54 protein-coding genes, 1 riboswitch and 1 other annotated feature (1 of these 56 running past the window's edge) are annotated in these 57,671 nt (G+C 45.0%); of the genes, 36 read left to right on the top strand and 18 right to left on the bottom strand.

Annotated features, from left to right (window positions below; genetic code table 11):
* The 3 genes from BM003_RS07855 to BM003_RS07865 all read left to right on the top strand — a co-directional run.
* Positions 1–277, top strand: a 277-nt coding sequence (locus BM003_RS07855) for a group II intron maturase-specific domain-containing protein (RefSeq protein ID WP_093671852.1), incomplete at its 5' end; no start/stop codon positions are given.
* Positions 278–482: 205 nt separating this feature from the next.
* Positions 483–1,913, top strand: coding sequence for a glycolate oxidase subunit GlcD (gene glcD / locus BM003_RS07860; RefSeq protein WP_093671854.1), 1,431 nt, complete (start codon positions 483–485; stop codon positions 1,911–1,913).
* On the top strand, positions 1,913–3,238 hold the full coding sequence (locus tag BM003_RS07865; RefSeq protein ID WP_177184716.1) for a (Fe-S)-binding protein: 1,326 nt from the start codon (positions 1,913–1,915) through the stop codon (positions 3,236–3,238). Before glcD ends, BM003_RS07865 begins: the two co-directional genes overlap by 1 nt.
* A 51-nt stretch (positions 3,239–3,289) precedes the next feature.
* Here the strand turns inward: BM003_RS07865 and BM003_RS17610 are convergent, their stop codons facing one another.
* From BM003_RS17610 to BM003_RS07900, 8 genes are all read right to left on the bottom strand, one after another.
* On the bottom strand, positions 3,290–3,427 hold the full coding sequence (locus BM003_RS17610; RefSeq protein ID WP_177184704.1) for a hypothetical protein: 138 nt from the start codon (positions 3,425–3,427) through the stop codon (positions 3,290–3,292).
* Positions 3,428–3,482: 55 nt separating this feature from the next.
* The gene (locus tag BM003_RS07870) at positions 3,483–3,947 is read right to left on the bottom strand and encodes a GNAT family N-acetyltransferase (protein ID WP_177184705.1); all 465 of its coding nucleotides are present in this window, start codon (positions 3,945–3,947) and stop codon (positions 3,483–3,485) included.
* An 18-nt stretch (positions 3,948–3,965) separates the two neighbouring features.
* Entirely contained in the window at positions 3,966–4,517 is a 552-nt protein-coding gene (locus BM003_RS07875) for a ribonuclease FAU-1 family protein (protein WP_093671860.1), read from the bottom strand.
* Between the two features lie 311 nt (positions 4,518–4,828).
* Positions 4,829–5,011 carry a cold-shock protein gene (locus tag BM003_RS07880; RefSeq protein WP_093671862.1) on the bottom strand — a complete coding sequence of 61 codons (183 nt, stop codon included), beginning with the start codon at positions 5,009–5,011 and terminating at the stop codon, positions 4,829–4,831.
* A 91-nt stretch (positions 5,012–5,102) separates the two neighbouring features.
* Positions 5,103–6,218, bottom strand: a complete 1,116-nt coding sequence (locus BM003_RS07885) for a Ger(x)C family spore germination protein (RefSeq protein ID WP_093671864.1) — start codon at positions 6,216–6,218, stop codon at positions 5,103–5,105.
* Entirely contained in the window at positions 6,215–7,327 is a 1,113-nt protein-coding gene (locus BM003_RS07890; protein ID WP_093671866.1) for a GerAB/ArcD/ProY family transporter, read from the bottom strand. Before BM003_RS07890 ends, BM003_RS07885 begins: the two co-directional genes overlap by 4 nt.
* A gap of 33 nt (positions 7,328–7,360) precedes the next feature.
* A complete protein-coding gene (locus BM003_RS07895) occupies positions 7,361–8,878 on the bottom strand; it encodes a spore germination protein (RefSeq protein ID WP_093671868.1) in 1,518 nt (505 codons plus the stop codon).
* Between the two features lie 20 nt (positions 8,879–8,898).
* Positions 8,899–9,102 carry a hypothetical protein gene (locus BM003_RS07900; protein WP_010025004.1) on the bottom strand — a complete coding sequence of 68 codons (204 nt, stop codon included), beginning with the start codon at positions 9,100–9,102 and terminating at the stop codon, positions 8,899–8,901.
* Between the two features lie 189 nt (positions 9,103–9,291).
* Between BM003_RS07900 and BM003_RS07905 the strand changes: the two genes are divergently transcribed.
* The 4 genes from BM003_RS07905 to ytkD all read left to right on the top strand — a co-directional run bounded on the left by BM003_RS07905 (position 9,292) and on the right by ytkD (position 12,089).
* Entirely contained in the window at positions 9,292–10,128 is an 837-nt protein-coding gene (locus BM003_RS07905; RefSeq protein ID WP_093671870.1) for an ABC transporter permease, read from the top strand.
* A 14-nt stretch (positions 10,129–10,142) separates the two neighbouring features.
* The gene (tagH, locus tag BM003_RS07910) at positions 10,143–10,937 is read left to right on the top strand and encodes a teichoic acids export ABC transporter ATP-binding subunit TagH (RefSeq protein ID WP_093671872.1); all 795 of its coding nucleotides are present in this window, start codon (positions 10,143–10,145) and stop codon (positions 10,935–10,937) included.
* A 397-nt stretch (positions 10,938–11,334) separates the two neighbouring features.
* Positions 11,335–11,493 carry a Fur-regulated basic protein FbpA gene (fbpA, locus tag BM003_RS07915; protein WP_177184706.1) on the top strand — a complete coding sequence of 53 codons (159 nt, stop codon included), beginning with the start codon at positions 11,335–11,337 and terminating at the stop codon, positions 11,491–11,493.
* 92 nt (positions 11,494–11,585) lie between these two features.
* Positions 11,586–12,089 carry an RNA deprotection pyrophosphohydrolase gene (gene ytkD, locus BM003_RS07920; RefSeq protein WP_093671876.1) on the top strand — a complete coding sequence of 168 codons (504 nt, stop codon included), beginning with the start codon at positions 11,586–11,588 and terminating at the stop codon, positions 12,087–12,089.
* Positions 12,090–12,175: 86 nt separating this feature from the next.
* On the opposite strand, the gene pckA is transcribed toward ytkD, so the two are convergent.
* Positions 12,176–13,759: a phosphoenolpyruvate carboxykinase (ATP) gene (pckA, locus tag BM003_RS07925; protein ID WP_093671878.1), complete on the bottom strand. Its 1,584-nt coding sequence runs from the start codon at positions 13,757–13,759 to the stop codon at positions 12,176–12,178.
* Between the two features lie 676 nt (positions 13,760–14,435).
* Positions 14,436–14,554, top strand: a riboswitch (SAM riboswitch).
* Positions 14,555–14,683: 129 nt separating this feature from the next.
* Here pckA and metK point away from each other — a divergent pair.
* Positions 14,684–15,904 (top strand): methionine adenosyltransferase, encoded by a 1,221-nt coding sequence (metK, locus tag BM003_RS07930; RefSeq protein ID WP_093671879.1) that lies wholly within the window; start codon positions 14,684–14,686, stop codon positions 15,902–15,904.
* 1,135 nt (positions 15,905–17,039) lie between these two features.
* On the top strand, positions 17,040–18,107 hold the full coding sequence (locus BM003_RS07935; protein WP_093671880.1) for a tetraprenyl-beta-curcumene synthase family protein: 1,068 nt from the start codon (positions 17,040–17,042) through the stop codon (positions 18,105–18,107).
* Here the strand turns inward: BM003_RS07935 and mnmL are convergent.
* Together mnmL and BM003_RS18225 are read right to left on the bottom strand one after the other, a co-directional pair.
* A complete protein-coding gene (gene mnmL / locus BM003_RS07940) occupies positions 18,104–19,078 on the bottom strand; it encodes a tRNA modification radical SAM protein MnmL/YtqA (protein ID WP_093671881.1) in 975 nt (324 codons plus the stop codon). The two genes, BM003_RS07935 and mnmL, sit on opposite strands and share 4 nt — an antisense overlap.
* 49 nt (positions 19,079–19,127) lie before the next feature.
* Positions 19,128–19,250, bottom strand: coding sequence for a helix-turn-helix domain-containing protein (locus BM003_RS18225; RefSeq protein WP_093671882.1), 123 nt, complete (start codon positions 19,248–19,250; stop codon positions 19,128–19,130).
* 313 nt (positions 19,251–19,563) lie between these two features.
* Positions 19,564–19,800, top strand: a binding site (T-box leader).
* 78 nt (positions 19,801–19,878) lie between these two features.
* Between BM003_RS18225 and leuS the strand changes: the two genes are divergently transcribed.
* Positions 19,879–22,302 carry a leucine--tRNA ligase gene (gene leuS, locus BM003_RS07950; RefSeq protein WP_093672114.1) on the top strand — a complete coding sequence of 808 codons (2,424 nt, stop codon included), beginning with the start codon at positions 19,879–19,881 and terminating at the stop codon, positions 22,300–22,302.
* A 220-nt stretch (positions 22,303–22,522) separates the two neighbouring features.
* Positions 22,523–24,118, top strand: coding sequence for a putative polysaccharide biosynthesis protein (locus BM003_RS07955; protein ID WP_093671883.1), 1,596 nt, complete (start codon positions 22,523–22,525; stop codon positions 24,116–24,118).
* 115 nt (positions 24,119–24,233) lie between these two features.
* Here the strand turns inward: BM003_RS07955 and BM003_RS07960 are convergent, their stop codons facing one another.
* The 3 genes from BM003_RS07960 to cysK all read right to left on the bottom strand — a co-directional run bounded on the left by BM003_RS07960 (position 24,234) and on the right by cysK (position 26,336).
* Positions 24,234–24,674: a hypothetical protein gene (locus BM003_RS07960; protein WP_093671884.1), complete on the bottom strand. Its 441-nt coding sequence runs from the start codon at positions 24,672–24,674 to the stop codon at positions 24,234–24,236.
* Between the two features lie 124 nt (positions 24,675–24,798).
* Complete coding sequence (locus tag BM003_RS07965) at positions 24,799–25,017, bottom strand: DeoR family transcriptional regulator (protein ID WP_093671886.1); 219 nt, start codon at positions 25,015–25,017, stop codon at positions 24,799–24,801.
* A gap of 386 nt (positions 25,018–25,403) precedes the next feature.
* Positions 25,404–26,336, bottom strand: a complete 933-nt coding sequence (gene cysK, locus BM003_RS07970; RefSeq protein ID WP_093671888.1) for a cysteine synthase A — start codon at positions 26,334–26,336, stop codon at positions 25,404–25,406.
* 212 nt (positions 26,337–26,548) lie between these two features.
* Between cysK and thpR the strand changes: the two genes are divergently transcribed.
* The 4 genes from thpR to trmB all read left to right on the top strand — a co-directional run bounded on the left by thpR (position 26,549) and on the right by trmB (position 29,953).
* Positions 26,549–27,106, top strand: coding sequence for an RNA 2',3'-cyclic phosphodiesterase (thpR, locus tag BM003_RS07975; protein ID WP_093671890.1), 558 nt, complete (start codon positions 26,549–26,551; stop codon positions 27,104–27,106).
* Positions 27,107–27,170: 64 nt separating this feature from the next.
* Positions 27,171–27,959: a hypothetical protein gene (locus BM003_RS07980; RefSeq protein WP_093671892.1), complete on the top strand. Its 789-nt coding sequence runs from the start codon at positions 27,171–27,173 to the stop codon at positions 27,957–27,959.
* A 197-nt stretch (positions 27,960–28,156) separates the two neighbouring features.
* Positions 28,157–28,888, top strand: coding sequence for a phosphotransferase (locus BM003_RS07985; protein WP_425441043.1), 732 nt, complete (start codon positions 28,157–28,159; stop codon positions 28,886–28,888).
* Between the two features lie 423 nt (positions 28,889–29,311).
* The gene (trmB, locus tag BM003_RS07990) at positions 29,312–29,953 is read left to right on the top strand and encodes a tRNA (guanosine(46)-N7)-methyltransferase TrmB (RefSeq protein WP_093671894.1); all 642 of its coding nucleotides are present in this window, start codon (positions 29,312–29,314) and stop codon (positions 29,951–29,953) included.
* A 31-nt stretch (positions 29,954–29,984) separates the two neighbouring features.
* On the opposite strand, the gene BM003_RS07995 is transcribed toward trmB, so the two are convergent.
* Positions 29,985–30,314: a hypothetical protein gene (locus tag BM003_RS07995; RefSeq protein WP_093671896.1), complete on the bottom strand. Its 330-nt coding sequence runs from the start codon at positions 30,312–30,314 to the stop codon at positions 29,985–29,987.
* Between the two features lie 228 nt (positions 30,315–30,542).
* Between BM003_RS07995 and BM003_RS08000 the strand changes: the two genes are divergently transcribed.
* From BM003_RS08000 to ccpA, 8 genes are all read left to right on the top strand, one after another.
* The gene (locus BM003_RS08000) at positions 30,543–31,073 is read left to right on the top strand and encodes a DUF84 family protein (RefSeq protein WP_093671898.1); all 531 of its coding nucleotides are present in this window, start codon (positions 30,543–30,545) and stop codon (positions 31,071–31,073) included.
* 102 nt (positions 31,074–31,175) lie between these two features.
* Positions 31,176–31,991 carry a DUF1444 family protein gene (locus tag BM003_RS08005; RefSeq protein ID WP_093671900.1) on the top strand — a complete coding sequence of 272 codons (816 nt, stop codon included), beginning with the start codon at positions 31,176–31,178 and terminating at the stop codon, positions 31,989–31,991.
* A gap of 56 nt (positions 31,992–32,047) precedes the next feature.
* The gene (gene ytpR, locus BM003_RS08010) at positions 32,048–32,665 is read left to right on the top strand and encodes a YtpR family tRNA-binding protein (RefSeq protein WP_093671902.1); all 618 of its coding nucleotides are present in this window, start codon (positions 32,048–32,050) and stop codon (positions 32,663–32,665) included.
* A gap of 33 nt (positions 32,666–32,698) precedes the next feature.
* Positions 32,699–34,993, top strand: a complete 2,295-nt coding sequence (locus BM003_RS18095) for a DNA translocase FtsK (RefSeq protein WP_093671904.1) — start codon at positions 32,699–32,701, stop codon at positions 34,991–34,993.
* Positions 34,994–35,292: 299 nt separating this feature from the next.
* A complete protein-coding gene (gene murC, locus BM003_RS08020) occupies positions 35,293–36,600 on the top strand; it encodes a UDP-N-acetylmuramate--L-alanine ligase (protein ID WP_093671906.1) in 1,308 nt (435 codons plus the stop codon).
* Between the two features lie 158 nt (positions 36,601–36,758).
* Positions 36,759–37,190, top strand: a complete 432-nt coding sequence (locus tag BM003_RS08025; RefSeq protein ID WP_093671908.1) for a DUF948 domain-containing protein — start codon at positions 36,759–36,761, stop codon at positions 37,188–37,190.
* Between the two features lie 17 nt (positions 37,191–37,207).
* Positions 37,208–37,495 (top strand): YtxH domain-containing protein, encoded by a 288-nt coding sequence (locus BM003_RS08030; protein WP_093671910.1) that lies wholly within the window; start codon positions 37,208–37,210, stop codon positions 37,493–37,495.
* 227 nt (positions 37,496–37,722) lie between these two features.
* A complete protein-coding gene (gene ccpA / locus BM003_RS08035) occupies positions 37,723–38,721 on the top strand; it encodes a catabolite control protein A (protein WP_093671912.1) in 999 nt (332 codons plus the stop codon).
* A gap of 170 nt (positions 38,722–38,891) precedes the next feature.
* On the opposite strand, the gene BM003_RS08040 is transcribed toward ccpA, so the two are convergent.
* The 3 genes from BM003_RS08040 to BM003_RS08050 form a co-directional block, all read right to left on the bottom strand.
* The gene (locus tag BM003_RS08040; RefSeq protein ID WP_093671914.1) at positions 38,892–41,531 is read right to left on the bottom strand and encodes a transglycosylase domain-containing protein; all 2,640 of its coding nucleotides are present in this window, start codon (positions 41,529–41,531) and stop codon (positions 38,892–38,894) included.
* A gap of 1,071 nt (positions 41,532–42,602) precedes the next feature.
* Complete coding sequence (rpsD, locus tag BM003_RS08045) at positions 42,603–43,205, bottom strand: 30S ribosomal protein S4 (protein ID WP_093671916.1); 603 nt, start codon at positions 43,203–43,205, stop codon at positions 42,603–42,605.
* 268 nt (positions 43,206–43,473) lie between these two features.
* Positions 43,474–43,923 carry a GAF domain-containing protein gene (locus BM003_RS08050; protein WP_093671918.1) on the bottom strand — a complete coding sequence of 150 codons (450 nt, stop codon included), beginning with the start codon at positions 43,921–43,923 and terminating at the stop codon, positions 43,474–43,476.
* Positions 43,924–44,097: 174 nt separating this feature from the next.
* Between BM003_RS08050 and refZ the strand changes: the two genes are divergently transcribed.
* The 13 genes from refZ to hisF form a co-directional block, all read left to right on the top strand.
* Positions 44,098–44,745, top strand: a complete 648-nt coding sequence (gene refZ / locus BM003_RS08055) for a forespore capture DNA-binding protein RefZ (protein ID WP_093671920.1) — start codon at positions 44,098–44,100, stop codon at positions 44,743–44,745.
* Between the two features lie 389 nt (positions 44,746–45,134).
* Positions 45,135–46,826, top strand: a complete 1,692-nt coding sequence (ezrA, locus tag BM003_RS08060; protein WP_177184707.1) for a septation ring formation regulator EzrA — start codon at positions 45,135–45,137, stop codon at positions 46,824–46,826.
* Between the two features lie 271 nt (positions 46,827–47,097).
* Entirely contained in the window at positions 47,098–48,240 is a 1,143-nt protein-coding gene (locus tag BM003_RS08065) for a cysteine desulfurase family protein (protein WP_093671922.1), read from the top strand.
* Positions 48,241–48,245: 5 nt separating this feature from the next.
* Entirely contained in the window at positions 48,246–49,445 is a 1,200-nt protein-coding gene (gene thiI, locus BM003_RS08070; RefSeq protein WP_093671924.1) for a tRNA uracil 4-sulfurtransferase ThiI, read from the top strand.
* A 119-nt stretch (positions 49,446–49,564) separates the two neighbouring features.
* Positions 49,565–49,756: an alpha/beta-type small acid-soluble spore protein gene (locus BM003_RS08075; RefSeq protein WP_093671926.1), complete on the top strand. Its 192-nt coding sequence runs from the start codon at positions 49,565–49,567 to the stop codon at positions 49,754–49,756.
* A gap of 266 nt (positions 49,757–50,022) precedes the next feature.
* The gene (locus BM003_RS08080; protein ID WP_093671928.1) at positions 50,023–51,450 is read left to right on the top strand and encodes an IS5 family transposase; all 1,428 of its coding nucleotides are present in this window, start codon (positions 50,023–50,025) and stop codon (positions 51,448–51,450) included.
* A 630-nt stretch (positions 51,451–52,080) separates the two neighbouring features.
* Positions 52,081–53,277 carry an ATP phosphoribosyltransferase regulatory subunit gene (locus BM003_RS08085; RefSeq protein ID WP_093671930.1) on the top strand — a complete coding sequence of 399 codons (1,197 nt, stop codon included), beginning with the start codon at positions 52,081–52,083 and terminating at the stop codon, positions 53,275–53,277.
* On the top strand, positions 53,274–53,924 hold the full coding sequence (gene hisG / locus BM003_RS08090) for an ATP phosphoribosyltransferase (protein WP_093671932.1): 651 nt from the start codon (positions 53,274–53,276) through the stop codon (positions 53,922–53,924). The genes BM003_RS08085 and hisG overlap by 4 nt, the downstream gene beginning before the upstream one ends.
* Positions 53,911–55,194: a histidinol dehydrogenase gene (gene hisD / locus BM003_RS08095; RefSeq protein ID WP_093671934.1), complete on the top strand. Its 1,284-nt coding sequence runs from the start codon at positions 53,911–53,913 to the stop codon at positions 55,192–55,194. Before hisG ends, hisD begins: the two co-directional genes overlap by 14 nt.
* Positions 55,187–55,780 carry an imidazoleglycerol-phosphate dehydratase HisB gene (gene hisB / locus BM003_RS08100; RefSeq protein WP_093671937.1) on the top strand — a complete coding sequence of 198 codons (594 nt, stop codon included), beginning with the start codon at positions 55,187–55,189 and terminating at the stop codon, positions 55,778–55,780. Before hisD ends, hisB begins: the two co-directional genes overlap by 8 nt.
* Positions 55,777–56,436, top strand: coding sequence for an imidazole glycerol phosphate synthase subunit HisH (hisH, locus tag BM003_RS08105; protein WP_093671939.1), 660 nt, complete (start codon positions 55,777–55,779; stop codon positions 56,434–56,436). The genes hisB and hisH overlap by 4 nt, the downstream gene beginning before the upstream one ends.
* On the top strand, positions 56,430–57,158 hold the full coding sequence (gene hisA / locus BM003_RS08110) for a 1-(5-phosphoribosyl)-5-[(5-phosphoribosylamino)methylideneamino]imidazole-4-carboxamide isomerase (RefSeq protein WP_245734165.1): 729 nt from the start codon (positions 56,430–56,432) through the stop codon (positions 57,156–57,158). The genes hisH and hisA overlap by 7 nt, the downstream gene beginning before the upstream one ends.
* Positions 57,158–57,671: the 5' portion of an imidazole glycerol phosphate synthase subunit HisF gene (hisF, locus tag BM003_RS08115; RefSeq protein WP_093671943.1), read on the top strand. 245 nt of this gene lie beyond the right edge of the window; 514 of the gene's 759 nt are visible here — the first part of the coding sequence; the start codon lies at positions 57,158–57,160; its stop codon lies beyond the right edge, outside the window. The genes hisA and hisF overlap by 1 nt, the downstream gene beginning before the upstream one ends.

Raw genomic sequence — 57,671 nt, forward strand, 5'->3', positions numbered from 1 at the left:
TATGAAGAGCTATATTCAGCATATTGATCAGTGGCTCCGGCGAAGAATTCGCCAGATCATTTGGAAACGTTGGAAGAAAGTCAAGACGAGATATAAAAGTCTCATGAAACTTAACGTTCCAAAACCAAAAGCATGGGAATGGGCGAATACACGAAAAGGCTACTGGCGCATCGCCTGTAGCCATATCTTACATCGGTCGATCACAAACAAAATACTCGAACAGGTGGGACTCAAAAATCTAGTCCATCTGTTCGAGCATGCACACTTAAGCTATTGAACCGCCGTATACGGACCCGTACGTACGGTGGTGTGAGAGGTCGGAGAAATTATCTCCTCCTACTCGATAAATCAAAACGAAAATGTGAATCACCTTTTCAATAAAAATTTGACAAAATGATGAATTCTTTTAATAGAATAGTTGTTATTAGTTGATTATAATAGGTTTAAGAAAGCGCTTACCAAAATAGATCGGAGGATCGATCATGCCATTACACTCGGAAAAAAGGCTCAATAAATTGAAGGCTCAATTAATTGAAATTGCGGGGAATGAAAATGTGGATGATACGACGAGCGGAAGGCTTGTCTATTCGTATGATGCGACTCCAAATTTTCAGGCGCTGCCGGAAATCGTGGTAGCACCGCGCACGGCTGAAGAAGTTGCCGCTATCCTAAAATTGTGTGGTGAAACGTCAACCCCAGTCTATACGCGAGGCTCTGGCACGAATCTATGTGCTGACACATGTCCGCTCAAAGGCGGCATTGTCTTACTCATGAAGCATCTGAACAAAATTCTGGAATTGGATAGGGAAAATCTTACAATTACGGTTCAGCCTGGAACGATTACAAAAGAGATAAGTGATCTTGTGGAGAAGGATGATCTGTTTTATCCGCCCGATCCAAGCTCGATGAAAATTTCAACCATTGGAGGCAATCTGGCGGAAAATTCGGGAGGGTTACGCGGACTTAAGTACGGTGTCACCAAGGATTATGTTATGGCGCTTCAAGTCGCATTACCAAATGGAGAGCTGATCCGTACCGGCGGGAAACTGACAAAAGATGTGGCAGGATACGATCTGACACACTTGTTTGTCGGGTCGGAGGGAACCCTGGGCGTGATCACTGAAGCAACACTGAAGTTAATTCCAAAGCCGGAATCCCAAAAGACGATCCTCGCGCTCTATCAGGATATTGAAGCTGCCGGACGGTCGGTTTCGGCGATCATCGCCCATAAAATGATTCCGGTTACTTTGGAATTCCTTGATCAAGATACAATCAAGGCGGTGGAAGATTTTGCGCATATTGGCTTACCGACCAACGTTAAGGCGATCTTACTGATTGTGCAAGATGGTCCAAAAGAAATTGTTGACCGTGATATTCATAAAATTGCAGAAATCTGTCGCGGGGAACAGGCGGTAGACGTCCGGCTCGCGTCCTCCGCCGAAGAAGCAGAAGAACTGGCAACGGCCCGTCGTTCGGCTTTAAGCGCGCTCGCACGGTTGAAACCGACAACCATTTTGGAAGATGCCACGGTTCCTCGTTCGGAGATTGCGGCAATGGTTCGCGCAATCGCTGAGGTCGCTCAAAAATATCAGGTGCGTATTTCGACGTTCGGGCATGCAGGCGATGGAAATTTACACCCAACATGTCTTACTGACGCGAGGGATGAAGATGAAATGAATCGAGTGGAAGAAGCGTTTGCTGAAATTTTTGAAAAAGCAATCGAACTAGGCGGCACTTTGACTGGCGAGCATGGCGTCGGCGTGACCAAAGCCCCGTATCTAGAGTGGAAACTCGGCAAAGCGGGCATGGAAGTGATGCGGGGAATCAAGCAAGCGATTGATCCAAATGGGATTATGAATCCGGGAAAAGTGTTTGCGGATAAGGCGAAACAAAGGATGGTGACGGTCAAATGATGACATCCTCAGAGAAGAAGACTATTCAAAAGGAATTTAAAGAAGAGATGGATTATGATGAACTGCTGAATTGTATGCGCTGCGGTTTCTGCCTGCCCTCATGTCCGACCTACATTGAAACCGGTCACCAGGAGAAGCATTCACCGCGAGGAAGGATCGCGCTCATGAAAGGTGTAGCCGACGGCCTCATCGAACCGGACGACGACCTCGCTCACTCACTTGATGTGTGCCTGGGGTGTCGCGCTTGCGAGCCTGTTTGTCCATCTGGCGTGCAGTATGGTCATCTGCTTGAAGACGCGCGTACTATCCTTCAACGTAATAAGAGGCAGACGGTTGGTGTGAAAATGCTTCGTAAGGGGATTTTTGACGAACTGTTTCCTCGTCAGGATCGGATGGAGAAAGTGACCGGATTGATCGGCTTCTACCAGCGCAGCGGCCTTTCAAAGGTGGCGCGAAAAGTCGGCTTTATGAATCTCTTCCCTGAGAGCATGGCAACGATGGAAAAAGTACTTCCGGAAGTTCCGAAACGGAGCGTGATGAAGCAACGTCCTCGATTTTTCGAACATGAAGGCGAGAAGAAAGCGACCGTCGCCTTATTTGCAGGCTGTCTTATGGATACGATGTTCTTTGACACCAATAATGCGACAATCAAACTGTTACGAAAAGCGGGATGCGACGTCTTGATTCCCGAGAATCAGCTTTGCTGCGGCGCGCTTCACGGACATAACGGTGAACTGGAAAAATCGAAGCAGCTTGCGAAACAAAACATTGAAGCGTTTGAAGCGGCAGAGGCAGATTACATTATTACAAATGCCGGAGGATGCAGCGCTTTTCTGATTGATTATGATCATCTGTTGAAAGATGAGCCTGAATGGTCGGAGCGTGCAAAGCATTTTGTCGGTAAATTAAAGGACATCTCTAGGATACTTGTCGAACTGGATTTCCAGAAAACACATCGATTGCAATTGCCGGATCAAATCATCACTTATCAAGACTCGTGTCATTTACGTAATGTCATGAAAACATTCAATGAACCGAGAATTCTCTTAAAGGCGATTGAAGGCGTTCATTTTGTGGAATTGGAGGGTGCCGACACATGCTGCGGTTCTGCAGGGGATTATAATATCGTTCAGCCGGAAATGGCGATGCAGATCCTTGATCATAAAATGGAAAAAGTGGCGGATACATGTGCCCAAATCATTGTGACCGCGAATCCCGGCTGCCTTTTGGAAATGAAGCTAGGCGTCGAGAGGGCTCATAAAAGCAATGAGGTGCGCGCGATGCATATCGCCGATGTATTGGTTGAAGCCTTAGTAAACGAATAAAATGGGCTCTATAAAACACAAACAGCCGATGTACACCGGCTGTTTGTGTTTTTATTTGTTTTTTCTTGCACGCTCTTCCAATTTAGAAGCAGATGACTGCGGGTCATCTTTCGCGCGTCCGGCAGGCGTGACGCTGCTTGCAGTCGCGCCCTTATTTGATCGGTATTCCTTTTTCCTCGCTTCAGACATTATCGCATTCCCCCTGAATATTAGTATGCGATAACGTCTTGTTTCCCATACAGGATTATAATAACTTACTCATATTAATGTCCGTTGTCTGGTAGCCTAATTTCTGATAAACATGATAAGCGCGTTCGTTAGTCGCAAACACATGCAGACTGATCTTGACGATTCCGAGCGCGCGGCAATACGCGAAAAGTGTTTGCATCGCCATTTGCCCGATTCCATGATTACGATAAGCTTCAAAAATTTCAAAGTCATAGATGAAAGCTTCTTTTCGTTCCGGGGACACATACAACCAGAAGATACCGACCTTTGTACCCGAGGCGTCTACTAATGAAAGAAACTTATGGTTTGGTGTCGCATAGCCTTGGGGCAGCAAGCGGCTTATCTCGGCGCGCGCGTTCATTAATGCGCGATCCGCGGGCCACGTGCCGTTCTTTTGTTTTTCTTTCGCATATTCATTCGTTGAATAGTCTAGATAAGGCGCAAAATCAATCTCCGGCATATCGGTTATCAAAATACTCATTGTAGAACCTCCAATCATTCAATTGGAAAAAGTGCCGCGCACATCCCGTACCAACATTAGGAAGTGCTCCGGGTTTTTCTTGATGGAGCGCATAAGCCCCTGCGCGGTTCGCCATGCTTTCTCATACATTTCTGCAGTGATGATTCCATTATCCAACGCTTCCGTTAATTCATCTTCATCCACGAGATAGAGTCGATGGTTGGGGAAGAGGATAAGATCAAGATAAAGGTCGTCAAACCATGGCGTGCCGAGCTCATCATGCCCGACTTGATGAATGACATCAAAATAACATTGTACGAGTCGGCCGTTTGCGTTAAACATCGCTGTCAGGACAAATTGCGGTGTATGTGCAGGGAAAAGCTGCAGCCACGTATAGTTCTGATCGACTGTTTTTGTACGCACCCCACCGTAAACAACAGACAACGGCGCTTTGATTTCGTTAAATTGAATCAGAACAGCCTCACCATGAAAAGAAGGCCACATAAACTGTTTTTTGCGTATGCGACTTGAGATGATTCGTCGCCAGCCGCGCCTGTCCGCATATTTTCGTTTCATTTTCGACAGTTTCACAACATCACCTTCTGTCCTATCTGTTATTGTAACGTAATACACCAAAAAATGGAGATTCTGAGTTGATTTTATCCGATGACACCTACTTGTTTCTCCTAATACCAAACTATGTATAGTTCTGACTTTTGAAAACTTATCCAAATCATTTTCGGTTGAATTTATCGGTATTCATGTTATTTTCTGCTTTTTCATGCGATAGAATGCACTCATGAAAAAAGAAACACAGGACGACTTTTCTGAAGCATGTCAGAAAAATCGTCCTGCTCTATTAAGCGGATCTAAGTTTAATCATTTGATGTAAGAACTTGTGGTCAATCAATGACCGGCAGCATTTTTGTTTCTTTTTTCATTTCCGAATGGCAAAGCGGACATTTTGGTGTCTCCTCGAAGGAGAACGCATCGCGCATCCACCCCGAGCATGAGTCGTTCGTACATTTCCAGATTGCTGTTTCTGCTTCAGGAACCGGTTCTTGCGGGCCTCGATTAAATCCCATTGATTAAAAATCCCCTTTCCTGTTAATCTTACTATTATATGATTTTTTCTGAAATTTATCAAATTTTATGCTCGAATGGCGCAACTGAGTATTACTCCGAAATCCCCGTCTGTTTAATTGTTACGTCGACTTTGCAGTGGAAACGGGCATTTGCGTAGCGTTCCGGCCATGACTTTCCATCGAAATTGCGTGTGTAGCTGCGCACATGCTGCCCCAATTGAAGCGGATCGATTCCCTTCCTTTGAAAACGGCGAACGAGTTGAGCCGACTGTTTGGCCATATGCCTGTTTAACTTTTTCTCCATGACCGGACTGCTTGCTTTGCTGAGACTTTTCGGATAAGCCTGTCTCACTTGCGCGCTGACGTTCACCGATGCGTAGATGTCGGGCGCAGCGCTGTTTCCGTTTTTAACTTTATAGTTCACATCAGTATGAACGTTTTTAAAAGCAATGTGTTTGTTCGGGGCAAATTCATAGTCATAGACGCCTTGGTTAAATTTTTGAAAGAGCATTTTAAACGTGAACACTCTATTCTCGCTAAGGCGCATAACATATTTGTCATTCTTAAATAAAGCGAGTCCGTGCATGGCAATATGGTCACCTTGCTTACGAATTATAGGAAGAAACGGGTCCATATAGTCGCCATAATAGGCGTACATGAAGGACTCCATTGTACTTTCCGGATAATTTTGCTCCGTGTTTTGCTCAATCATATCTTGAATATAACGGGCAACCGGAATTTGTGTTTGATAGTCCGCAGACGTCAGTAATTTCCGGCAGCTGCCTTCTACAACCGCAAAATTCATATCGCGTGGTGAGTCAGGATCGCGATTTCTTAAATCAATTTGTTTGTACAAACCTTTTTTTGCCATGGCCGTGTTAAACAGCATAAGCCGTATTTTGCCAACGCGAATGGGCATTTGTCCGGATTGTTGAAAACGGTCGACAAGCGATTTGCCGTCGTAGGTCACTCCGCTAAGATGACGCAGCATCGATGCGGTCGTCGGCAGGCCGGCGCCGGCGCTTCCAGGGTTTGGATTTTCAACATAGTTCGGCATGGTAATGGTTCCCATCACTTTCTCATTCCCAAGATAGTCAACCCCCTCTGCTTCAACAAGCAGAACATCGTCGATGATGCTGGTTGGCAAACACCCGGACAGAAAGAGTATAGCAATCAAGGGCGCGATAAGGACTGCCTTTTGTTTCATGACGCAGCGCTCCTTCCACGTTTTTTCTTAATCCACTGACAAAACAAGAGGATTGGAAGATAGATATAGATAATCAGCACACCGTACGTTGCATACACATCGTTTAATCGCTTTACTTGGAGTCCGCTATGGATCATCGTTGTCCCTGCAATCATCAAAGCGAGAATAACGATCAGCGAATATTTCATTTTAATCTTTGGTACTGTGAATTTTACAGCTCGAGCGATAATCCAACTGCATAAGCAGACTTTAGGGATGGTGGCCCACAGCAAAAGAACAATCGCAATGATATCGATGTGTTCAACAAGAGGAAAGCGGACACTTTTCCAATAAGCGACCGTCGGCCAAATGGTGTTCTGCAGCTCGCCTTGACTGAAATAAGCAATCGCAAGAATGAGCGTTGTTGTATAAAAATAAACGGTTGTCAGTGCACTGCGAAACGCCCATTTACGTGCTTCGCGCGGATTACTGATAAACGGATAGACATAAAGCAGCAATTCAAACCCCAAATACACATGCGTGAGTTCATAACAAGACTTCAGCAGTGCTGCCGGCGAGTGGTCAACAAGGGGCAGCAAATTTTCGAACTGAGCATGAGGGACAATAAAGAGAGTCAGGATACTCAGCGGCACCAAATAGATGAAGCTGAGCAGACAGACGCCGGCGATCGTTCGCATGCCACCGCTGACAATATACCAGGCAATGAGACAAAAGATAAGCGAAAACAGAAACATTGACATTTGCGGAAACACCCATACATGTACAATTTCAATGTAACTACGTAAACTCATAATGGCGAAGAGGAGCACATGCGTAACGGTGAAGAGATTCAGTATGGTTCCGATACGTCTTCCGAAAATACGGGTATGGATCGAAAAAAGGTCGGGCATACCGAATTGACGTTCATTCTCCAGAAGGCGCAGAACAACCCAAAGAATGCCAAGACTAAGAGCACCGCTGATGAGCGATGCGAGCCATGCGTCTTGCTGGCTATACTTGGTTATGATTTGCTGGAACGAGAGATAACCGATTCCAATCTGCATGACCTGTGGAATAAAAAAGGCAGAAACAGGACCAACTTGATGTGCAGGTTTTATCTTATCATTCATAGAGCGTCAGACCCTCCATTTAGAGAAAGGTAATTATTCATCAATATCCGGCTTCGCTTTGCCTTTCTTCTGCATTGTGCGATGCAGATTCACACGGTTTTTATCAGCGGTGCGCAGAAATAGCGGACGTTGTCCTTGCATGTTGCTTGGCAAACGGATGAAACTGTCCTTCAAGTCTGTAACGCGCATTGGGTAGATGGGTTCAATAAACGGTCGGCCAAGCGAGGTCAGTTTTAACAAGTGGCAGACGAAAAACATAAAGCAAAGGCCGACACCGATCAAACCGAACATCTGCGCAGCCAAAATAAATGGAAAGCGCATGAGACGAATCGTTGTTGCCATCCGATAGTTCGGTGTGATAAAGGCAGCCAGTGCCGACATCGCGATAATAATTAGCAGAATATTACTTGTTACACCGGCTTGAACGGAAGCGGTACCGATGACAATACCGCCTACGATACCGATGGTCTGGCCAACCTTTGTCGGCAGGCGCACGCCTGCCTCGCGAAGCAGCTCAATCATGACTTCAAGCAGCAGCACTTCAATGATCGGATCGTAAGGAACGGAACTGCGCGAAACGATCAATGTTGCCAGCAAATCTTTGGGTACTAATTGATAGTGGTAGGTCAGTGCCGCAACGTACAGCGATGAAGAAATGACGGAAAAGGCAACGGCAAACAAGCGCAGCAGCCGATATAAGGATGCGACCGGCCACGTCAAGGAATAGTCATCGATGGTTGCAAAAAACTCAACAACTGTGCTTGGAAGAATCAGCGCACTCGGAGACCCATCCACGAGCACGGCAATTTTTCCCTCGTAAAGGGCACCGCTGACACGATCGGGACGTTCAGTATCGAAAAATTGAGGAAAAAAAGACTGACTATTGTCGCCAATCATTAAAGCAAGCATGTTGGCATTGATTACGCTGACCGTTTCCAAATCGGTGATTCTTTGCCTAGTCGTATTCAGATTAGCCTTATTCGCGAGTCCTTCAATATAGAGAATGGAGATTCGCGTTCGCGACAGTTTGCCAATGCGCTGTTCCTCAACTTTAAATTGGGGAATCGGAATGCGCGATCGTACCAGGTTGATATTAGTTTCCAGCGATTCTACAAAGCTGTCGTGCGCACCGACAATGCTGGTTTCGACTTCCGTATCTGCGACTTGTCGCGCTTGTTTTTTTGGGCAGGGAATAAGATAGACGTGTTGCGAACGCTTCGACGGCTGAATCATGAAATAACCGTCAAGCAGACTTGTCTGAATGACGGATAAATCCCTTGTCTCGATTAATTTATCAATGGGAACGACCTGAGCAATGTCTTTCATACACTGCACGCGTTCGGAATAAAGCGCCGGCAACAAGTCTCTGTGGATGTACTCTAAATCCACCACTGTGTTAATGTATGAAATCCAACAGGTAAGCGTTTTGCTTTTATGACAGAAATGATTGAAATCAGGATTGGTTTCGAGCTGAACCAGTAGATCAGCTATGCTTTTTGAGGGCTGTGCCGGACCTTGGTCATTCTTTTTTTTACTGTTTTTCCAAAACACGAATAACCCCTCGTTTCATGTTAATTTGCATCCCGTTCCATTTTCTCTGCTTTTTTGCGTTCATCATACGGCTGATCTAATAAAAGGACCACAAAAGGCATGATGCAAGGAAAGCAGATCAACAGATAAATCAAGATCATCTCACCCATCGAAATACGAAAACCGACAAAAAGTAAGAAAATGAAAAGCAGACCAAAGTAGGACGTATAGAGCAGCGTATACATAAGAACCTTCCTTTGTCGTTCGTCATTCACATTTAGTATTAGTTTTCCCGAGAATGATCGTATTATTCCAATCTTTCAAGAGGATGGGTTGTGCCTTTCTCAAAAACTGTCGTTTTCTTTTTTAAAAGAGCTGTGTTAAAGTATGGATTGGAGTACTGCATACTTGATGATTAGTGGAAGGAAATTGATATGAAATCGGCATGGAAAGTAATTCGGGAACAATTCAAAAGCCTGTACCTAATCAGGCGCTTGTCCCTTTATGAGCTGAAAAGCGAGAATACGAACAATTATCTGGGCATGGCATGGGTAGTCATTAATCCGTTGATTCAGATCGCAATTTATTGGCTGGTTTTTGGTAAAATTCTAGGCAGAAGCAATGACATTCCGGTTGATAACGGCGTCGAGGTACCTTACATAACTTGGTTAATCTCGGGAATTATTGTTTGGTTTTTTGTGCAGCCGTCAATTATTCAGGGATCGAAATCGATTTACTCACGCATTCGCTTTATTGCAAAAATGAATTTTCCAATGAGCGCGATCCCAAGCTATGTGATTCTTGAAAAATTTTATCAGCATTTAATGATTACAGGAATTGTTATTGTGATTCTGCAATTCACAGAGTTCAAAATCAGTATCTATATGATTCAGCTTCCTTATTTTATGTTTGCTGCGCTGGCATTTCTGTTTTCCGTATCACTGATCACGTCCACATTCTCAACGATCGTTCGCGATGTGCATCAAGTCCTGATTTCGCTTATGCGCATGATGTTTTATCTGACTCCTTTCTTATGGGAACCTGCGCGTCTTGCAGATGCGGGCTTGCCGGATTTTGTCCAGAAAATTTTATTGCTCAATCCCATGTATTATCTAGTACAAGGCTACCGTTCGACACTGCTCGGAGCATCCTGGTACGGGATTGATCACATTGGCTATACGCTGTACTTTTGGGGCTTTGTTCTCGTTATGCTCCTATTTGGTTCGTTTGTGCATCTGAAGTTCAGAGATCATTTCGTAGATTATTTGTAAGGAGATCTCCATTTATGGAAAAGTCTGTAATAGTAAAAAATGTTTCAAAAAAATATAAAATGTACGCAAAAAATTCTGAAAAAATTTTGGATTTGATTTCGCCAAAAGGCTATGGAAAATCCTTTTACGCGCTGAATGATATTAGTTTTGAGGCGAATAAAGGCGACGTCATCGGCATCATCGGTGTGAACGGCTCAGGAAAATCGACGCTGTCCAACATCATTGCCGGAATTATTCCGCCAACATCAGGAACGGTCGAAATTCATGGCGAAGCGGCACTGATCGCGATTCAATCGGGATTGAAGAAAGAGCTGACCGGGAGAGAGAACATTGAATTGAAATGTTTAATGCTCGGATTCGATAAAAAGCAGATTGTAGAATTAACACCGTTGATTATTGAATTTGCCGATATTGGTGATTTTATTGATCAGCCGGTGAAGACCTATTCGAGCGGTATGCGCTCTCGTCTTGGATTCGCCATCTCTATTCATATCGATCCGGATATTTTGGTGATTGATGAAGCGCTATCGGTTGGCGACCAAACGTTTGCCGATAAATGTTTGGAAAAAATGAATGAATTTAAGGAAAAGGGCAAGACGATTTTCTTTATCAGCCATTCCATCAGTCAGATGAAGAAGTTTTGTGAGAAAGCGCTCTGGATTCAATATGGGCATGTCGAACACTATGGTTCAATGGCAGAGGTTATGCCGCAGTACGAAAAATTTATTAAAGCATACAAGAAGATGACAAAGGAAGAGAAAAAGGCTTTTCAGAAAAAAATACGAAAAAGCCGAATGAGCAAAGCATAAGCGCGCTGAGCGCTTTTTTTTTCGCACAAAAAAAATCCGCAATTTAATGCGGATCGTAATTAAAAAGTGAATTGGGGTTAGGGTTATTAGTACTATTGCCATCTTTTCCAAAACCTAAACATTATTTGTAAAAAAAGATTGTTGACGATACCTTAGTCGCATATATTCTCAATAACGAACTATTGAAAACGCTTTTATTGTATAATAGTGTTTAAAAACATGGCGTGTGCGCATAATGATTCTTAGTTGAATCGTTTCGTGTAGTTACTTTTGGAAGAATATGAGCGTGGTTACGTTTTATAAGCCGCGGGAAGGGGGAAGGGATTGCTGGTCAAGGAAAATTATGTAACCGTTTACTTGAACGTGATCCTGTTCATTCATGAAGCATGTTAACTTATTGAGAAGAGCCGTCGAGAACCGGAAAAAATATCTGATTCAGGCATTAAGACAAAATGTTGAGATGAAGGAGTCTGATCAATTGGATGAATGGACACTCTCCGAACTCGAAAATGAATGGAAGATCTATCAGAAAAGACGCAATGAAGATATTGGCTGAAAAAACAATAAGGGCAGGTATGTGGGCTTATTTTTGATAAAATAGATTAGAAGTCCGCTCAATGCGGATGGTGATGCGGAGGTGAAGATCGGATGAACGACTATCTAACGTTCTCTGACTTTTATGGAAATAAAGTAACGCTTGCGCTTTCGTCAACTCCCTTTTCGGAGAACCCAAAGCATGTTTGGGTCCTTTGCAAATTCCACCGTCAATGGCTGCTTACGATGCATTCAAGACGCGGCCTTGAATTTCCCGGTGGAAAAGTGGAGCCCGGCGAACAGCCGACAGAAGCGGCCAGAAGAGAAGTATTTGAAGAAACAGGCGCCCATGTTGACCGGTTATATTTTATAGGTCAATACCAAGTCGATGGCCAAAACGAGCAAATGGTAAAGAATATTTACTTTGCCAGCGTTGACCAAGTAACCTTGAAACAGGATTATATGGAGACAGATGGCCCAAGGTTTATCAGTTATATTCCTGAGTCAATTAAAGAGCGGAAGCAGTATAGCTTCTTGATGAAGGATCAAGTGCTCGCTTTATCAATGAAAGCCATTCGGCAAAGAAAATGGACGCCGGTGACCGAATTACAAGTCTGAATTAAAAAAGACATTCCTCAAACAATTTGAAGGATGTCTTTTTTATACAACTAAAGACTTGAAATCGCAAGCAGTTGAAATGGTGATCAAGAATAGATCGGTCCGGCGCTGCGAATCTGTTCCGGAACATCCGAAAATTTCTTGAAATTCACTTGGAACTGCTGAGCGAGCTGTTTGGCAGCTTGAGTATATGCTGAATGATCCGACCACGTTTCCCAAGGCATCAGCACATGATCGGGAACACCTGGACATGATCGCGGAATATGCAAACCGAAAATGGGATCTTTATAGATGTCTTGATCACTTAGTTTGCTATTTAAGGCGGCGTCAATTATCTGTCTTGTGTACGAAAGATCAATACGTTTGCCAATCCCATGCGGACCGCCGCTCCAACCGGTATTTACAAGGTAAACGGTTACATTATTTTGCTTGATTAACGTTCCAAGGAGTTCGGCATACTTTATTGCCGGAAGCGGCATGAATGGAGCGCCGAAACAGGTTGAGAAGGTCGTTTCGGGATCAACAACGCCGCGTTCTGTACCGGCTAATTTACTCGTATAGCCTGAAAGAAATTGGTACATCGCTTGCTCCGGAGAAAGTATGCTGATTGGCGGAAGTACACCAAAAGCATCTGCTGTCAGAAAAATAATTGTGCTCGGATGGCCGCCAATACTTGGAAGCAAGGCATTGGCAACAGTATTCAGCGAATACGCGGCACGTGTGTTTTCTGTCAAGTCAGCATTATCATAGTCAGGTTTGCGATTTTCCTGGGAGATGACAACATTCTCAAGAATGGTGCCGAATTGAATACTGTCATAGATTTGTGGTTCTTTTTCACGCGACAATCGGATGGCTTTGGCATAGCATCCGCCTTCAATATTGAACACACCATCTGTCGACCATCCATGCTCATCGTCGCCAATTAACGATCGATCCGGTGAATTGGAGAGAGTTGTCTTTCCTGTTCCTGACAATCCGAAAAATAAAGCGACACGTCCGTCTGATCCTTGATTTGCTGAACAATGCATCGACATGATCCCTTTTTGAGGCAATAAATAATTAATAACAGTGAAAATGGATTTTTTAATTTCTCCTCCGTACTCAGTGCCGCCGATTAAAATGATCCTGTACTTCATGGATATGATGATAAACGCTTCGGAGCGTGTGCCGTCAACAAGTGGATCTGCTTTGAATCCTGGAGCGGCAAGGACAGTGAACGCAGCGTGATGATGTTCCAACTCCGAGTTGGTCGGCTCAATAAACAGCTGCCGGCAGAACAGGTTCTGCCAAGCATATTCATTAACAATCTGAATGGCGAGGCGATGCTCCGGGTCTGCACCTGCGAAGCCGCGAAACACATATTTGTCTTTTTGCCCTGTTAGGTAATGAACAATTTTCTGATAAACGCCAAGGAAAACGCTTTCGTTCATCTGCTGATTCCTGTTCCAGTCAACCAATTCGCTTGTCACTTCATCCTTAACGAAAAATCTGTCTTTAGGCGATCTCCCTGTATATTTTCCAGTTGTAACAGCAAGAGCTCCGTTATTAGTTAAAACGCCTTCATTTTTCTTCAGTGCATGTTCAATAAGTTCAGGAACGGATAAATTAATGAACGAGTTTCCGGTATGCAGCAATTCAGAGATGGGTGTTTCAAGAGACGCATGGTACATGGAATCATTCCTTTCTGTGTACGTTAAGAATCTTTAAACTTCAGAGGAGTATAGAAGCAGCTAAAACTTCGCATTCGCCAGAGGGCTTGACGAAGCCAAGTTGTCTAATTAGAAAAAATTCATTTACTATTTATAGTATAACGCATTAGGAATAATATTACCTACTAATAGAGGGCGTTCAAAAAGTCCGGGAAAAAGGCAATGTGGATCTTCTGCTAACAGCATGCACGTCCTGTGCAAAACGCAGAAGTCACCGCATCCTGCGGAAGTTCTGCGTCAGCTTGTTTCTCCGCTCCTCACGTATCAACAGGGGAACTTCAACTAATACCGTGCACGTCCTTGTGCACAACGTTGAAGTCATCACGTCCTGTGAAAGTACGCGCGGGTAGCTCGAAACTGCGCTTCCTTGATCTTCGACGCTCAGGACGAGCTAGTGTCAGGCATGCCACAGGACGTGGCGATTTGCCTGACCTCGGCTCTTTTTGTCCTCCTTTTTGAACAGACTATAATAGATTAACAGTAGGGTGTTCACTATGCAATGGATACTGAAATCAGAATTTCTGGGAATCTTAGTTTTTTCAATCTATACTATTCTGCAATGTTTGCCTGTGACAGTCGCGAGGAATTCGTTGACAGTTTTAATCCCCTGCGTTATGATGGGATTTACATACGGCTGCTCTTATTCCGAGTAGGCAGAGGGACAGGCCCGATGAAGCCCGGCAACCGGCCGAATAACGGCACGGTGCTAACCTGCAGAGAAAAGAGATTGTTTCGTCTTTCTTCTGATAATAAGAGGCGCGCGATAAGAATCGGCCTATCCTTAATTGGAGTGGGCTTTTTTCATGCCTTGAAAACAAAAGCAGAGGGATCGAGTACCGTTGACACCATTTTGTATATAATGTTTGAAAGGCAGGGTGAAGAAAAATGACGAAGAAGTATTCAAGACGCTTGTTCACTTCCGAATCGGTAACTGAAGGCCATCCGGATAAGATTTGCGACCAGATTTCAGATGCAATTCTTGATGAACTCCTTAAGGGGGATCCAAATGCAAGGGTTGCTTGTGAAACAGTGGTTAATACTGGACTTGTCCTTGTAACAGGTGAAATTTCGACTTCCACCTATGTGGATATACCGAAAGTAGTTCGCCGTACGATTCAGGAGATTGGCTATAACAATGCGAAATACGGCTTTGATGCCTCTAACTGTGCAATTTTAACGTCTATTGAAGAACAATCGGCAGACATTGCACAGGGCGTTGACAAGGCGCTTGAGGCGCGTGAGGGCACAATGTCTGATGATGAGATTGAAGCAATTGGTGCCGGAGATCAAGGATTGATGTTTGGTTTCGCAGTCAATGAAACACCGGAGCTGATGCCGCTCCCTGTTTCACTCGCGCATAAGCTTGCAAAAAGGCTGGCTGACGTTCGCAAAAACAAGACGATCGGTTATCTCCGTCCCGATGGAAAGACTCAGGTAACGGTTGAATACGACGAACAAGGTCATCCGGAACGCATTGACACAATTGTCATTTCCACACAGCATGATCCGGAAGCGACCGAAGAACAAATCAAGAAAGATATTCATGAGTTTGTAATTCGGCCGACAGTTCCGTCGAACTTAATTGATGAAAAAACCAAATTTTTCATCAACCCTACCGGGCGCTTTGTTATTGGCGGACCGCAAGGAGATGCCGGTCTGACCGGAAGAAAGATTATCGTTGATACCTACGGCGGATACGCGCGTCATGGCGGCGGCGCTTTTTCAGGAAAAGACGCGACGAAAGTTGACCGCTCGGCTTCTTATGCAGCACGATATGTCGCGAAGAATATTGTCGCAGCGGGATTGGCTGAAAAGTGTGAAATTCAATTAGCCTACGCCATCGGTGTCGCTGAACCGGTATCCATTTCCGTGGATACCTTTGGCACCGGGAAAGCAACTGAGGAACAGCTTGTTCAGTTGATTCGCCATAATTTTGATCTTCGGCCGGCAGGTATTATTGAAATGCTTGATTTACGCAGGCCGATCTATCGACAGACGGCGGCTTACGGACATTTTGGCCGAACCGATATCGAACTCCCATGGGAGAAGACCGATAAAGTGGATTTATTGAAACAGCAAATACACTCTGAGTCTGAAACCCATTAACTTCTTGCGCGAAAAATCGCTTTCCATGCCTTCGGGTGTGGATAAGCGATTTTTTTCACACTGATAGGAAAGTATAAAAAATAAATGATTCAAGGAAACGAGTGTAAATGTCGGGCAATAAGGAACCTTTCGCTAAGCACGCATACGTCCTATATGCAACGCGAAAGCCATCACATCCTGTGAAAGTACGTCCTGCGGCTCACCACCGAACACCAGGCCGTCCATGGTCGTCGCGACGGCGACCGCGCCAGAAGGCTTGGCGAAGCCAAGTTTTCTAACACTGGTAAGAAAGTTTATGATTTTTGCCCCGTATTTAAACTAATAAACCAGTGTCTTGGCCGAGAATCAAAGCGGAGGTGGGAGACGCCTGCGGGAGCGCAGGCCAAAGGAGACCCCGCAGATTACAGCCTGTCTGAGGAGGCTCCTGGACTGCCCGCGGCAAGCGAGCAACCGAAGCGCCGATTCAGTACCGAAAAGACACGAACCCATGACACATGGCTAGTGATAAAGGACCGGCGCTCTTTGCCCGGTTTTTCCAACACTGGTAAGAAAGTATAGCGTTTTGCCTTGCCGGTACGACGATAAAGTCACAAGATTCGGTTGGGCGATCAGGTTAGCGCCCAATCTGAGAAATAAACGGAAAAATTCCGCTTATTTTGAAAATGAACGAAAAAATAGCTTAAATAGACGGAAAAATTCCGCTTATCGCATCGAAAAACGTGAAAATGGAGGGTTTTTCTGTGCATAAGCGGAAAAATTACCCTTATGTGCCTGTGAAACAAGCGCCATGATGCAAATAAGCGGAAAATCTCCGCTTATTTTACTCCGGCCGCGTTACTTAATTAAGGATAAAAATGATTTGTGAAATAGAAATGTCTGTTCACGCACAAGGTTGATGATTCAAAACGGTATTTGGAGCAAAGGAACGTTCGTATGTAAGGAACCTTCGCTAATGACGCATGTCCTGCAAGAAACGCGAAAGCCACCGCATCAGGCGGAAGTAAAAACCGGGCGCTCTTTGCCCGGTTTTTCTTATAGATAAGTTCGCATAAGCAGACTGATCGTTTGCTATAATAGGTGATAGTGAGATGTTCGCTCTCGGATATTCTGGGCGGATTTAACTGGAGGCGTGTTGATGACGGTACCATCGAGACCGATTAAACTTATGGCGCAAATATACAGGAAAGTGCTTCCTGATGTGCATCATAATCTAGAAAAATGGAAGGATAAGGCGCTTGCGATTCCTGATGCCGAGTTGCGCAAGCAGGCGCTTGCGAGCATTGAATCAAAGACATTTCATTGCGAGGGCGGTTCCATTTACAGCCTTTTAGCCGAAGGACATAGGAAGGAAATTATTGCGTTCATTGTTGCCTATCAAACAATTAGTGATTATCTGGACAACCTGTGCGATCGAAGCATATCTCTTGATCCGGAAGATTTTCGCTGTTTGCATCAGTCGATGCTGCATGCGCTGACCCCGGGAGCAGCACCGGAGGATTACTATCGCTACCGAGGCGTTTGCAATGATGGAGGCTATCTGCAAGCGCTCGTAGATACATGTCAGCAAACGCTGAACGGTTTGCCGGCATTCCCAGTCATTCAACCTGCGCTCCTTGAGCTGGCAGGATTCTACTGTGATCTGCAGGTGCATAAGCATGTGAAAAAAGACCAGCGTGTGCCGAGACTCATCGCTTTTTTCAAAAAAAATAAAGCTCACCTCCCTGAGATGAGCTGGTATGAGTTCGCTGCTTGTTCCGGTTCGACACTAGGAATCTTTTGCATCGTCTCCTATGCTGCTTCGCGCGGCTCTGAGATGGCGCAGCTTGTCGATCGAATTAAGGACAGCTACTTTCCCTGGGTGCAGGGGCTGCACATTATGATGGACTATTTTGTTGACCAAGAAGAGGACCGCATTGAAGGAGATCTGAATTTCTGCTCCTACTATAGCAGCGATGAAGAAATGATTCATCGCTTTAAGCATTTTATCGAAGAGGCGGATAAGGCAATTGAAAATATGCCGGATAAAAACTTCCATAAGATGATTAATCGCGGCTTGCTTGGGATCTATCTTGCTGACCGAAAAGTAGCCAAACAGCGCAACGTTCGTGTGCTGGCGCGACGATTGATGTGCCGATCAGGAGGCAGCGCCTTGTTTTTCTTTGTCAACGGCTGGCTCTATCGCAGAATCAGGCAGAGCATTTAAGTGCGCGTTGTCGGATGAATGGTTGTTTCGGCATATTTTCCTTGCCAACTGTTGCGCCTTGTTAATTCATCGTCAATCGCATCCAGCACTTCCCATTTATTCAAGCTCCACATCGGACCAATCATCAGGTCCGCGGGGCCATCACCTGTTAGTCGGTGAATGATCATTTCAGAGGGCAAAATTTCGAGTTGGTCGCAAACAAGATTTACATAGGTTTTAAAATCAAGAAATTGTAACATGCCTTTCTCGTACTGCTTCACCATCGCTGTTTTTTTCAACAGATGGAGCAAATGTATTTTAATGCCTTGAACGTCAAGCTTGGCAACTGCTTTCGCTGTTTCAAGCATCATTTCCGGGGTTTCGAGCGGCAATCCGTCGATAATATGAACGCATACCGGAATAGCGTGCTTGCGAAGTTTCTCAACACCTTCAATAAAACAGTCATAATCATGTGCACGGTTAATGAGGCGGCCAGTCTCGTCATGCACGGTTTGCAGACCAAGCTCAAGCCATAGGAATGTACGCTTGTTTAATTCGGCAAGATAGTCGACGACGTCATCCGGCAAGCAGTCCGGGCGTGTAGCAATCGAAAGCCCGACAACGCCTTCTTGTTCCAAAATTACTTCATAACTCTCGCGGAGAACATCAACCGGGGCGTATGTATTTGTAAACGCTTGAAAATAGCCGATATATTTATCAGCGTGCGGCCACTTCGTTTTCATTTGTTGCTTGATTGTATTGAATTGAGTAATTAAATCATCCCTGCGGTTGCCCGCGAAGTCACCTGATCCTTTTTGACTGCAGAAGGTACACCCGCCCCAGGCGACCTTGCCGTCGCGGTTCGGACAGTCGAATCCACCGTCCAGGGGTACTTTGAAGACCTTACTTCCGAATTCATGCCTCAAATAGGTATTCCATGTATAATATCGTTTGTCCGGGCCGTAATGCGCCGGCCTTTTTTGTTCCGTCATTTCGCTTGCTCCTTTCAATTACCTATGGCACATTCTAGCAAACATTAGACTAAACGTGAACTACATGGAGCATTTGATTCCAAACAAAACGGTTGTAGCCAAAGTTACATTGGATGAGCAACTTCTGCTTTTTATTGGGATAGATATGTATGTTAAGTCCTTTTAAGATCATCGGTCCACCTCTTTTCACAGCCTAATTATAGCGCGTATGTTCGTAGCTTGGCTATTATTGGAATCAGGCTGGTCTTCTTTATAAAGCGGCGTACGCTGCACGTTCGGCGTTGAAATCGGCAGCTTGTCCGATCTATTAATTTGTTCCAAATGAGTATTGCTTGATTCGTCTTGTGATGAATCATGATTATGCAGGTATGAAGTGCCTTTTTTCGCCCATCTTTGTTTTTTTCTAATCGGAAAATCTACTTTTTTGTCGGAGCGAGTTGACATCTCATGTTTATATCAATAAAATGGAAACACAACCTTAATAATGAACGACAATGAAGGAGAAAAGTAGCTTATGATCCGCTTTCAGAGAGTCGGCGTTTGGTGAGAGCCGGTACGGATACAGAGTGAACTCGCTCCGGAGTCGCGAGTGCTGCCCTTAACTGGGAGCCTCGCCGCAACCCGCGTTATGGGTTCAACAAGCGAGCGAACGGAAAAATCCGAACGCTAATTTGGGTGGTACCGCGGGAATTTGACTTAGTAATCAACCTCTCGTCCCTAACAACAAGTTAAGGGCGGGAGGTTTTTATATTTTTTGACTAGTAAGCCCGCTTTAAAAAAAGGAGGAACTCGCCATGGCAATGGCTTTTGATCATCAGAAAATTGAAGCAAAATGGCAGAAATACTGGGATGATCATCAAACATTCAAGACCGATGATGATTCTGATAAACCTAAATATTATGTGCTGGACATGTTTCCGTACCCATCAGGTAAAGGGCTGCATGTCGGCCATCCGGAAGGGTATACCGCGACTGACATCATGGCGCGAATGAAACGAATGCAGGGCTTTGAAGTCCTGCATCCGATGGGCTGGGATGCGTTCGGCCTTCCTGCGGAACAGTACGCGCTGGATACCGGACATGATCCTGCTGACTTTACACAGCAAAACATCGCAACATTCAAGAGACAGATTAAATCGCTCGGTTTCTCGTACGATTGGAATCGTGAAATTAACACAACGGATCCTGGATACTACAAATGGACGCAATGGATATTCCTTCAGCTCTACAAAAAGGGCCTTGCCTACATTGCTGAAGTGCCGGTTAACTGGTGTCCCGCTCTTGGAACGGTTCTAGCGAATGAAGAAGTCATCGATGGAAAAAGTGAACGCGGCGGCCATCCGGTTGTCCGTAAGCCGATGCGCCAGTGGATGCTGAAGATTACCGCATACGCCGACCGCCTGATTGATGACCTTGACGAGGTGGATTGGCCGGAAAGTGTTAAAGAAATGCAGCGTCACTGGATCGGACGTTCAGAAGGTGCCGAGGTTCAATTCAAAATTGACGGGCACGAGGGAGAAAGCGTCACTGTTTTTACAACACGGCCGGATACACTGTTTGGTGCGACTTATATGGTGCTTGCTCCGGAACATAAACTTGTTGATGAGATTGTTACACCGGAACAGAAATCAGCAATTGATCAGTATCGCGCAGAAGTGGCAGCAAAGAGCGATCTTGAACGCACTGATCTTGCGAAAACGAAAACCGGCGCGTTCACCGGTGCTTATGCGATCAATCCGGTTAACGGTAAGAAAGTACCGATCTGGATCGCCGATTACGTCCTCATCACTTATGGTTCTGGTGCAATCATGGCGGTTCCTGGTCACGATGACCGTGACTATGAATTCGCGACGAAATTCCACCTGCCGATTATTGAAGTCGTTGCTGGCGGTGATCTGTCTAAAGAAGCCTATACCGGTGATGGAAAGCATGTGAACTCAGGGTTCCTTGACGGTCTTGGAAAGAAAGAAGCCATTACGAAAATGATTGACTGGCTGGTAGAACATAAGGTAGGCAGCCGCAAAATTACGTATCGCCTGCGTGATTGGCTGTTCAGCCGTCAGCGTTACTGGGGCGAACCGATTCCGATCATCCACATGGAGGACGGCTCACTTAAAGCAGTCGCTGATGAAGAACTGCCGCTGCGACTGCCGAAGACGGAGAACATAAAGCCGTCCGGTACGGGAGAATCCCCACTGGCAAATGATACGGACTGGATCAATATCGTTGATCCGGAAACAGGGATGAAAGGCCGCCGCGAAACCAATACAATGCCGCAATGGGCAGGGAGCAGCTGGTACTTCCTTCGTTACGTTGATCCTCATAATACAGAGCAGCTGGCGGATCCGGAGAAACTGAAACGCTGGATGTCTGTTGACCTTTATGTAGGCGGAGCGGAGCATGCTGTGCTTCATCTGCTGTACGCACGCTTTTGGCACAAGGCTCTTTATGATCTCGGTGTCGTGCCGACCAAGGAACCGTTCCAGAAGCTGGTCAATCAGGGGATGATTCTTGGTACCAACCATGAGAAAATGAGTAAGTCAAAGGGGAATGTCGTTAACCCGGATGACATTGTTGCTTCTCACGGCGCAGATACGCTCCGACTTTATGAAATGTTTATGGGACCGATTGATGCGGCAATTCCCTGGTCGGAAACCGGAATCGATGGATCACGCCGGTTCCTCGACCGCATTTGGAGACTTTTTGTTACAGCGGAGGGCAATCTTTCCGAAGCAGTTACGAAGGAAGCGGCGGCCAGTGAAGATTTTGAGAAAGTCTACCATCAGACCGTGAAGAAGGTAACTGAAGACTTTGCCATTATGCACTTTAACACAGGTATTGCTCAGATGATGACCTTCATCAATGAGGCGTATAAGCAAGAACAAATTCCGACTTATATGGCAGAAGGATTTATTCAGCTGCTCTCACCGGTTGCACCGCATATCAGTGAAGAAATCTGGTCGCTTCTCGGCCATGACGAATCGGTTGAGAGATCTACTTGGCCGACCTATGATGCAAGCAAGCTTGTAGAAGAAGAGATCGAAATCATTGTCCAGGTAAATGGCAAGATCCGTGCTCGTTTCCAAGTTGAAAAAGGAGCATCTAGAGAAGAACTTGAGAAAAAAGCCGTGAACGATGATCGCGTGAAGGAACATCTTGATGGAAAGTCCATCAAGAAAGTCATCGCTGTTCCAGATAAACTTGTCAATATTGTTGCTAAATAAATAGGAACCTTCATAAAAGCCGCTCTTAATGCGAACGCATAGGGGCGGCTTTTAGGTGCGCAGTTTACAGATTGGCTAGTAATGCTGAACCTCACTGGTGACAAAATGTGACCAATAGTGCAAGAGATCGCTAAAATGATGCTGTATGAACGGCATTATGTGGTAAAATACTAAGAGTTGTGGGCAGTTCGCCCAATTGAAGATTTAGGAGCGTTGACAGATGTCCGCATCGAAAATGATCCGAGGGACAATGATCCTGACGGTTGCTTCTTTTGTATCACGATTACTCGGAATCCTATTTATAATCCCATATAACGCTTTAACAGGAACCCAGGGCGTATTTCTCTATACGGTCGCCTATACGCCTTATGCAATTATGCTGAGCATATCCACAATGGGATTGCCGCTTGCGGTGTCAAAATTTGTTTCCAAATACAATGCGATGGGCGATTATGATTCAGGGAAGCGCCTGATGAAATCCGGATTTCTACTAATGTCGCTAACAGGGGTAATCGGGTTTCTGATCTTGTTTCTCGGTGCGCCGCATTTTGCGGCGGCTTATGGACTTCCATCAAATAAACTGCCTGATGTTGTGCTCGTTACTCGAGTCGTGAGTATTGCTATTCTCGTGGTGCCGGTGATGAGCTTGATGCGCGGCTATTTTCAAGGCTTCCAGTCAATGGGGCCAACTGCCGTTTCTCAAGTGGTGGAGCAAATTGTTCGGATCACTTTTATTTTGATCGGCGCATTCTTAGTCATGAAAGTATTTAATGGATCTCCGGTTACCGCAGCTGCGCTGGCTACATTTGCTGCTTTTGTCGGTGCGGTCGGCGGGTTTTATGTAATGCTTTATTACTGGGTGAAACGGCGCCCGTTTCTGGCAAATATGAAGCAGAAAACACAGCATCGTTATAGAATTTCGTATGCATCCATGTATAAAGAACTGGTTACCTATGCGGTGCCCTTTGTAGCGGTAGGAATTGCCATGCAGCTGTACCAGCTCATTGATCAAGTCATGGCTTTTCACTATCTTGATTATAGTGGTCAGGTAAAAGACATCATTCTTTCCGATTTGACGGGCAATGATCAAAAAATGGTAATGATTCCGGTTACTTTAGCGACGTCGCTTGCCGTCAGCGCTGTTCCGGCGATCATTAAGTCTTTTTCCACGGGAAATATCGCTGAAGTGAATCATAAAATTACTCAAGCGTTTGAATTGGTCCTTTTTCTCACCATTCCGGCTGCAATCGGCTTATCTGTTCTCGGGTATATGGTGCATGGGCTGCTTTTCGATATTAATCCGCATGATCTGCAAATTGGTGGACGTATTTTACAATGGTACGCACCGACAGCCATTTTCTTTGCGCTTTTCCAAGTGACCGCTTCAATACTTCAAGGCATCAATCACCAACGTGTGACGCTGATCAGCCTTGGAGCGGGAGTTCTAATTAAAGTTATGCTCAATCCTGCGTTTATGAAATTTTTCGGAATGGTCGGACCTGTGATCGCGACCGATATTGGTTACGCGGTATGTATCTTGATTAATTTGATTGCGATCAAACGCGCGACCGATTACCACTATTCGCTCGTTGCTCGGCAAACGGTACATATTATTGCTTACACAATTGCCATGTGTCTCGTGATCCAACTCATCTTCCTGTTATTTGGCGGCAATGTGCCAAGCGGAAGAGGGATTGCGATAATCGTGATTATTCTTAGCGTCGCTGTGGGTGCAGCAGTATATCTTATTCTCGCGCGTTGGACGGGGCTGCTTCGGCGAATTGTCGGCGGGGTTAGAGGGCGCAGAGCTGAGTGATTTCTTAAATGATAAAAAACAAAGGAAATTTGGAACGAAATCCGAATTTCCTTTGTTTTTTATACGGTTCGTACCAAAGTTTTTTTACACCGGCATAAATTTAGCCGAATCGTCTTTATCTTGGCGGAAATCCTGGGCCACCAATCGGGGGGATTGGAAAACCAAGTCGCCGTTCGATCATTCGTACGCGCCGGTCGAGGCTCTGCAACTCGCGTTGAAACTGAGCTTGCTGACGTTCAATCTGGTTAAGGCGTCGATCAAATTGCTGCGGATTAAATGGCGGCTGCAGCGGACGCGGCGGCTGCATCTGTCTATCGCCAGCGTTCGGAGCAGGTCCGTCAGATCCATCCCATACAAAGCTGTTATCCATGTAGGTATTGCCGGCGCCTTGAGAGGCCGGAAACGGATATGACGCGTCCGAACGTTCATTTGAGGCGGTGGTGGTCTTTGCTTGAAAAGGTAATTGATTTGATTGGTCAATCCGACCTCTTGGTGCTGAAGCAGGCTGAAAAGCAGTTGCATCCGGAGGCAAAGAAGTATTGCCGTTTGAGAACATAAACATGATCCTCCTTGAATCAAGTAATTGGTAACATTCATCTATAGTCTATGTTTACGGATGATTTTTGCCTATGTGTCCGTATTTTAACGGCAAATAAAAAGAGCTGTTCTTTTTCAACAGCTCACGAAACCCTGACTTTTTTTTCTGTTACGGTCCATTGACCTCTCTCAGGACTTCTGACGAGATCATTATAGGTAAGAATATTCAAGTCTCTTTGCATTGTTCTCTGTGTCATGTCAAATTCTTCAACCAGCTCTTTCGTCGAAACAGTACCTTGTCTGCGAATGAACAAATATACGGACCTCACGCGATTTAGCATTCGATCAGTTGAAGGACTCAAGTCACCACTCCCTAGATTATTTATCAATAAAAGTTATGCCTTTTACTGAGCGAAATATTCAAACAAGAGTCAACACACAGAATTTTTTTCGGATGAAGAACCGAAAAAAATGAGGGATGGAGGATTAAGCGCCTCATCCATTTGACGGAAATTCATGAAAAAGAACAGTCAATAGAAGCCCGACTTCAACCATAAAGTCACATAATTTTCTGTTAACAACTTTAATATAACTCTTAATCCAAAAAAGTCAATTGTTTTTTTGTTAATTTTTGATTTCCTATAGTTGTCCTTCATATGACGATTAATGGAGTCAGTTCTCATCAATGAAAATCCGCAAAAATAAAGAAACCTCCACTCGCGTGCGCGTGGAGGAGAGATAAGATCCATTATCTTGGAAAAATATCACCGGATAAATAGCGTTCGCCGGTGTCGTTAATAATACAGACAACCAGTTGACCTGGTTTGAATCGACGTGCAACTTGAAGTGCGACATAGACGGAGGCTCCTGAAGACGGGCCGCATAGAATGCCTTCTTCGCTTGCCAGACGGCGTGTGATTTCATAGGCGTCTTCATCGCTGACATCGATCACTTCGTCGATAACGGACATATCCATCGTTTTGGGTATAAATCCAGGGCTCGTGCCGACAATTTTATGCCGTCCGGGTTTTCCACCGGTATATACAGGTGATCCGGCAGGCTCGCAAATATGTACGGTCATGCCTGGGAATGCTTCTTTTAAGGCGTTTCCTGCTCCTGAAACGGTTCCTCCCGTTCCGGCGGCTCCAACAAAAGCGTTAAGGGTGCAGCCTAGAGAATGGACGTCCTTGATAATTTCAGCAGCAGTCGTTTTTTGATGTGCTGCAGGGTTGGCTTGATTTTCGAATTGCATCGGCATGTAACTATTAGGCAGGCTTTCGGCTAATTCCCGTGCTTTTTTAATCGCACCGGGCATTTTATCTCTCCCAGGGGTCAATACAACTTCTGCGCCAAATGCTTTTAATAAATTAATGCGTTCCTGAGTCATCGTATCCGGCATGACAATAATCGCCTTGTAGCCGCGCGCAACTGCGACCATTGCGAGCCCGATGCCCATGTTTCCGGAAGTTGGTTCGATGATGGTTGCGCCTTTCCGGAGGATTCCTTGTCGTTCCGCTTCGAGAATCATGTACAACGCGGCGCGATCCTTCACGCTTTTTGTAGGATTAAAATATTCCAATTTCACGTAAATAGCGGCACCGTTCGGATCCGGAAGCCGGTTTAGACGCACCATTGGGGTTGCGCCAACAAGTTCATCGATAGATTGAACAATTTTTGTCATAATTACCTCTCTTTTCTTCAAGGGCTTGTACAGCTAAGACGTACTATTCGAATTGTATTAGTTACATTATACAGGATGAGTAGGGCGCGGGTCGACCATTGATGTATGATTTCCTAGTAAATAGGGATTGATTCTATAATAATAAACAAAGGTAACGATACGTGCATGAGCTGGTGGAGCATCGTTCTGATCAATAGGAAAGGGCTGAGGTTATGTCAAACCATTTCTTTTTAGCGATTCCGATTGCTGAAAATCTAAGATCCTTATTATACGAAACAACAGATCCTTTTTTGGAATCTGTTTGTTATAAGCGAAGAACAGATCCAAGGGATTATCATATCACTCTTTTCTTCTTCGGCGGAGTTGATGAGGAAAGACAAGAGAACTTAAATCGTACCGTCGCGCGAGTCACGGAAAAAATTTCCGCTTTTCAAGTCATACTTACTGGAATCGACGGCTTTGGAGAGAAGCACCATCCACGCGTTTTGTTTGCTTCGCTTGCCCCAAATCACAGTCTGGAAGCACTAAGAGAGAAGCTGAGCCGAGAACTTGCTGAGATTGGCTTTGTTACTGAGAGCAGACCGTTTCATCCTCATATTACGCTGGCTAAAAGGTGGATAGAAGGCGAACTGTATCATGATCTGCCTGTAATGGATTGCGCGGTTTCAGGAAAATCGTGGGAAGTTAACGGCATATCACTGTTTAGGGTTCGTCCGGGTATGTCGCCACAGTATCAGTCGGTCGCCAATTTTCCATTTCGAAACAAATAAAAATCGTTTCTTGTAAGCCTTTTTGTATTAGAATAGGGCATAGACTAGGTGAAGGTGGACAAGTATGGCTCAGCTCATTAAGGTTAATCAATGTGTTTCACGGTATCAATTAAACTTGCGCTGTTATGCAAATCGGTATAATTGGTTGAAAAAAAGGCGCATGGAGGCATGGAGAGAGAAGTGGTTAGATAAACATACTATTCAAAATTCAGTTAGTGGTGTCGATAAATATAGTAATCATTGGAAAATTGGTTTTGATGACTGGCTGTTTGATAAACAAGTGTTGTGGTCGACGCGCACTGCGTTTGAACGATCGGCGCGACCGGATGATATTCTCACGGAGCAATGGTTAAGAAGAATGCTCAAGGGAATAAATGATGTTTCTTTTTTTATGTATCGCCCGGTGCTGCTTACCAAATCCGGCCCCGTTCAGCTTGATTCTTTGCTGATCACCAATGATAGGATCTGCTGTGTTCATCCGCTCTTGGGAGAGACAGGCGATGTATTTCAGCCATATTCGCAAAGAATGTGGAATCAGATTACGAATGGAGCTGCGGTACGTCCGCTAGTAAATCCGATGATCTCACTGCGGCGAACGAAAGCGGTTGTTGCCGCATTTCTGAAGGGTAAAGGATTGACCTCAATGCAAGTTGCTACAGTTGTTTACGCTCCAGACTGTTATATTGAAGATACGGTTAACGACTATGAGACGGATTTTGTGGATCAGCGGAATGAAAGCGAATGGTTTCAAAGAATGGATCAGCATTCATTGCTTATGAAAAGGGAGCAGCTTGAAGCTGCTGAAGCATTGCTGAAGATGAGTGAAACTCTGTGCGACTCAAGAAAAGATTGATCACAAAACATGAGACAGAATCTCATTTTAATGATTGTTGATTCAACGTGAACGTGGTATATTTTTAGGCATAGTCTTTTTTTTCACTGATTAATTCGGCTAAGTCAGAAAGGCAATGGTGGAATGTTTTGATTCGATTTTTCGATGGCGATAATTGGGAAATTTCTCCGGCAGGAGGACTAACTGGAGAAGCCTTTATGGCAAGTTCCGGGGAAAATAAGCTTTTTATTAAGCGAAATTCTTCTCCTTTTCTTGCTGTTCTTTCTGCTGAGGGCATCGTTCCGAAACTGCTGTGGACACGGCGTGTAGACAATGGTGATGTGCTGACCGCACAGAAATGGATGACGGGAAGAGTACTGACGCCTAAAGAAATGTCTTCAGATAAAGTCGCCGGATTATTGAAGAAAATTCATACGTCCGAGCCGCTTCTAACTATGATGAAACGACTGGGCAAGAAGCCAATGACGACCACGCAAATCGTAAATCAGCTGACGGGTCAGGCGCGCGGGCGCAATGAGACACGCGCACTTCGACAATCGCTCAACTTTTTAAAAGATAGGGCAGAGCTTGCAGAATACCCGAAAAAGAGTGTCTGTCATTCGGATATTAACCATAATAATTGGTTACTTGGAAATGATGAAAAAAGTTTGTACCTTGTGGATTGGGATCAGGCGGTGATCGCCGATCCGGCCATGGATCTGGCCATGCTGCTTTACTGGTATGTCGAAGAGGATCAATGGCAAAATTGGCTTGGACTTTATGGACTCGAACTCACACCATCTTTGCAGTTGCGGCTTGTGTGGCATATGCTGGCGATGACCTTGAGATTTATGTTCTGGCATCAGGAACATGCCGAGACGAAGAAAATGATCTTATTTGAGAAAGACTTGCTCTGGCTTAATGAGTATGCCGTGGATTCCTTACTCTGAGTGCGCATATAAATCATGTACATGAAAGGTCGGTTAGTGAATACAACTCGAATCAGGCATCTTCCCGGTGATCGGGGGGATGCACTTTTTTGCACGAATACGCAAAGTTGGGAACTAGCGCGGAAGATCTTTGTTTAGAAAAATCGGACATGCCCGTTCCTTCCTTCCGCAGGGTGCGGTTGCGGCGGTTGCTCGCTTGCCGCGGACGTCTCGACCTCCGCTTTTGAGCCAAGACACCGATTTTTAGAAAATTTGGCTTTGCCAAATCTCCGGCGCTTTGTTCGTGACAAAATACCAGGATGCTGAAGAAGTTCATGGTAAAATAATAAATACAATAAAGTGATTGACGCAAACCCGCTGCGTGCGAACTATGCGCGCTAATAATAGTTTTATTCTTAAAGTGAAAATAAGGGAGAGTTAAACATGAGAGTACGCCATAAACCTTGGGCTAAAGGAAAACTTGATTTGCATTCGGATATTGTGATTCAGTCAGCCAGAGATTACAACGGCGAATGGCATGAAGTGTTTCATAAAGAAGCGCCGCTTCATGTAGAAATCGGATCAGGGAAAGGCCGCTTCATCACAGGTATGGCGAAAAAATATCCGAATGACAATTTCGTAGGTATTGAGCTGCACGAAAGTGTGATCGTTACCGCTCTTGACAAGTGCCTTGAAGAAGGTATTGAAAATGTTCGTTTGATTAATGAAGATGCAAGAGGGCTTACCGAGTTTTTTGCTGAGGATGAGGTAGATGCTCTTTACTTGAACTTCTGTGATCCGTGGCCGAAAAACCGCCATGAAAAAAGAAGGCTGACTTATTCAGCCTTTCTTGCCCAATATGAGTATGTGCTGAAAAAAGGTGGAGTTCTCAACTTTAAAACGGATAATCAGGGTTTGTTTGAATATTCACTTGAAAGTTTTTCAAAATATGGGTTTACGCTTCAAAATATTAGTCTTGATTTACATCGCGCGCGGCTCAAAGACAATGTGGTTACTGAATATGAAGAAAAATTTTCTGAAAAAGGGCAGAGAATTTATCGCTGTGAGGCCATAGCCAGTGAGTGAACTAACGCATCACCAAGGTAGGGCATTTACCTTACCCTTGTTTTTGCGCCTTAAATTCCAAAATTGTTCCGCTGGCCGCATCGGCGATAAAGTCAAAATGGTGATTGCCTCCTTTTTCATTTGAAATCAAGCCGCCTCTATACACCATATGGGTCAAACTGTCTTTTGACCAAATATGCGGCGAAAGATAGATCCAAGCTCCGTCAATTGTGAGTTGTTTGGTAACCGTATCTTTGACGCGTTCCAACACTTTTTCTGAGCTTAGCGTCTTCTTTTCGGACATAAGGCGGCTAGTGGCGGTACCTGCGAGGTATCCGGCGGCCAAACCGATAACAAGTGCTGTTCCAAAGTGACTTTTCATGTTAATTCCTCTATTCTCACAGGCGTATGCTCGACAGTTGTCAAATCTGAACCGAGGGAGATCCTGTGTTTTGGATTCTTAGATCTACTTCAAAGTATAATAAAAGTGATCCACTTAACCAAGTATTAAATGGATCGCTTATTAAAGGCGTTCAAATCCTGAGAAAATAATCGCGGGGGCAGCCTGAGAATGCGCAGTTATCTCAATAGGAAAGAAGGAGAATAACATATGATCATTATCGGAGTAGGAACAAAAAATCCGGCTAAGATAGAGGCAGTGAATCAATTGATTCAAAATCAAAGTATGGACGCGATCATTCGGAGCTTTGATGTTCCTTCTGGAATTTCAGCGATGCCTATGTCTGATTCGGAGACGAGGCAAGGGGCGATTAATCGTGCGAAAGCCGTACTGCAACAGGATTCGGAAGTTACCTTCGGTGTCGGTATGGAAGGCGGCGTGTCCGATATTGATGGGGACATGTACCTATGCAACTGGGCGGCGGCAGCAGACCGTCATGGTCAGCTCATCAGCGCGGGCGGTGCCAGAATTCTTCTCCCAGAGGTGCTTGCCGAAGGAATTCGCGCCGGTCATGAGCTTGGAGATCTCGCTGATGAGTATGCGCAGCAGAAGAATGTGCGCACTCATGGAGGAACAATCGGTATTCTTACCGAGGGACGAATCACACGTACTGAAATGTTTCTACATATTCTTAAATTAATTGAAGGCATGTATGCGCATAGAAAAACGGAAAACAGTTGAAAAGAGGATAACCTATTCATATGAAGCAAGGCTATGCTAAACTAAGGTCATATCCACGAAAATGCGGCACCTGGCGAACGAAATGAAAAGGGGCTGATGTGTATGGATCGTGCTGAATTAAGGAAAATGCTTGAACTCAAGTTAAATGGCAAAGGACGTAAATTGCATTTTGATCATAAAAAAGACAGTGTGCGCGTTGAACAGGATATGAATGGAAAAGGGGTAACCCTTTCGATAAATGAATTGCTCCGTCGTTTCGAGGAAAAAGGTCCCGAAGCGCTGGACCAATCGATCATTGCCATTGACCGCGGACTTAAGGCTATGGCTTGCGCTCCGCACTTAAAAGGGAATGAAGATCGTATTTTTCCGGTGATTCGCTCCGCGTCTTTTCCCAATCAAACGGCAGACGGACAGGCGCTTGTTTCAAGAGAACATACTGCTGAAACGAGGATTTACTATGCGCTTGACCTTGGAGACGCATGTCGACTGATTGACAAACGTTTTCTCGATCAAGAAGGCATGGATGAGCAGGCACTTAAAGAACGCGCAACAGTTAATTTGAGCGCGCTTCCGACTAAAATAAAAAAGGATATCGTCCGCAATAACACTTTTTATTTTATCAGTATGAATGACGGGTATGATGCCAGCCGATTATTGAACCGAAAGCTTGTCGCAGATATGCGTGCGAAAGCGAAGGGTGATTTGACTGTGGCGATCCCTCATCAGGATGTGCTGATTTTCGGTGATATTGTTAATCCTGAAGGATACGATATCCTCGCTCAGATGACAATGAAATTTTATACGACAGGTGCTCTGAGAATCACAATGCTTCCGTTTATTTTTGACGAGAAGGAAACGCTTGAACCAATTTTTATTATGGCCAATAAACGACCAATCCCTGGAAATGACACGAACTAAAAATAGTGCCGTCAAAAGACGGGGCGCAGTATAACCATGCGGAAGGAGTTTCATGAATGATTCTTTATTATAATCGGAAAGGCATTGGAGACACGTTGATTGTTTACTTGAAGGAAGGGGGAAAGCAAAGCGTTCAGACGAAAAATGATGTCGCGCGAGTCTTCGACGAGACGACCAATGAGACGCTAGGATTAAATTTCTTTAATGCTTCTCAGTTTTTAGGCGATCAAGCGACAGGAGCGGTGGCGGTAAATGCCGCACTCATTGACTTGCTGAATCAGAAACTGACTGATGCAAAAGTGGATCTGACTTTGCCTGTGGATGTTCAACCTTTGATTGTGGCCGGCTATGTATCTGAATCAAAGAAACATCCGGATTCAGATCATATGCATGTGTGTCAGGTGGATTGCGGTGAAGAGACGCTGCAAATTGTTTGCGGCGCACCGAATATTGAACAAGGGCAGAAGGTGGTTGTCGCCAAAATCGGCGCACTGATGCCTAATGGAACCATTATTCGTCCTACTGTGCTGCGCGGAGTATCTTCTGACGGGATGATCTGCTCCGCTCGTGAATTGGCGCTTGCCAATGCACCGCAAAAGAGAGGCATTCTGGTGCTCAATTCAGAGACTCAAGTCGGACAAGATTTCAATTCATTAAAGAAAATGCACGTCTAACGCATAAATTCATGTGAAGGTGAGGTGAATGGAATGGCTGACAGATGGTGGCACCATTTTTTCAATCAGGATAGTGATGACGATTCCGAGCATGAACAAGAAATTGAGAGATCGCATCCGGCAGCTCCTGTGGGGCGTTTTAAGGATACGAATCGGCATGCTGAGGTAAAAATGCTTGCTCGATATCCAGAACATAATACGCCTGCCGTGAAGGGGCATCATTTGGTTAAGGAGACACATCTGCCTAATCAGCAGGCTTCAGAGCATCAAAAGAAAAAGACGCCGTTCCGTCTGACTAAGGTACCTTCCCCCGTCTTCGGCTATCGCAAGCCGCCGGACAGCTTCAGCTCAACAAAACAGGATTCTTCTTTTTATCTAGATGTCTCAAAAGAAACACAGGAAAAGCGGCAAATTCAGGAGCATAAACAAGAAGACTTGCAGCGCTCAGTTGAACTTCCGTCTTCTGCGGATCATCCGGTTCTTGATCGGAAAATCACAGATCAACCATCGTTAAACAGAACGAAAGAGATGCAAAAAGAGGAAGCACACGAGGAGAATAAGTCTGCCGAAGTAGTTGAGTCATCTGAGAAAGTGCGTCCGCTAAGCGCGCGCTCCGTTCAACAGGAGTCACTAGCGTACTCGGACCACGTGCAGAAGCAACGAATAAATAACCGCACAGAAGAGCATTCGGAAAAAGAAGCAACTGACGACTCAATGGACAGCGGTGTACCTGTTAAGGAGAATGAAGGCATAATGCGCGTGAAGAGCCGTTTGCCGCGTTCTCCTCACCGTCAAAACACCCAATCCAAGGTTCCGTTCAACGTTCTGATGTTTCATTCGGATGGGCAAGCGAAGCACGTATCAAAGCCTAATTCTATTGATGAACGGCCAAAAGTCTCCGAGTTGCAGATGCCTCTTGACTTGCTTAATGATTCCGCACAATCGGAACAAGATAGTGATGCTTGGATTGAAGATAAAAAAGCGACCTTAACGGAAACACTCGAAAATTTCCATGTCGATGCCGATGTGATTGGTTATGTGCGCGGGCCAAGTGTCACTCGATTTGATCTACATCTTCATCCTGGTGTGAAGATTAATAAGGTTCTCAGTTTAAATGAGGACATCAAATTGAGTCTAGCAGCCAGGCAAATACGAATCGCTCCGGTTCCCGGGACAAGCGCTGTGGGGATTGAAATACCAAATAAGGTTAGAAGACCCGTTCTGCTTAAAGAATTGCTGACATCGGCGGAATATAAAAAAAGCAGAGCGCCATTGACGGCTGCCCTCGGTCAAGATGTGTCAGGCAATCAGGTAGTTACCGATCTGGCGAAAATGCCCCACGGACTCATTGCCGGCGCAACCGGTTCGGGGAAAAGCGTGTGCATTCACTCGTTGATCTTAAGTTTGATTTATCGTACGCCGCCTGAGGATCTTCGCTTTCTTCTAATTGATCCCAAAGTGGTTGAGCTCGCCCCTTATCAGGAGATTCCACATTTAGCTGCTCCCGTAATTACTGAGCCCAAAGAGGCGGCAGCGGCCCTTAAATGGGCTGTTGAAGAAATGGAACAAAGATATCGTCTGTTCGCGGATAACGCCGTACGAGACATGGAAGGCTATAATCGTAAAGTAGCTGCTGGGAACACGAGCGACACGAAAATTCCGTACATAGTCATAATAATTGATGAACTCGCTGATCTGATGATGGTCGCTCCGCAGGATGTTGAAGAATCCGTATGCCGGATCGCTCAAAAAGCGCGAGCGGCAGGTATTCATTTGCTTGTCGCAACACAAAGGCCGTCCGTAGATGTCATTACGGGACTTATAAAATCAAATATTCCGACCCGAATTGCGTTCAGCGTTTCATCGCAGACAGACTCCAGAACAATTTTGGACTGTGGCGGGGCAGAGCGCTTGCTTGGGCGAGGTGACTTGCTGTTTGCGGAAAACGGTTCCCGCAGTCTGCGCAGACTCCAAGCATGCTACGTATCTGATGAAGAAATTAACCGTGTAACACATGCATTCCAAGATTGGCAAAAACCAGATTACCTCTTCTCTCCCGAAACGGTTCGTACTGATTACGAACGTTCGGAACAGGAGGATGAATTGCTTGGTGATGCGGCGGCTTTTGTTGTCGAGCAGGGACAAGCTTCGGTATCCGGCATTCAACGCCATTTTCGAGTCGGTTACAATAGAGCCGCCCGTCTCGTGGATGAACTGGAGTTGCGTAGCATTATTTCAGCGAATAATGGAAGCAAGCCTCGTCAGGTACTGGTTTCTAAGGAAAAACTTAGAGAACAGCTGGCTGAACACGAGTTGGACGACTGCTGATTTAATGATGTCGCGCATGATCCTCGATTGAGCGAATAAATGAAATTAAATATGTTTTTACAACGATGGTAATAAAGGTTAAAATAAGTGTCGGGCATGACGGTGATAGAGCATATGGTAGTACTGTGTCCCAGTTTTTGCACAATAATATCTGATGATAGTTCATCGCGCACTTGTTGATCAGTCTCTGTTTTATTAATGGTGACGAATCCGCAGCACACAGAATAGCCAATAAATGAGTATACTATTCATATTGCAGCGATTTGGTCATGTACGAAGCAATTTATGGAGGTCATTGTATGGCGAAATACCATTTTGTTGGTATAAAGGGCACGGGTATGAGCGCACTCGCTCAGATTCTTCAGGATCTGCACCATGAGGTTCAAGGATCGGATTACGACAAACGTTTTTTTACACAAAAGGCACTAGAGGATAAAAAAATAAAAATATTGCCGTTTTCAGCGGATAACATTTCTTCTGATGAAGTTGTGATTGCGGGAAATGCGTTCCCTGATCAGCACGAAGAGATTGCCAAGGCAAAAGAAATCGGTGTACCTGTTTACCGTTATTATGATTTCCTAGGAGATTTGGCGAAACAGTATACCAGTGTCGCAGTTACAGGGACTCATGGCAAAACATCCACAACTGGACTGCTTTCTTTTGTTTTTAAAACATTCGCGCCGACCTCTTATTTGATTGGCGACGGAACGGGCTCCGGTAATGATAAGAGCAAGTATTTTATTTGGGAATCTTGTGAGTACAAACGGCATTTCCTGCACTCGGATCCTGATTATTGTCTCATTACAAACATCGAATTTGATCACTCGGATTACTATAAGGATCTTGATGATGTTGTCAGCGCTTTTCAAGAATTAGCGCTTAAAGTGAAAAAAGCGGTGTTTGCCTGCGGTGATAACGAGCAATTGCAGATGATTAAGTCGAATGTACCGATTATCTATTATGGTTTTAACGAAGAAAATGATTTTCAGGCGAGAAATGTAGTCTTTCTCCCTGACGATTCAGGAACCGAATTTGACGTTTATGTGCGTAACGACTTCTATGGACACTTCAAAATTACCGGTTATGGCAATCACAACGTGCTCAACGCACTGGGAGTGATCTCATTCTGCAATTACATGAGTGTTCCGATTGAGCTGGTGAAGGAGCGTCTCACACTTTTCCACGGTGTAAAACGCCGGTTCTCTGAAACGAAACTCGTGCAGCGGGATCAAGTGATGATCGATGATTATGCGCATCATCCAACAGAAATTCGCGTCACAATTGAGGCAGCCCGTGAAAAGTATCCCGATCGCAAACTGATCGCAATTTTTCAACCGCACACCTACTCTCGAACGATGACGTTTATGGATGAATTTGCAACCGCGCTTGCTACTGCTGATGAAGTCTACCTTTGCGACATCTTTGGTTCGGCTCGGGAAAAGAGCGGCAAATTGTCTATTCATGATCTTCAAGACCGTATCGAAGGATCGCATATTCTGCACAACAGCACTATTGATGATCTAAAGCAATATGATCATGGCGTACTGTTGTTCATGGGTGCGGGTGATATCCAAAAATATCAGCATGCATATAAACAATCACTGTAATCCTTTTCATCGTACTGCTTTCCGCCTTTTTTTTAATATTTTTAAATGTTAAGATAAGAGAGTGGACAAGTAATTCGAGATTTCATTGATAAGAATAGGTATAGAAATGCGATGATTCATCAAACTAATATGGAATCGATTGAAAGGGAGGATGTACGGTGATCATTATCCTATATTTGGCAGTCGCGGTTATTGCTGTTGCGTTTGCCGTTCTTGTTTATTTTTTGGCGCAGACATTAAGTGCCGCACAAAAAACGATGGAAGACGCTGCTTCAACACTTGAAGATGTTCAGGAGCAGATGAAGGGCATAAGCGAAGAAACAACCGAGCTTTTGCACCGGACGAACTTACTTGCTGTCGATCTTCAGAGAAAGTCCAAAAGTCTAAACAGTGTTTTCGATGCAATTGAAGGATTTGGCGAATCCTTGGGCACAATTAATACGTCTGTAAAGCGAGTGACTGCCAGCATCGAAAATAAAGGCGTTGAGCACTCGGGTAAAATTGCTCAAGGTGTGCAATGGGGCAAAGCGGCAATCGACTTGGTGCAACGCTGGAAAAACGCACGCAAGTCTGACCCGGAAAAAGATTAAGAAAGGGGATTTTTTTCATGGGGCAGAGTGAAAAAAGTAATGTAGGAAAAGGTGCGGCTTTCTTTTCAGGATTTGTTGTGGGTGGCGCGCTTGGGGCTGTTGTATTGTATCTGACCGCTGCTCCGTCCGGAAAGGAAGTTATCCATCGGTTGCAGCAGGAAAGTGTTTTGCTGAAAGGCAAAAGTGTGGAGATCATTGAGACGGCGAAGCAAAGGTCGATTGACTTGACCCATAAAATCTCCACCGCGAAAAAAGATAGCATAGAAGAAAAAGAACAAATGATTCCAATTCCAAAGGATTATTGATTCTTTTCTCTTGTGATCTTTTTTTTTTCGATGGTGTGCCGCAATCAATCCTCACAATTCGCGCAAAAAATATAGCGAACCTTGGCAAAATTTGATAGTATGGGAAATAGGCATCAGTAGCTAATTGGTGCGTATTTGAGGTACGGAAAAATGAAAACGTTGTAGAGCGTGAACCGGTGTTCAGGCTGACTATAGAAAAAATAGTGGATTTTGAGGAGGAATAAGCATTGAGCGCAACGATTTATGATGTAGCCAGAGAAGCAGGCGTTTCGATGGCTACTGTTTCTCGAGTTGTGAACGGCAATCCAAATGTAAAACCAACAACTCGGAAAAAAGTGTCCGAGGCTATAAAAAGACTCGGTTACCGTCCGAACGCGGTTGCTCGCGGTCTTGCAAGTAAAAAGACGACAACGGTCGGGGTGATTATTCCCGATATTTCCAGTGTCTATTTTTCTGAACTTGCTCGTGGAATTGAAGATATTGCGACGATGTACAAGTATAACATCATCCTATGCAATTCCGATCAAAATAAGGACAAGGAGATTCGTCTGCTTCAGACACTTCTTGGCAAGCAAGTCGACGGTATTGTCTTTATGGGTGGGAAAATCGATCAAGAACATATCGAAGAATTCAAACAGTCCAATGTTCCGATTGTCCTGGCATCAACTGTGGACGAGCAACAAGAAATTCCATCAGTTAATATCGACTATGAACAAGCGGTTTTTGAAGTGGTTTCCAAACTGATTGAGTCTGGCAATCAACGCATTGGGTTTATCAATGGTCCTGTTGAAGTACCGATTAACGGCAAGTATAAATTGAATGGCTACAAGCGCGCCCTTGAAGCACATCATCTTCCATTTGAAGAATCATTAATAACCGAAGGTGACTACACCTATGAATCAGGAAAGGAAGCCACGGCTCAATTTCTCAGTCAGGAGATTAAACCAACGGCGATCTTTGTTGATTCAGACGAAATGGCGATTGGAACGATCCACGAGATTCAGGATGAGGGCTTAAAGGTTCCGGATGATATTGAAGTCGTCAGCAGTGAAAACACGCGTCTCGTTCAGATGGTTCGTCCAACGCTGACGAGTATTGCTGAACCAACCTATGATATTGGAGCGGTTGCGATGCGTTTACTGACTAAATTGATGAACCATGAAAAGGTGGACTCAATTACAGTTGTGCTTCCTCACCGCGTAGACAGCAGAAAATCAACAAAGTAACGGGCGAGAACATAAGTATTCGCCAGGCTTCTAGTTGGTCAAAAGCCGTTTACTTTCCGAATTGCTTATGCTTGTTTTCTTTAAGTTCTTTACTTTTTTCTAGTGTAAAAATCCCCCGTTGCGAAGGCATTCGATGCCTACGCAACGGGGGATTTTTTTACCTATTATTTTTAGGGGCGAATTTTACCTAGAAGTTCAGGCTTAGCTGCACTAAGATCCGTATAAGGAAAGCGCGAATTTAAGAAATCAGGCTTGAACTTGAAGAGTCCGCTTTCAGTTTTTTGCTCTTCCTGTTCTTGTTTTTGATCGGGTTGGTCTGAGCCTGGATCCACGACGGGAGATTCCTCTGAATTCTGCTGCTCAGTAAAAGGCTCAAGTGCCTCAATGGCTTCTGTTGGTGCATATTTTTGATTCATTAGGTCGTTGACCTCGAATCCGGCAGCTTTACAGTACTCGGTTGGCTTGCCGTCTGTGAGGCCGCAATAGGTTTGTTTCACAACTCCCTCCGGTTGAGTGAACCGTTTTTTAGGCGCCATTAAGTCCGGATCTACATCGTATGCACGATTGGCAAAACCCGCCCACAGTTGCTTGCTTTGCGTTGAATAGGTATTGCGGTTCAGTTGCTGGTTGTGAGCATACCCAACCCATACCCCCATCGTAATATTTGGGTTGGATGCGACGAGCCATCCGTCGTGCCAATCCTGTGAGGTTCCGGTTTTTCCAATTAAATCTGAATTGAATTGCAACATCCCGCGAAGTGAAGCTCCCGTGCCGTATGTGAACACATCGCGCATTATATCCTGCATTAAGTAATTGGTTTGTTTGGAGAAGACATGGACGGGCTCCACTTTGTGCTGATAGATCACCTTTCCTGAACTATCCGTAATTTTGTCGATCATATATGCGTCGACAAATGAACCTCCGTTGGCAAAAGTGGTATAAGCATTGGTATTTTCTTCTATTGTAATACCCTTTGTAATACCGCCAAGTGCTGCCGAGACGTTGTATCCGTCCGATCCGACAAGCGAGGTGATGCCCATTTTTTTCAAGTAATCGGGTGCTTTATTTGTGACTGCGCTTAGTCTTGTAAAGACGCTTACAGCAGGAACATTGTGTGAGGCGGCCAGTGCTGCACGCGCTGTTTCAAAACCATGAAAAATGGCGCTGTTTGATGTAGAGCCGTAATCGGTTGGTGCGTACACTTTCCCGTTCACAATACGTTTGTATGGGAGATCAGGAACAATTGATCCGGGCTGGATCAATCCGAGTTCCATAGCCGGCGCATAGACAAGCAGGGGCTTCATGGTTGAACCGTTCTGACGCGGCACCTCCGTCGCATAATTTAACTCGGAGCTGTTAAAGCCGCGACCGCCAACGAAGCTGATGATCCGTCCTGTTTTGTTCTCAATGAGCGTGGAACCAACTTGCATTGGGTCGCTGACCTTTTCCATTTTATTTGTTTTGCTGTTTTTTACTTCTAAAATCTGTCCGTTCGTCTTGCGCGCATATTGGCTTGGACTATATCCTGAATAATTTCGTGCGAATGATTCCATATCGTCGTAGATTGGTTTGTTGATTGTCGTGTAGATCCGATAACCTCCGTCTGCCAAGTTTAGGGAGGCGTTGTCCAAAAAATTAGTGAACAATGAGTAGTGATTTGCTAGTGATGCATAGTCATAGTCATGCAGCTTCGCAATCTCCTTTAGATTGCGTCCGTGATACACATTGTTGTTATACTCATATACGATTTTTTTGTAATTTGAATAATCCGTGTAGAGTTTGTCGCTATTGTAGCCTTGCTTTTGGGCCATCAGCTTAGCAAGAATAACCTTCGTCCGGTTTTCAATTTCTTTAGATAAGTAGGGATAATCGTCATTTATGGAATTTCCGCGTTTCGCAAAATGTTTCTTGTAATCATAGTTCATCGCCTGATTCAGCTGCTTTTTGTTAATATAACCGGCAGCATACATCCGGTGCAGCACTGTATGTGCTCGATTGATACCAGCGGATAAATCGTCTTTCAGCCCGCCATGGTTCTGAAAAGGGGAATATGTAAATGGGTTCTTCGGTAAGCCGGCGATAAACGCTGCCTGCGCAATTGAGAGCTTGTTCGGTTTTACGTCGAAAATGCCTTCGGACGCAGTTGTCGCGCCCGCAATATTTTTTCCTGATGCGTCTCGGCCAAACGAAGCCATATTTAGATAAGATTCAAGAATTTCATCCTTCGTGAAAAATCGTTCCAGGCGCATGGCAAGCAATATTTCCTTGAATTTTCGATCAAGAGAAACTTCATTGGTTAAAATCTGATTTTTCACAAGCTGCTGCGTGATCGAGCTTCCGCCGGTAACTTGAGGCTTATGCAGCAGCTCTTCCACACTGGCACGAATGACCGCTTTAGGAACAACGCCATGGTGCTGATAAAACAATTCATCCTCAGTCGCAATGACTGCGTGAGTTAAATGTGGCGACATCTCACTCAATTTTGTCTTTGTTTGAATAAGATCGCTGTTCAATTTGCCAATGGGAATATTGCCGGCAAAGTAGCTCACGCTGCTCTCAGAATAGTTGCTGATATCATGTTTTAATGTTTTATAACTGAGCACGGGCTGGTCGCGCACAAGTGCGGCAAAATAACCGGATACAGTTCCTGCTGCGAAAAATAGTCCGATAATAATTATGGATAGCGTGAGCAATAGAGAATTCCAGATGATTCCGGTTATTGATTGGGTTGTTTGGACTACTGAGCTTGAAGCCCATTTTTCCGCCAACCGGTCGAAAAAATCGGAAAAGCTTTTTAATGGGGCATGCATTCGCAAATCTCCTCTAAAATTTAGTCATCTCTAGCATGTAACATTCAGAAAAATTTAATTAAAGCTTCTTATATATTAGCGTAAATCACAGAGGTTGAAAAGAAAAACCGATCAGAGCTCGTCGCGACGGCCATGATCGGCCTAGGCTCTGGTGACTCCGCCGGATGTGATGACTTCGGTGTTGCTCTCGGTAAGTGAGCGCCGTTAGTCGAAGCGCCTTAAGTTTTTCCTGCCAATTAGAAAAACCGGGAAAAAAGCGCCCGGTCCTTACTTCCGCAGGACGCGGTGACTTTCGCGTTGCTTGCAGGACGTATGCGTAATTAGCGAAAGATCCATTTCCCTTACACACGAAAGCTCCTTTGCTCCAAATGCCGTTTTGAATCATCAACCTTGTGCGTGAACAGACATTTCTATGAGCCTTAATTAAGTATCGCGGAGTAAAATAAGCGGAGATTTTCCGCTTATATGCATCCTGGCGCTTGTTTCATAGGTACATAAGGGTAATTTTTCCGCTTATGCACAGAAAAACCCTCCATTTTCACGTTTTCCGATTCGATAAGCGGAATTTCTCCGTCTATTTAAGCAATTTTTTCATTCATTTGCTAATTAAGCGGAACTTTTCCGTTTATTTCTCAGATTGGGCGCTACCTGATCACCCCAATCGAATCTTATGACCTTATCGTCGTACCAGCAGCAAGGCAAAACGATAAGCTTTCTTTACTTCCGCCGGATGCGACTTTAAGTCCTCAACCTTGTGACTTGAACGACACTTCAGCTGCTCGCTTGCCGCGGGCGATCCGGGAGCCTCCTCAGACAGGCAGGAATCTGCGGGGTCTCGCACCTCCGCTTTGATTCTCGGCCAAGACACTGGTCTATTGGTTTGCAAACGTGCAAAATAATAAACTTTCTTAACTTGTTAGAAAACTTGGCTTTGCCAAGCCTCAGGCGAAGGCGAAGACTTAGTTGCACTTACACGTTTCCTTTAATTATTTATTTTTTTTTTATACTTTGTTGCCAGTGTAAAAAGGACCTTCCCAGTAAAACCGGGAAGGTCCTTCACAGCAAGACAAATTATTTTGAATAGAATTCGACGATCATTGCTTCTGTAATCTCCGCAGGGAGTTCCGAACGTTCCGGAAGTCTGTTGTATGTGCCTTCCAGAGTCTTTTCGTCAAAGGTTAGATATTCCGGAACAAAGTTGTTTGTTTCCAAAGCATCTTTGATAATCACGAGGTTGCGCGATTTCTCACGGACACCAATCGTTTCACCTGGTTTCAGGCGGTAAGACGGGATATCGACGCGTTTGCCGTTAACCGTGATATGACCATGGTTAACCAGCTGACGTGATTGTCTGCGTGTTCTTGCAAGACCAAGGCGATAAACAAGGTTATCGAGACGAGATTCAAGCAGAATCATGAAGTTTTCGCCGTGTACGCCTTTCATTTTTGCTGCATCATCAAAAATGCGGCGGAATTGACGTTCGTTAACTCCATACATGAAACGAAGCTTTTGTTTTTCTTGTTGCTGACGACCATATTCGGACAACTTAATACGTTGTGTCGGACCATGTTGTCCCGGTGCATAAGGACGCCTTTCGAGTTCTTTACCTGTGCCGCTGAGTGAAATACCCAAACGACGAGATTTCTTCCAAACTGGACCAGTATAGCGAGCCATTGACTGACTCCTCCTTCGTCATTTTATTCGAGAATGCCGTGAATGAACGCATTCATTCATATGCAAACTCAAGTGGTATAAAATGACACCTTTGCAAGCTCTTCAAAGATATTTTGCTATCTTGCACCTTCGCCCAGGCAGTCTAGGTTACGCAGTACACCTCTTCAACAACTAAAGAGGAACAAAATAGAAATGCTTTGAACCCATGCAATGCTGCCTCATTTTACACGAACGCAATTATACCTTTTTTAAAGGCAAATTGTCAAGCTTAGAGATAGGTAACCAGTGTTTCCGCAAAAGCTTCAAGAAATTGCTGGTCATCTTCGGAAAAACGGTCGCAAATCGGGCTGTCAATATCGAGTACGCCGATCAGTTCGTCATCTTTAATCAGAGGAACCACAATTTCTGAACGAGATGCCGCGTCACAAGCAATGTGCCCGGGAAATTCATGAACGTCAGGGACACGAAGGATTTCTCGCTCTTTGGCTGCTGTGCCGCACACGCCTTGCCCCATTTTGATGCGCACACAGGCTGTTCTCCCTTGAAAGGGTCCGAGTACCAACTCGCCATCTTCCAGTAAGTAAAAACCGACCCAATTAATTGTATCAAGGCATTCATTCAACCACGCGGAAGCGTTGGACAGGTTCGCAATTCGATTTGATTCATCCTTAATTAATGATTCAAGTACTTGAATTCTTGTTTTATTGACAGAATTCATTTCTTTCCACCTCGATCATATGAGAAAGTACTCTAATTTTAGCAGAATAGCGTAGATTTTTCAGCTGATATGTCGAAAGGTTTTTAGAGGGTAGACGTTCTTTAAGCCGAACGTTTATAGTAAGAGGATCGATAAACGCAGGTCCCTATGCCAAAGAGAAAGGTGAGACTCGATATGCCAACGAAAAGTTTGAATCGGGTAAGTGGCAAAAAATCTAAAGAAGCGGTTGTTCACTCGGCTCTTAAATTGTTCACTATGAGCGGATACGATGGAGTTTCTGTTCGCGCGATTGCATCAGACGCAGGTGTCAATATCGCACTTGTCTCCTACTACTTCGGTGGAAAACAGGGCTTGCTGGAGTATTTAATGGCTACTTTTTTTGAAGGATACTTAAGCGCTTTAGAGAAAGCAGAGCAGGAGACATCGGGACAGATTTCATCAGTGGAGCGTTTGACAGTTGTTGCTGAACAATTAATTCGGTATCAACAGCACTGCTTCTATCTTTCACGGTTTGTGCACCGAGAAATGACATTGGACAATCAATTAGTGCGCGAACTAATGTCGAGCTATCTGATGAAAGAAAAATTTCTGTTCGCGCGTATCTTTAAGAAAGTTTTAAGCGGCAAGCAGATGAATCAGATGCAAATTGAGTTTGCCATCATTCACTATCGTGATTTGATTATTACACCTTTTCTTCAGCCTCAATATTTACGAGAAGTTTTTTTCATACAGCCGAGCGAACAATCCTTCTGCACGCAGTATATGCGATTTATTCGTGACTGGGCCAGCAGATTGATCTGTTGTACGGATGGCAGCTTTTAAAACGATAAATAGTCTGCAATGCAATGAATAGAGGCCACTTATACATAAGTGAATCCGCGTTTTATCGCTATCTTAATGATTGCACCACGCTAGGTGGTCGATGGTAAAAGCTATATGTGTCAAGATACTTGGCAGCGCTACGGTTCAGCTGGCGAGTTTGTTTGTGTTTACAGCAATTAAATGGAAGAAAGGGTCCTCTGCCATCAGAACTAGCTCTGTGAAACCTGCGTTCATGTGCCGTTTACTCACTTCAAATGGGAGCACCACTCGGAAAAATCAAAGTTAAATCGACAGTTTCTTTAATTTATTGACCTAAAATCACTTTATTTTGTTACAATATAGTCATTATAAGGTGCGTGCGTTTCATGCGAGAATGGGGGAAGTTCCGTATGCTGTACTATGTGTTGGTTGGCTTAATTTTGATAGTGGTCTTTATTGTTGCTTATGGCGGTTGGATGAGAAAGAGGACATTCGCTGACATTGATCGTGCAGAAGCGCGACGAGCGGATCTGATGAATCGTCCGGTGGCAATGGAACTCTCGAAAATTAAGCAGCTTAATATGGCTGGAGATACAGAGACAAAATTTGATAAGTGGCACAAGGATTGGGACACGATTGTGAGCCAGTCTTTGCCGGGTATAGAAGAAACGTTATTCAACGCAGAGGAACTTACCGAGAAGTATCGTTTTCATAAAGCGGAGCTTCTAATAAAAGAAGTGACCAAAAAAATGAATCTGATTGAAACACATATTGAGGAGATCCTAGGCGAGTTGAATGTCGTTGTCGAAAGTGAGACGAAGAATCGAGCAGACGTCACCCCGATTAAAGAAACCGTTCACCAAATTAAGAAGGACATCATTACCAAAAGAAGTCAGTTTGGCCATACGCTTCCTTCGCTCGAGCAATCCATGAAAGCTGTAGAAGAGCAATTAAAAAAATATGAGACCGAAACGGAGAACGGCAATTATTTGGATGCTAGGCAAATTCTGATCAATGTGCGGACATCAGCAGATCAGCTTCTAAACCAAATCAGCCGCGTCCCGGATCTGTATCGTGATCTGTTGAAAACTATTCCGGATCAGATGAAAGAGCTGCGTCAAGGTGAACGAGAGATGACTGATCAAGGTTATCCTCTAGACCACTTGCAGATTAACGATCAACTGCAAGAGGTGGAGAAGCATCGCCAGTTGCTAGCGACCGCGGTGAACACACTTGAACTGGATGAAGCGGATCAGGGGCTGAAGAGTGTGCACGAACAATTGGACTGGCTCTACACGCAGCTCGAGAAAGAAGTGGTGAGCCGCAGCCGGCTTCAGGAAGTGGCGCCGACTATTGAAGTTAATATGGAGCGCATCGGTGGAAAAATAAAGGATCTCAATGATGAGACGGACATCGTTCGTGACAGTTACCATATTACTGACGACGATCTTAAGAGGCAGCGCGATCTAAGCAAATCATTTCAAAAGTTGGAGAATACGCTCAATGAAACGCGTAACGAAGACCACAAGGAAGCATTCAGTCTGATTTTCGATAAGCTTGAGGTACTGAAAGCAGAATTGACCGATATGGAGACGGTTACCGATGAATTCAGCGAGAAGATAAAGGCGCTTCGCAAGGATGAAATGAGTGCCCGAACAAAGATTCAGGATCTGAAGCGGCAACTTTTCGAGACGAAACAACTGATTCTAAAAAGCAATTTGCCGGGAGTTCCGGGTTCATTTACGTCGGCTCTGCAAAAAGCAGGCGAACAGCTCAATTCAGTAAATCAGAAACTGGATGAAAAACCGCTGAATATGGTAACGGTACAGACATTGCTTGCTCAAGCGAGTGAGGATATCAATGATGTCTTCAATCAGGCAGAGAAACTGGTTGAAACAGCAAATTTTGCCGAGGAAATGATTCAGTATGGCAATCGCTACCGTACGGACTACCCGGATATTGATCAGGCATTAAGAACAGCCGAACAACATTTTAGAAACTACGATTATCAGGCGGCGGTTGAAACCGCGGTTCGTGCGGTCGAAAAGAAGGAGCCAAAGGTCTTGAAACGTACCGAGTTGTTTGAAGAGCGCGAGGTTTGAATATGGAAAAAAAGAAATACTCATGTTACGATTCAGACAAGGTGGGCACTAATGAATAATAGTACCCTTTGCTGATATTGGTAAGAAAGTACAAAAAATAAAGGATTCAAGGAAACGAGTGTACGTGGTCCGAAAAAACGCCGCGTCCTGCGGCTCACCGGACACTAGGCCGTCCATGGCCGTCGCTACTAAGTCTTCGCCTACGCTAGGCTTGGCGAAGGCAAGTTTTCTAATGATATGAGTAACTTCTGAAAGGAGTTTTTACATTTTCATGATTTACTTAGATAACAGCGCAACAACGAAACCGTATTCCGAGGCGATGGATACTTATCGTACAGTCTCTGAACACTATTTCGCTAATCCTTCTTCACTCCATAGTTTAGGTGGGAAGAGTGAGCATCTGCTTACCCGTTCACGTGAACAATCTGCGGCGCTGCTCGATAGTGAACCAAGTGAGATCGTGTTTACTTCAGGTGGGACAGAGGGAAATAACCTCGCGATCAAAGGGGCGGCATTCGCCTATCGAAACCGTGGGAAGCATTTAATTACCTCCGCAATTGAACATGCGTCGGCCGAGAACGCATTCGCTCAATTGGAAGAGCTTGGCTTTGAAGTCACCTATTTGCCGGTTAACCATAATGGCTGTGTATCCTTTGAACAGTTCAAAGAAGCATACCGCGACGATACGATCCTTGTTTCCATCATGCATGTGAATAATGAAGTCGGAACGATTCAGCCTGTAAAAGAAATCGGTGCTTTTCTGAAACAAAAACCAAAGACGGTTTTTCATGTTGACCATGTTCAGGGATTTGCTAAAGTACCGTTGCATTTGAAAGACAGTGGAATTGATCTATGTACCATCTCTGGTCATAAATTCCATGGCCCAAAAGGAACCGGGTTATTATATGTGCGTAAAGGTACTTTGCTTTCTCCCTTATTTGCCGGTGGCGGTCAGGAGCATCAGCTTCGCTCAGGTACTGAAAATCTGCCGGGTATTTGCGGCATGGTGAAGGCACTTCGCCTCACATTGGAGCATGAACGTGAGGGAATTCGTCATCTAACCAAACTCCAGAACAAGCTGTTTGAAGGGCTGAAGCAGCTTGACGGAGCCGTTGTGCACACACCGGAACACAATTCGGCTCCTTCTATTGTCAATGTATCGCTTCTTGGCATCAAATCCGAGGTTCTTGTGCATGCCTTGGAAAGAGAGGATATTTATGTCTCGACAAAGTCGGCATGTTCTTCAAAAGAAAACGGTGCGAGCGGCATTTTAACCGCTATGGGTATTTCTGACGAAGAAGCGGAACAGGCAATACGGATCAGTATGGCTTATGAGACAACGGAAAAAGAAATTGATCAATTTCTACAGACGCTCGCTGAAAAAGTCGGTCAGTTAAAGATTGTAATGAGGTGAATTGAGTGATTTATGATTATCTGGTGGTTCGCTTTGGAGAAATCACCTTAAAGGGCAAGAATAAGAAACTGTTTGTTATCAAATTGGAGAATGATGTCCGAGAGAAGCTGCGCCGTTTTCCTCAACTTGAGATCAAACGTCATTTCGATGACTTGGAAATAAAACTAAATGGTGAAAAGTCGTCGGATGTACTCGAAGTAATGAAAAAAGTGTTTGGTATCCAGAACATTTCTCCGGCGATTAAAGTCGGTACAGATATTAAAGAGATCCGTGAAGGTGTCCTGCGGGTTGCTGGTCAAGAAAAAGATGCTAAGACCTTCAAGATTGCCGCACGAAGGAAGGATAAACGCTATCCGATTCATGGAAGTGAGCTCAATCAGGAATTAGGCGGAGAAGTATTGACGCATTGCGATTGGCTGAGCGTAGATGTTCATCATCCGGACTTTATCATACGTGTTGAGGTCGGTTATCACGAGGCACGTATTTACGGAAAAGAAGTCAAGGGCGCGGGCGGACTTCCTGTTGGTTCAAGCGGCAAGGTAATGCTGCTCTTGTCGGGAGGCATCGACAGCCCTGTAGCCGCTTATTTAGTTGCGAAACGCGGTGCTTTAATTGAAGCGATTCATTTTCAGAGTCCTCCATACACGAGCGATCGTGCCAAACAAAAAGTAATGGATTTGTCGAAGAAATTACGTGAATTCGGCGGTGAATTTGTCCTGCATCTGGTGCCTTTTACGAATGCTCAGGTTGCGATTCGTGATGCCGTTCCTGAAGACTACAGGATCACCATCATGCGGCGACTCATGTTTCGTATAGCCGAGAAAAAGGCTGTGCAGCGTCGAGCGCTTGCGCTTGCTACCGGCGAAAGCCTCGGTCAAGTTGCCAGTCAGACGCTGGAAAGTATGAATACCATCAATGCGGTGACCAATCTCCCGATCATTAGACCGCTGATCACAATGGACAAGATTGATATCGCACAAATCGCTAAGAAGATTGACACGTACGAGATTTCTATTCGTCCGTACGAAGATTGCTGCACAATCTTCTTGCCAAAAGCACCGAGAACACGTCCCGATCGTATTCACGCGGAACGTTTTGAGCGCAACCTTGCCGTTGATGAATTGGTGAATGAGGCGGTTGAAGGAATTGAGACGATTATAATTGACGCAGATACGAACGAAGAAGAACTGAGCGGTCTTTTATAAACCAACCAGTTTTCTTGCCTCGTGTGCGTCGCAAGAATCAAATGTAATAATTACCATACCTCCTTGTGCATGTAGGAACTGAAGATTGCACAATATAATGTCACAAGGAGGTGAGAGACATGGCAGAAAATAATAGCAATCAGATCCTTGTTCCAGGTGCTGAAAAAGCTCTTGAACAAATGAAAACCGAAATCGCTTCTGAATTTGGTGTACAACTTGGCCCTGATACGACTTCACGTGCCAACGGTTCCGTTGGTGGTGAAATTACGAAACGCCTCGTAGCAACTGCATTGAGCAGCGGCAAGTTCTAATTACGAATAGTTCCAACAAGAATCATAAAAGGACGGCCCTTGGCCGTCCTTTTTGATAAGTAAAGAAACATTCATGACCCGTTGTTTGAGGGGCATGGGACACCGCTTAAATGAAAATATAAAATGCCCTATTTAGTGGATACTGAATAATTATAAAAGGCTTTATATTTAAGGTGATAATCTCATATTCGGTGTATAATAAATGCATGGGAACGCGCGCTGTGACGCGATTTTCTATGCATTTTTTAATAGATGGGGTGCTTGGAATGGTTTATCGGACAAAAACGGTTCAACTTTCAATCGAGTCTTTCGGTCAGGAACTGGGTGTCTCCTTAAGCCCGGAAAATAAATGGGTTCAGCTCGCGGATCAGTTGCCATGGACCCAGATGGAGGAGGTTTATCGTGTCGTTTTTCCGTCTCCACTTGGCCGAGCGGGCAAACCCTTTCGGCTTCTTTTTGGCGCCCAGCTCATTAAGCAGTCCACGGGCCTTTCTGATGCTGATTTGGTCACGGCCATTCGGGATACGCCCGCTTATCAGTACTTCATCGGTTGTCCCACATACGTGGTCAGCCGACCCTTTGACCCTTCTGCCCTCACGCATTTTCGGAAACGGATCGCCCCCATTAGCACCCAGTTGCGCCAAATCATGGGCGTCTGGTGTAAAACTCAGCTTCAAGACAGCCTGGGTGACGAGCAGAAGACGATGATCCTTGATGCCACCGTCATGCCGGTCAACATCCGCTTTCCACAAGACTACTCGCTACTCAACCAAGCCCGCACCTTCCTTGAAAAAATGATTACGGAACTGGCTCATCAGCTCCACGTCCCCATTCCACGGACGTACAAACGAGAAGCCCATAAAGCCTATGTCACCTTCACCAAGAAGCCCCGTCGCACCGCTAAGGAAACGCGCCACCAAGTCAAAACACAACTGCAATACGTGCGACGTGACTTGCGTTATGTCGACGAGCTGCGCGCAAAAGGCGGTGAATTGACTGAGAAGCAACACAGCCGACTGACCACGATCCAGCATCTGTTTACACAGCAGGAGTTCATGTATCGAAATAAGACCCATCGAGTGGATCATCGGATTGTCAGTCTGTCTCAGCCATACGTACGCCCAATCAAGCGGGGCAAGGCGAAACAAAACACGGAGTTTGGTCCGAAAATCGATACCTCGATTCAAGATGGGATCATCGAAATCGAACGTGTTGATTTCAACGCATTTAATGAAAGTACCGACTTCCAAAAGGCCATTGAGCGCTATAAAGAACAGCACGATCATTACCCCGACGAAGTGTTGGCCGACAAACTGTATCGCAATCGTGAAAACATCGCGTTTGCCAAAGAGCGAGGCATTTCGATTATAGGACCCAAACTCGGGCGCAAGCCCAAGAACGTTGATGAAAAGCAGCGACGCGCCGACAACGCAGCAGCACGAGACGCTGAGAATCGTCGAGGGGAAATTGAACGTCGTTTTGCTTTTATCAAGCAAAAGTGCGGTCTTGGTTTAGTGCGCGCCAAAACCGCTGAAACGATTGCGGTCACCATTGATATGGGGATCACGATGGCGAATATCGATATGGTCTTGCGCCTTTTTTCTTTGGCCCTTTTACTCGTCATAAAAATCAAAGATACATACCTAACGATTAGCTACAAAATACGGAAAGAGACTGAATTTTTACCAGCCTAATTCAGCATCCACTATTTACGTACGAAAGTATAGCGTTTTGTCTTGCCGGTACGATAAGGTCATAAGATTCGGTTGAGCGATCAGGTAAGCGCTCAATCTGAGAAATAAACGGAAAAATTCAGTTTATTTTGAAAATGAACAAAAAAATAGCTTAAATAGACGGAAAAATTCCGCTTATCGCATCGAAAAACGTGAAAATGAAGGGTTTTTCTGTGCATAAGCGGAAAAATTACCCTTATGTACCTGTGAACCAAGCACCAGGATGCAAATAAGCGGAAAATCTCCGCTTATTTTACTCGTTACTTAATTAAGGATCAAAATGAAATGTCTGTTCAAGACAAGGTTGATGACTCAAAACGGTATTTAGAGCAAAGGAACTTTCGCTAATTACGCATACGTCCTGCAAGCAACGCGAAAGCCACCACATCCTGTGGAAGTAAGGAACGGGCGCTCTTTGCCCAGTTTTTCTAACGTACGCAAAAATAACTTTCTATTGACTTATTTTTATATTTTAGCTAAAATACACAGTACATACTTTACTGTGCTAATGAGATAAAGCAATAGAGGTTTCTTTTTTTAGTCCTATCATACATAATAAAATAGAGAGAACTGCGAGAAGGAGAAAAATTTATGTCACAGCCATATATGTTTGAGAAACCGCTCGGATTGCGCGACACATTGCCGCAGGCGGAACAGGAAATATCGAGATTAGAAATGATTTTTCAGCGTGAGTTGCAACGTTGGGGTTATGATTTTATTAAAACACCGGCTTTGGAATATGCGGAAACGATTGGGCGTGCGTCGGCAATTTCTGATAATCGTCTCTTTAAATTTTTAGATGCAGAGGGTCATCCGGTGGTGCTGCGCCCCGATATGACAACACCGATTGCTCGAATTGCTGCATCGAGCCTGCGTGAAGAACCGTTGCCGCTTCGTTTGGCTTACACGGCCGACCTTTATCGCAGTCAGCGAAAAGAGGGCGGTCACCCGAGCGAGTTCGAACAGACTGGTGCGGAATTAATCGGCGACGCAACGCCATATGCAGATGTTGAAGTGATTTCCTTGATGATGAGTCTATTGGAGAAGAGTGGACTTGCATCAGTACGATTAGCTGTCGGTCATGTCGGCTTCGTGAATGCTTTTTTCTATGATATTGTTAAGGATAAGGAAATTGTGAAACATCTTCGCAATCTGCTTTACAATAAAAACGATGTCGGGTTTCATGAATACGTCACTTCTTTGGACCTGCCGAATGACGTCGCAAAACAACTTAATAAGTTCGTCGATTCAAGAAGAATGAATAACGAAGAGACATTGACCTATTTGGAATCCTTGGTGTCCGGATCTGCATCGCCGGTACAATCATACTATCGGAATATTATGGAACTAATTCATTTATTGAAATTGGATCATTTAGAAGATCAAATTGATTTGGATATAACCCTCGTGCCGCATCTCAGCTATTATACGGGATTTGTTTTCCAAGGATTTGGGGGTAATCTTGGTTTTCCGGTTGCAAGCGGCGGGCGTTATGATGATTTACTGGCGAAATTTAACCGTCCATGTCCGGCAACGGGATTCGGTATTCGACTTGATCGACTTTTGAGTGCGATCGACATTCCGGCAGGCAAGCCCGCGAGCAAGAAATGCGCTGTGATCTATAATCGTGAAAATGCCGGAATTGCGATGCAGTTTGCAGCTGAAGAAAGAGAGAAAGGCCGCGCGGTTGTTCTTCAGCATGCTGATGGGATTGACAATTCCGAGACTTTTGAGCAGCAATTTGAAGCGGTCAATTATTTTTTGGATAGGACGGGGATAGGAGAATGAGTAAATCGGTTATTACAATTGCCATGCCTAAAGGACGGATTTTCGGCGACGCGTGTCAGCTTTTAAGAAATGCCGGTTTTCAGCTTCCCGATACTTTTGAAACAACACGTAAGCTGATCTTTGATTTGGAATCCGAGCCCTTTCGCTTTATTCTGGCGAAACCTGTCGATGTGCCTGCTTATGTTGAGTATGGGGCGGCAGATCTTGGTATTGCCGGAAAAGATGTGCTGCTCGAAAGTGGGCGAGATGTATATGAAATGGTTGATCTTGGTATCAGCAAATGCCACATGGCAGTCGCCGGATTGCCAGAACGTCAAAACCGCCATCCATTCCTCAAGATCGCCACAAAATATCCGAACATAGCGTCCGACTTTTATCGCAAGCGCGGCGAACAGGTTGATCTGATCGCATTGAACGGTTCGATTGAACTGGCGCCAATTGTCGGACTCGCCGATGCGATTGTCGACATCGTTTCCTCGGGACAGACCCTTAAGGATAATGGACTTGTGGAATTTGACAGACTTCTTGAGATCAGTTCAAGGCTGATAGTCAATCCGGTCAGCTATCGGCTGAAAAAATCACTGATCGATCAAATCGTAGAAAAGATGATCAGGGCAACGGAGGGGACAAAAGTTGGAATGGATTAACGATGGAAATCTGGACTTTCTGAAGAAAAGAAAAGTGGAAGCTAAAGAAGAAGCGCAAAAATCTGTTGCGTCAATTATTTCCAATGTGAAAACAGGCGGAGACGAAGCGCTAAAGGCCTATACAAAGCAATTTGACGGTATTGCGTTGGAAGCCATTCGCGTAACTGAGAGTGAGATACGCGAGGCAGCAGCCCGTGTGCCAGAGCAAGTGTTGAAAGCGATCAAGCAGGCGGCACAAAATATCCGTGCTTTTCATGAGAAACAAGTGCCTCAGTCATGGACTGAAACCGTTGATCAAGGTGTTGTGCTTGGACAAAAAGTGACTGCACTTGATTCTGTTGGGGTATATGTGCCGGGCGGGACAGCCTGCTATCCATCATCCGTTCTAATGGGAGCCATTCCTGCTCTTGTTGCAGGTGTGAAACGCGTCGTTCTCGTTTCGCCGCCTCAAAAGAACGGCCTGATCGCCGATGGAGTGCTTGCCGCCGCCCGTGAGATCGGCATTCATGAAATTTACCAAGTCGGCGGCGCACAAGCAATTGCCGCGCTTGCCTATGGAACAGAGTCGATCCAGCCGGTAGATAAAATTGTCGGTCCGGGTAATCTTTATGTCATGCTTGCTAAAAAGCACGTATTTGGTGATGTCGCCATTGACAGTCTTGCCGGACCTAGTGAAATAGCCGTGGTAGCCGATGAGACTGCAAATGCGGGTTGGATCGCAGCTGATTTGTTGTCTCAGGCAGAACATGACCGTTTATCAATGCCGGTTCTTGTGACAACTTCACAAGCCTTTGGAAAAGAAGTCGAACAGGAAATTGAAAAACAACTTAAAGAGCTCCCGCGGGTTGAAATTGCTTCTGCTTCAGTAAACAATCAAGGGAAAATAATACTCGTCAAGGATATTCAGGAAGCAGCAGCCGCGGTTAACCAAATCGCGCCCGAACATCTTGAGTTAGCGACGAATGATCCTCATGAGATCCTACCGTTGATCCGTAACGCCGGAGCTATTTTTCTTGGGAAATACAGTTCCGAACCGGTTGGCGATTATTTCGCAGGCCCGAATCATATCATTCCAACCAACGGATCGGCACGCTACGCCAGCCCGCTTGGCGTGGACAGCTTTATCAAACACTCGAGTATTATTGAATACAGCGATGTGGCGCTTCAGGCAAACGGACAGGCAATCGCCGCCTTTGCACGATTTGAAGGACTTGAAGGCCACGCGCGTGCTGTAGAAAAACGGATGAAGGGTGCTGTGATTCATGGATAATCGAACAGGCTATGTCGAACGCGACACGTTTGAAACGCAAATTAAATTAAAATTCGCTATTGACGGAAGCGGCGAATCACATCTTGAAACCGGTGTACCTTTTCTCACGCATATGCTTACTTTATTTACGAAGCATGGCCTGTTCTCACTTGATGTGGACGCTCATGGCGACACGGATGTCGACGATCATCATACGACAGAAGATATAGCCATTTGTCTTGGAAAAGCCATTCGTCAGGCAATCGGCGATAAATCAGGTATTAATCGCTATGGCTATTCCGTTGTTCCAATGGATGAGGCACTATCAGAGGTCGCAATTGATTTGAGCGGCCGTCCTTATTTTGTTTTCAACGGTCAATTTCCGTCTCAAAAGGTCGGCACATTCGATACGGAACTCGTGAAGGAGTTTCTCGATAAGCTTTGCATTGAAGCTCAGATGAATCTTCATGTCACGGTTCGTTATGGTGAAAACACACATCATATGATTGAATCTGTATTCAAAGCACTCGGGCGCGCCCTTGACGCGGCTACTGTTCAAAATCCAAGAATTCAAGGGGTTCTTTCAACGAAAGGAACGCTGGGATGATCGGAATCGTAGACTATGGCATGGGCAATTTGTACAGCCTCAGCCAGGCGTTGAAAAGATTGGAACAATCTTATATCATCAGTGATGAGCCAAATGAGCTCGACAAAACAGATGGATTAATTCTTCCGGGCGTGGGCGCTTTTAAAGATGCCATGGCACTGCTTAATGAGAAAAAGTTGAGTGATTACCTCAGAACGTATGCACAGTCCAAGCCGCTGTTGGGGATCTGTCTTGGCATGCAGCTGCTTTTCGATGAAAGTGAGGAGGGCGTTCTGACTGAAGGATTGGGACTCATCCCAGGGAGAATAACCCGGTTCTCAGGCGCGTCAAAAGAAGGCGAGCGCTATAAGGTGCCGCATATGGGCTGGAACACGCTCTCATTTACAGCCCCTGAATCATGCTTGCTTAGCGGATTAAAGCCGAATTATGTCTATTTTGTGCATTCCTATTACGCAGATCTTGAAGACCCCGAGACATTGATTGCCGCAGCGGATTACTTTGGTCAAGTTCCGGCTGTTGTTGGGAAGGGCAACGTGTTCGGTACTCAGTTTCACCCGGAGAAAAGTGGGGCATTTGGCCAGGCACTATTAGCAAACTACCTGAAGTTTGTCCGCCAACAAGGCGGTACGTGTTCCTGTGGAAAGGAGATGTGCTGATGTTCACAGTCTATCCTGCGATTGATTTAATTGATGGGAAATGTGTACGGCTTTTTCAAGGCGACTATGATCAGTCAACCATTTATGGTGATGCGCCGATTGACGTCGCCCGATCTTTTTATGAGCAAGGCGCCGAGTGGCTCCATGTTGTTGATCTTGATGGCGCAAAGGCGGGGCGACCGGTCAATCAGGAACTAATCGCTCGCATGGCAGCGGAGGTTCCGATTAATATTGAAGTCGGCGGGGGTATTCGCTCGATTGAAACCGTGGAGACCTACTTAAATCAAGGTGTCAAGCGCGTAATTCTTGGAAGCTCAGCAATCAGCGATCCGGAATTCTGCAAACAGGTGCTGCATCGTTATCCGGAATCGGTTGCCATTGGTCTTGATGTGAAGAACGGCAAGGTCGCGGTACGTGGCTGGCTCGAGGTTTCCGATCTTAGTGCGGCTGCGCTTGCTAAGCAGCTGATTCAGGAAGGTGCCGAGCATTTTATTTATACCGATATTTCGAGGGACGGAGCACTGCAAGGAGCTAACGTAGCCGCAGTTGAACAGTTGGCCGAAGAAATTGGCAAGCCTGTTGTCGTATCCGGCGGTGTGACAACACTTGACGAAATTAAACAGATGATTCACAATCACCGAGTAAGCGGGGCGATTATCGGCAAGGCGCTTTATACAAAGCAAATCGAGCTCAGCGAAGTAATAAAGGCGGTGAAACACTGATGCTTGCAAAACGGATTATTCCATGTTTGGATGTAAAAGATGGACGCGTTGTCAAAGGAAAACAGTTCGTTCAGCTGCGTGACGCGGGCGATCCCGTCGAACTTGCGATGTTTTATAATGGAGAGGGAGCGGATGAACTTGTATTTCTTGATATTTCAGCTTCAAATGAAGGAAGAAATACAATGGTTGAAGTCGTGAAGCAAGTTGCGGCTAAACTGAACATTCCTTTTACAGTCGGTGGCGGCATCCGTTCACTCGAAAATATTAAAACGCTGCTTCGTGCCGGAGCCGACAAGGTCTCGCTCAACAGTTCCGCAGTGGCGAATCCCGGTTTGATTAAGGAAGGCGCCGATTTTTTCGGTAATCAATGCATTGTGTGCGCCATCGATGCAAAATGGGATCCGAAATCAAGTACATATAAGGTCTACACTCATGGCGGGCAGCAAGAAACACAGCTTGACGCAATTGAATGGGCAAAGAAGGCAGTCGAATTAGGCGCCGGAGAAATTTTGC

The sequence above is a fragment of the Sporolactobacillus nakayamae genome, assembly GCF_900113325.1.
Lineage (GTDB): Bacteria > Bacillota > Bacilli > Bacillales > Sporolactobacillaceae > Sporolactobacillus > Sporolactobacillus nakayamae.

What these genes read in the sequence shown, in the direction of transcription:
- trmB (WP_093671894.1), top strand. Translation starts at nt 29,312, where the DNA reads ATGAGAGTACGCCATAAACCTTGGGCTAAAGGAAAACTTGATTTGCAT.
- BM003_RS07980 (WP_093671892.1), top strand. Translation starts at nt 27,171, where the DNA reads ATGGCTCAGCTCATTAAGGTTAATCAATGTGTTTCACGGTATCAATTA.
- rpsD (WP_093671916.1), bottom strand. Translation starts at nt 43,205, where the DNA reads ATGGCTCGCTATACTGGTCCAGTTTGGAAGAAATCTCGTCGTTTGGGT.
- BM003_RS18095 (WP_093671904.1), top strand. Translation starts at nt 32,699, where the DNA reads ATGGCTGACAGATGGTGGCACCATTTTTTCAATCAGGATAGTGATGAC.
- BM003_RS07995 (WP_093671896.1), bottom strand. Translation starts at nt 30,314, where the DNA reads ATGAAAAGTCACTTTGGAACAGCACTTGTTATCGGTTTGGCCGCCGGA.
- BM003_RS08085 (WP_093671930.1), top strand. Translation starts at nt 52,081, where the DNA reads ATGTCACAGCCATATATGTTTGAGAAACCGCTCGGATTGCGCGACACA.
- BM003_RS07885 (WP_093671864.1), bottom strand. Translation starts at nt 6,218, where the DNA reads ATGAAACAAAAGGCAGTCCTTATCGCGCCCTTGATTGCTATACTCTTT.
- tagH (WP_093671872.1), top strand. Translation starts at nt 10,143, where the DNA reads ATGGAAAAGTCTGTAATAGTAAAAAATGTTTCAAAAAAATATAAAATG.
- thpR (WP_093671890.1), top strand. Translation starts at nt 26,549, where the DNA reads ATGTCAAACCATTTCTTTTTAGCGATTCCGATTGCTGAAAATCTAAGA.
- glcD (WP_093671854.1), top strand. Translation starts at nt 483, where the DNA reads ATGCCATTACACTCGGAAAAAAGGCTCAATAAATTGAAGGCTCAATTA.
- pckA (WP_093671878.1), bottom strand. Translation starts at nt 13,759, where the DNA reads ATGTACCATGCGTCTCTTGAAACACCCATCTCTGAATTGCTGCATACC.
- BM003_RS07935 (WP_093671880.1), top strand. Translation starts at nt 17,040, where the DNA reads ATGACGGTACCATCGAGACCGATTAAACTTATGGCGCAAATATACAGG.
- mnmL (WP_093671881.1), bottom strand. Translation starts at nt 19,078, where the DNA reads ATGACGGAACAAAAAAGGCCGGCGCATTACGGCCCGGACAAACGATAT.
- BM003_RS08050 (WP_093671918.1), bottom strand. Translation starts at nt 43,923, where the DNA reads ATGAATTCTGTCAATAAAACAAGAATTCAAGTACTTGAATCATTAATT.
- BM003_RS07865 (WP_177184716.1), top strand. Translation starts at nt 1,913, where the DNA reads ATGACATCCTCAGAGAAGAAGACTATTCAAAAGGAATTTAAAGAAGAG.
- BM003_RS08000 (WP_093671898.1), top strand. Translation starts at nt 30,543, where the DNA reads ATGATCATTATCGGAGTAGGAACAAAAAATCCGGCTAAGATAGAGGCA.
- BM003_RS07985 (WP_425441043.1), top strand. Translation starts at nt 28,157, where the DNA reads ATGGCAAGTTCCGGGGAAAATAAGCTTTTTATTAAGCGAAATTCTTCT.
- BM003_RS07960 (WP_093671884.1), bottom strand. Translation starts at nt 24,674, where the DNA reads ATGTTCTCAAACGGCAATACTTCTTTGCCTCCGGATGCAACTGCTTTT.
- BM003_RS17610 (WP_177184704.1), bottom strand. Translation starts at nt 3,427, where the DNA reads ATGTCTGAAGCGAGGAAAAAGGAATACCGATCAAATAAGGGCGCGACT.
- BM003_RS08030 (WP_093671910.1), top strand. Translation starts at nt 37,208, where the DNA reads ATGGGGCAGAGTGAAAAAAGTAATGTAGGAAAAGGTGCGGCTTTCTTT.
- BM003_RS07905 (WP_093671870.1), top strand. Translation starts at nt 9,292, where the DNA reads ATGAAATCGGCATGGAAAGTAATTCGGGAACAATTCAAAAGCCTGTAC.
- hisH (WP_093671939.1), top strand. Translation starts at nt 55,777, where the DNA reads ATGATCGGAATCGTAGACTATGGCATGGGCAATTTGTACAGCCTCAGC.
- cysK (WP_093671888.1), bottom strand. Translation starts at nt 26,336, where the DNA reads ATGACAAAAATTGTTCAATCTATCGATGAACTTGTTGGCGCAACCCCA.
- BM003_RS07900 (WP_010025004.1), bottom strand. Translation starts at nt 9,102, where the DNA reads ATGTATACGCTGCTCTATACGTCCTACTTTGGTCTGCTTTTCATTTTC.
- BM003_RS07890 (WP_093671866.1), bottom strand. Translation starts at nt 7,327, where the DNA reads ATGAATGATAAGATAAAACCTGCACATCAAGTTGGTCCTGTTTCTGCC.
- murC (WP_093671906.1), top strand. Translation starts at nt 35,293, where the DNA reads ATGGCGAAATACCATTTTGTTGGTATAAAGGGCACGGGTATGAGCGCA.
- hisB (WP_093671937.1), top strand. Translation starts at nt 55,187, where the DNA reads ATGGATAATCGAACAGGCTATGTCGAACGCGACACGTTTGAAACGCAA.
- ytpR (WP_093671902.1), top strand. Translation starts at nt 32,048, where the DNA reads ATGATTCTTTATTATAATCGGAAAGGCATTGGAGACACGTTGATTGTT.
- BM003_RS08065 (WP_093671922.1), top strand. Translation starts at nt 47,098, where the DNA reads ATGATTTACTTAGATAACAGCGCAACAACGAAACCGTATTCCGAGGCG.
- hisG (WP_093671932.1), top strand. Translation starts at nt 53,274, where the DNA reads ATGAGTAAATCGGTTATTACAATTGCCATGCCTAAAGGACGGATTTTC.
- BM003_RS07955 (WP_093671883.1), top strand. Translation starts at nt 22,523, where the DNA reads ATGTCCGCATCGAAAATGATCCGAGGGACAATGATCCTGACGGTTGCT.
- refZ (WP_093671920.1), top strand. Translation starts at nt 44,098, where the DNA reads ATGCCAACGAAAAGTTTGAATCGGGTAAGTGGCAAAAAATCTAAAGAA.
- BM003_RS08005 (WP_093671900.1), top strand. Translation starts at nt 31,176, where the DNA reads ATGGATCGTGCTGAATTAAGGAAAATGCTTGAACTCAAGTTAAATGGC.
- leuS (WP_093672114.1), top strand. Translation starts at nt 19,879, where the DNA reads ATGGCTTTTGATCATCAGAAAATTGAAGCAAAATGGCAGAAATACTGG.
- BM003_RS07880 (WP_093671862.1), bottom strand. Translation starts at nt 5,011, where the DNA reads ATGGGATTTAATCGAGGCCCGCAAGAACCGGTTCCTGAAGCAGAAACA.
- ytkD (WP_093671876.1), top strand. Translation starts at nt 11,586, where the DNA reads ATGAACGACTATCTAACGTTCTCTGACTTTTATGGAAATAAAGTAACG.
- BM003_RS08075 (WP_093671926.1), top strand. Translation starts at nt 49,565, where the DNA reads ATGGCAGAAAATAATAGCAATCAGATCCTTGTTCCAGGTGCTGAAAAA.
- BM003_RS18225 (WP_093671882.1), bottom strand. Translation starts at nt 19,250, where the DNA reads ATGATCTTAAAAGGACTTAACATACATATCTATCCCAATAAAAAGCAG.
- BM003_RS07870 (WP_177184705.1), bottom strand. Translation starts at nt 3,947, where the DNA reads ATGAGTATTTTGATAACCGATATGCCGGAGATTGATTTTGCGCCTTAT.
- BM003_RS08040 (WP_093671914.1), bottom strand. Translation starts at nt 41,531, where the DNA reads ATGCATGCCCCATTAAAAAGCTTTTCCGATTTTTTCGACCGGTTGGCG.
- metK (WP_093671879.1), top strand. Translation starts at nt 14,684, where the DNA reads ATGACGAAGAAGTATTCAAGACGCTTGTTCACTTCCGAATCGGTAACT.
- ezrA (WP_177184707.1), top strand. Translation starts at nt 45,135, where the DNA reads ATGCTGTACTATGTGTTGGTTGGCTTAATTTTGATAGTGGTCTTTATT.
- BM003_RS08080 (WP_093671928.1), top strand. Translation starts at nt 50,023, where the DNA reads ATGGTTTATCGGACAAAAACGGTTCAACTTTCAATCGAGTCTTTCGGT.